The sequence below is a fragment of the Mesorhizobium sp. P3_A8 genome (genome assembly GCF_056402995.1).
In genome coordinates this window covers 326,816-382,542 of record NZ_JBFUGI010000006.1, presented here as the reverse complement: position 1 = coordinate 382,542, position 55,727 = coordinate 326,816, and the positions used below count along the sequence as shown (strand labels likewise).

Here is a 55,727-nt window from a genome sequence, read left to right as displayed (position 1 = left end):
TCAGCATCACAAAAGCCTCAACGATGCATCAGCGTCCCAGCTTTTTGTGGCGCCATCTTTGCCGAGGTTTGCAGGAATTGCGCAGCTTCGACGGTTCGGCAAAAGCCGCCTGATCTCTGCCGGAATTCCGGGGCGCTGGTGACCGGCCGCAGGGTCTGCCTGTTTGCAACGGCTACGATTTCCCGGCCGGTGGCGTGTATGGCCCGCCGGGTACGCCCCAGCCCCAGGCCGGCATCGGTTCGGTCTCGGGATCGCAGGTTTCGCCGAGATTGGAGTTCATCTTGGCCAGCCGCGATCCCCATTCGACATAGCCTGTGAAGGCCGAGCGGAATTCGGGATCGTCGGGCAGACCGACGGCATCGGCGGCGTCGGCGAGCAGGTTGATCCAGCGGCGGCGCTGCTCTTCGGTCAAATGCTTGCCCAGATGATGCATGACCATCTCGCGGTGGCCGCCGAACTTTTCGCTGTAGGTCTTCGGTCCGCCAAAGACTTCGCCGATGAAGGCGGCGACATGGGCGGGATGGTCCGGCGACATGGTCTTGAACACCGGCCCAACGACGGGATCCGTTGCCACCTTGTCGTAGAAGGTCTGTGTCAGCCGGTTCAGGGCGTCACTGCCGCCGGCCCATTCGTAGAGTGTCGGAACATCCCGGCTCATTATCGATCCTCCCCCAGCCCCGGCGCCACCGGCCGCGACGATAGCGGAAAGATCTAAGACAGCTCAACCTGCCTCGATGGCCAGTTTCCGAAAACCGCGCGCTACAGCTTTGCGGGCGCGTCGGCCGCCGCATTGGCGGGCGGCAGGCCGCGGCAATTGTCTGGCCTGGGAACAGCCTTGCAAATCGTCGCGCCGGTCAGTGCGTCGACCGATTGCGGTCCCGTTGTCAGTCCCGCCTTCAGCATGGTGTCCGGTTCAAGCCGGCCCTCGGTCGAGCGTCCCGCGATCGCTTTGAACAAAGCGGGACCGATCGCCATCTCCTCGAGGTACGCCTTGACCACCTGCTTTTGTCCCATCGGGTACAGGCTGAGCCGCGCCTCGGGACCGACAAGCCTTCTCGCGCCGCCGGCAAGCATCAGCGCACAGGCCGAATCGCACTCCACGCCCGCATCGATGCTCAATCCGGCATAGGCGCCCTCTTTGGCCAGGCAATTCCATGCTCCTGGGTCGCAATCGACGAAATCGGTCCGGGCCACGGCGACGTCGAGCTTCCTTTCGTGGATAAGCCGGCCCGCTGCCAGAGCGCCGGACAGGTCACCTCCCCGTGAGCTGATCACGACAGGCAGGCGCCGATTGCCCAGCGTGGCGAGCAACTGGCGCAGCTTCTGCGGCGTCTGACTCGTAATCACGCCTTCCGCCGAGATCCATTCCGGACAGTCGGGATTACACAGCGGATTGCTGCCGCGAACCACGACAAAGCGCATGTCCGCTCCGGCCTTCGCGGTCTCCGGTCCAACCGGCACGATATCCCCGGCCTTGCCAGTCGCAGCCGCCGATGGCGTCGCATCGTTTGCAGAGCTCGGTATCTCCCGGCAATTCGGGGCCGGCTGTTGCATCGCGCACAAGCTTGCGGTGGTCAACAGCCCCACGGCGTCGCGGCTGGTCACCAACTTCATCGTCAGCATATCGTCGAGCCCGATCTGACGGATGTCGCTGGCCGGCGTCGCCTTCATCATGACAAGCACGCCGTCGCCGATTCCCATTTCCTTCAAGTAGGCGGAAAGCGTCTTCTCGACCGCCTTGCTCATCTCGTAGGTCTTGTAGCTGCCGGCATTTTTCCGGCTGATTACCTTGGTGTTGATCACCTTCTTCTTGCCGTTCACGATCCGATAGGTGGTCCGGTAGAGCAGCTTCTCCCGGTGATATGTGGTTGTGATCTGGTGGACGCCGAGATAACCGAAATCTCCGACCACGCGGCGAATACCGCCGGAAAACATAAGCGGACAGGCAGAATTGCACATAGCCTCGTCGTCAAAAGCCATGCCAAAATAGTCGGCACCCTTGCCCTTGTTGTCGCCGCAATTCTTCACCTCCGGCTTGCAGCCGGAAAAAACCGTCGTGCCAACGGCGATATCGAGCTTGTTCTTGCGGATCATCCTGCCAAGTGCGAGTGCGGCATCGACATTGCCGCCGGGCGAATTGACGACGACAGGCAATTGCCGTCCCTTGAGCGTTTTGAGCGTGCGTTTGAAGAGTGACGGCGTGTCCGCCTCGATGGTGCCTTCCGCCGATATCCATTCCGGACAATTGGGCTCGCAGCCCGGCGCAGCACTGCGCACGACGGTGAACCGCATCGGCGGAATCTCACGCGACTGCTCCTGCGCCTGCGCCGCCGGGACAGACAGCACTGTCGCAATCAACAGCGCAAGACCGGCCAGCGCTTGCGACCACCACCCCTTCCCATCGAAACAGCGCCCTGGAACCACTCTTTCGCAAAGCTCCCTCAACGCAACCTATACTAGTTGCCGCGATGGCGCTTGCAACAGGGTGGGTACAGGTCCCGGATCACGAAAAAGGGCGGCCCGAAGACCGCCCTTTTCTTGTCGATCCGGCTGTAGTCGGTCTCGATTGCTCCTTGATGGTGACGACGATGCCGTCACCGACGGTTCGGCCGCCTTGACGGATGGCGAAGCGCAGCTTCTCTTCCGTCGTCGGCACCGGCCTGCCTCATGGCCAACGCGACAATGCTAAAGTTTAGGCGGCGTCTTTGCCTCGGCATTCGCCGATGACAAAGCCCGGCAATTGTCCGGTTTTGGCGCCGATTTGCAAATGGTCGGGCCTGTCAGCAAATCCACCGATTGCGGCCCGGTGATCAATCCAACCCTCAGCATCATGTCGGGTTCGAGCTGGCGCTCGACCGAGCGCTGCTCGAGCGCCGCGAACAGACCGGCATTGATCCCCATCTCTTCCAGGTAGGTTTTGACTACCCGCTTCTGCCCCATTGTGTACATGCTGAGCCGAGCCTCGGGATCGACCAGCCGCTTGGCGCCGCCGGCAAGCACGAGCGCGCAGGCTGAATCGCACTCCACGCCAAAATCGCTGATCAGCCCGACATAGGCGCCGTTGTCGGCCAAGCAAGCTCCGCCTACCGGATCGCAGCCGGTGATATTGGTGCGGGCGACCGCGACGTCGAGCGCCCGTTCCCGGATGAGCCGACCCACCCTCAAAGCGCTGAACAGGTCGCCTCCCCGTGAGCTGATCACAACGGGCAGCCGCCTTTTGCCAAGCATGGCGAGCAACTGGCCAAGCCTCTGCGGGGCCTGAGGCGTGATTGCGCCTTCGGCCGAGATCCATTCCGGGCAGTCGGGATTGCAGAGCGCGTCGCTGCCGCGAACGACCATAAAGCGCATCTCCGGCGCCCCATTTCCTGGCGCTGCCCAGAACGGCTTGGAGGGCGGAGCCTTGGCAGGCTGGGTCAGTACTGCCTTCATGGGCCGGATTGGTGCTGCCTTGGCAGGCTGCGAAAGTGAGACTTGAGCCGGTTGGGAGGGGGCGGGCTTAGCCTCAATCGCCGCCACGGCGGCCGGCTTGTCGTTTGCAGGGATTTCCCTGCAGTTCGTCGGCGCCGGACTTCGCCGGCATATGCCCGCCCATATAAGCAGGTCGACAGTGCCCTTGCTGGTGACCAGCTTCATCGTGGTCATGTCGTCGAGGGCGACCTGGCGGATGTCACCCGCGGGTGTGGCTTTCATGACCTCGAGAACACCCTGCCCCACTCCCATTTCCGTGAGATAGGCCGACAGCTTCCTTTCAACCGCCTTGCTCATCTCGTAGGTCTTGTAGGTGCCGGCATTCGTACGGCTGATGATCTTGCTGCTGATAATCTTCTTCCTGCCACGCACAATTCTGTACGTGGTGCGGTAGTAGACCTGCTGGCGTTGGAATGTCGTGGTGATCTGGTGGACGCCCAGATAAGCCCATCGCCCGACCAGGCGTTGGACACCTCCGGCAAACATCAGCGGACAGGCGGAATTACACATGGCACCGCCGTCGGACGCGACGCCGAAATAGGCAGTGCCCTTGCCGTTGTCGGCCCGGCAAAGGTCCATCCCCGGCTGACAGCCGGAGAATTTGGTGACACCGACGGCTACATCGAGTTTGTTCTTGCGGATTATTCGGCCGAGCTGGAGAGCGGCGTCGACGCTGCCGCCGGGAGAACTGATGATGATGGGCAGGTGGCGGCGACCGAGCGTCTTCAATATACGCTTGAGCTTGGCCGGCGTTCCGGCTTCGATGGCGCCTTCAGCTGAAATCCATTCCGGACAGTTGGGCTCGCAGCCAGCCGCGTTGCTGCGGACGACGACAAATTGCATCTCCGAGAGACCATCGGACAGAAGATGCTGAAGGTACCAGGTATCGGGATTCCATGTTTTCGGGTCGGCTGAGTTATCGGCCTTCGCGGTGAAGGCAACCATCATCATCGCAAGCACCGGCACCAGCCGAGCCAGCGCACGCCACCAACTTGCGGTATTGTTTGAACGACGCCCCAAAACCACTCTTGGCAAAAGCCCCTTCGACGCAACCTATAATAGTTGCGGCAACGGTGCTTGCAATAGCTTCGAAACAACCGCGCAAGACTTGTTCTGCACGGCAAGCAAACAAAAAAGGGCGGCCCGAAGACCGCCCTTTTCTTATCCAACCGGCAGAGCCGGTCTGGATTATTCCTTGATGGTGACGACGATGCCGGCACCGACGGTGCGGCCGCCTTCACGGATGGCGAAGCGCAGCTTCTCTTCCATGGCGATCGGCACGATCAGCTCGACATCGACCGTGATGTTGTCGCCAGGCATGACCATCTCGGTGCCTTCCGGCAGCGACACGATGCCGGTCACATCAGTCGTGCGGAAGTAGAACTGCGGACGGTAGTTGGTGAAGAACGGCGTGTGACGGCCACCTTCGTCCTTGGTCAGGATGTAGGCTTCGGCCACGAACTTCTTGTGCGGCTTCACCGTACCGGGCTTGGCCAGAACCTGGCCGCGCTCGACACCTTCACGATCAACGCCRCGCAGCAGCGCGCCGATGTTGTCGCCGGCCTGGCCCTGATCGAGCAGCTTGCGGAACATTTCMACGCCCGTGCAGGTCGTCTTGGTCGTCGGACGGATGCCGATGATCTCGAGTTCCTCGCCAACCTTGACAATGCCACGCTCGACGCGACCGGTGACAACCGTGCCACGGCCCGAGATCGAGAACACGTCTTCGATCGGCATCAGGAACGGCTTGTCGAGCGGACGAACCGGCGTCGGGATGTAGGCGTCGACAGCAGCCATCAGCTCGCGGATCGCGTCTTCGCCGATCGTCTTGTTCGAATCTTCAAGAGCAGCCAGCGCCGAACCCTTGACGATCGGAATGTCGTCGCCGGGGAATTCGTTCTTCGACAGCAGTTCGCGAACCTCGAGCTCGACCAGTTCGAGCAGCTCGGCGTCGTCGACCTGGTCGACCTTGTTGAGGAACACAACGATCGACGGCACGCCGACCTGACGGGCGAGCAGGATGTGCTCGCGGGTCTGCGGCATCGGGCCGTCGGCAGCCGACACGACCAGGATCGCGCCGTCCATCTGCGCGGCACCGGTGATCATGTTCTTCACATAGTCGGCGTGGCCGGGGCAGTCGACGTGGGCGTAGTGGCGGGCAGCCGTCTCGTATTCGACGTGAGCCGTCGAGATGGTGATGCCGCGTGCCTTCTCTTCCGGCGCCGCATCGATCTGGTCGTAGCGCTTGTACTCGCCAAAATACTTCGTGATCGCCGCCGTCAGCGACGTCTTGCCATGGTCAACGTGACCAATCGTGCCAATGTTCACATGAGGCTTGTTACGCTCGAATTTACCTTTTGCCATAGTCTCTTTCCTTGGACGGCCTTGACCTTCAGTTCAGTCGAATGCGGGGCGATTAGCGACAAAGGCCAAAAAACACAAGCGTCTTTTGGCCGGGTGCCGTCTCACTCAGTCCGAACCTGGGATCCGATTGCAGGGATGTGGCGCTGATATAGGAAGGCGATGCGTGAAATGAAATGGGTGACAGGCCGATCGACCGAGGCCTGTATCAAGTGCTCTTGCCGCCAATCCCTGTCTGGATCACGGCCAGTTGATGGCCCATTGCAGCGGCCACCGAGGTCTGATCTCCTGATCCCATGCATTTCATCCCTGCCTCGATCCGCGGCCCGCTGTTCATGATCGTCTCGACCGGGTCGTACCTGGTCAACGACACGATGATGAAACTCGCGACGGCAGGTCTGCCGTCCTACGAGGTGCTGTTCCTGCGCGGAGTCGCGGCAACGCTCTGGGGCTTCCCGCTGCTGTTCCTGCTGGGCTACGGCAAACAGATCCCGCTGATCTTCGACGGCCATGTGCTGCGCCGGAACCTGCTCGAGATGGCGGCGATCCTTTGTTACGTCGTGGCGCTCGCCAACATGCAGATCGCCGATTCCACGGCGCTCGGACAAATCACGCCGCTTTTGATGCTGGTCGGCTCGTCGATCCTGTTTGGCGAGCGCATCGGCGGCCAGCGGATGGCGCTGATCGGGCTTGGCTTCATCGGCGCGCTGATGGTGGCGCAGCCGACGATGCAAGGCATATCGGTCTACGCGCTGCTGGCGCTCGGCAACGCCACACTGGCAGCCGCGCGCGACCTTGCCGGCCGGCGTGTGCCGGCAGAGGTGCCGGGGATGATCGTGGCGATTTCCGCCGTGGTGGTGGTATTGATCGGCGCCGGTGCCGCGCATCTGGTTTCCGAGCGCTGGGTGATGCCCGAGGCGCGCCACCTGCTGCTGATGGCCGGCGCCGGGTTTTTCCTGATCTTCGGCCATTTCTTCATCTTCATGGCCTATCGTATCGGACCGACCAGCGCGGTGGCACCGTTCTACTACTGCTTCACCGTCTGGGCGGTTATTTCGGGCCTGCTGGTGTTCGGGCAGTTCCCCAATGCGCTGGCGGTCTGCGGCATCCTGCTGGTGGTGGGCAGCGGGCTGACCATTGTGTCGCTGGACCAGCGCAAGCGCCGGCTGACGGTGGTGGCGTAGCATCGCCAGCCGAGCGACTGCCTCTGATGTTGCGGAGGCCAGATTGATCGTCTATTCGGCGATGTATCGTCTATCCGACGACGCCATGATCAATCAGCCAAGGGAGCTTGCCCATGACCGATTTTGACCAGAACAAGAACTCCGACGCCGAGCACAAGGCCGCCATCCGCAAGTCGCTTGTCGGCTGGGCGGTGTTCATCGCCGGAACGCTGATCTTCTTCGCCGCGGCCGATGCGGTGTTGATGCCATAGGCAAGCCCGAAGCCGGTCTTGCCCCAGCAGAAATTCGAAATTTTAGATCATCCGGCTGACGCTTAGAGCGTCCGGCGTCCGCTGAACTGGTGGTAGGCCCACAGCACAACTATCGCGCCAACCACTGAGACGATCAGGCTGGAGATGTTGAGACCAGTGACACCCACGCCAAAAATCTGGCTGCAGATCACGCCGCCGACAATGGCGCCGACAATGCCGAGCACGATATCCATGATCAGGCCCTGGCCGGTCTTGTTGACGATCTTGCTGCCCAGGAAGCCGGCGATGGCGCCGAGAATGATCCAGCTGATGATACCCATTTTTTCCTCTCCATCCCCTGCCGACCCGACATTTTCATATGATTGTCAAAACCTCAAGCCAACTTGAAATTCCGCCCGGATGCGCCATTGTTGAAGATGGGCTGGGCTTGGTTGAAATGGAGGATCCACTATGGGACTTTTTGACAACGCCGTTCCCGGCGGCAACATCACCAAACCGCTGATGATCGCGCTTGGCGCATTGCTGGTCGGAAAAATGCTGAGCGGCAGAAGCGCCGAACAGCCGGATCAAGCACCCGCACCAGCCGCCCCAACGCCTGCCGGGACCACCGCCAGCGACGGCGGCCTGCTCGGCGGTCTGGGCGGCCTGCTCGACAAGCTCAGGGATGCCGGTCACGGCAACGCCGCCGACTCCTGGGTCGGCACCGGGCAGAACCAGTCGATCAACGCCAATGATCTCGGAGCAGCGCTTGGGCCGCAGGTCATCCGCGAGATCGCGCAACGCACCGGCATGGATGAGGGGGAACTGCTCAAGCAGTTGTCCACGGCTTTGCCAGGCATCGTCGACAAGCTGACGCCGAACGGCCAAGTGCCACAACAGCACCAGGTGGCTTCGGCGTTCAACAGCTGACAAGAGTTGTTTGGAGAGTTGCCGAGGTGCGCGTCCGCACGGCCGCCCATAAGGCATATTCCATGAGGCTGACGGCGTTTCTGCGTCCTGTGCGGGGGATCGGCCTCGCACAGGATCAACTTTCCGACGGCAAGGTTGGTTGCCCACGACAACCGTTGGTCGTGCAATCGTAGATTAACCCGTTTTATGTCATCACTTTAAGGCAACTTGGGTGGTGATGAAGCATGAAGTCGGCGTGGGAACTAAAGGGCAGAGACAATCATCGGGCTTCTGTCATTTCCGGCACTTCGGTTCTGATGTTGCACGCCTTCATCTACGCATTTTTCTCCCAAGCGGATCCTGAATTCGCAACACTGTTTTCTCGATCATTCGGCCTTACAGCAGATCTCGGAAAATGCTCGGTGTCGTTTTCTGCTATTGTGATGTCGCAGATCGTTTATTCCATCGTTTTTGCCCTGCTGCTGATGCCCGTCGCGGCGAAGTGCGCAGTCGCCGCGATTACAGACGTTGAAAACCGAATATCGTATCTATGGATCGTTGGCGGTTCGTTGCTCTTGGCCGGATTCCTTGTTGGCGTTGCAACGGCTGATCACGGGTGGTGGCTGTCAAGCTGGGGCAGGAGGTCATTCATTGGCCGCACCACTTTTCCGGAAGCCTGCCAGAATAGCTCTCGCTCTTTCTATCCGCAGCCTTACGTTATCAGCCTCTGGCTTGCCGTGCTGACCTGGATAGCCCTAGCCGTGATCCTTGGTGGCATGAGAAGACTGAAGTTTCGCATTCAATACGATGATCTGCCTTTGGATCCACAATTGCGGGAAGAAATCCTGGAGATACGGGCAAAGTACCCACCCCTCCCGACGCCGAAGACAGCTAACAGGTGGCAAGCTTATCTCGGCTACATTCTGATCGTTGGAGGCTGCATGGCAGGGCTTTGGCACGGCCTCTACAAAGTTGGGACCGCAGTGATGCTGTTGGCATCAGGAAATTAGCTGGAGCGGGTAGCGGGAATCGAACCCGCATATTCAGCTTGGAAGGCTGCTGCTCTACCACTGAGCTATACCCGCGCCTTGCACTGAAGTATCGGATTCACAGGAAAAGCGCCATGCGCTTTTCGTCTCCGATGCTTTTACGTTTCAGGGCTTCCGGGCCGGCAGTGGTGGAGAGGGTTGGATTCGAACCAACGTAAGCTAAGCTAACGGATTTACAGTCCGTCCCCTTTAACCACTCGGGCACCTCTCCAGTCTGCCGCCGGAGCCATGCAACGAGGCATTCGCGCCAATTCGGACCCGAGTTGTGTCTTCTCCGAAACCAGCGAAGCGCCTTATGGCGGCAAGGCCATTGGGTGTCAACCGCGCAGGAAGGGTTTTTCGATGTTGTTCGCCGGCTGCGGCGACAGGGCATATCGCTGGCCGCAGGAGACAGCTATAGAAGCCGGCCATGAGCAACAATTCCAATACCCCGAAAGATACCCACTACGCCAAGCTGCGCCGCGCCTTTCGCGACGAGAAAAGCGGTGGCGCGCCGGCATTCAAGCCACGCCAGCCCGTGCCGCCCGGCGAGAACGCAGCCGACGGCCTGGTGCGACTTTATGGCCTGCACACGGTGCGAGCGGCGCTCGACAATCCGCGCCGCAAGATCCGGAAGATGCTGGTGACGCGCAATGCGGCCGAGCGCCTGGAGATAGCCGATCTCGCCGGGCTGCCTTTCAAAGCCGAACTGGTCGAACCGAGAGACATCGACAAGATCACCGGGTCGGACGCCGTGCATCAGGGCGTGCTGATCGAGGCGGAGCCGCTGAAGCCCAAGCGCCTCGATGCGCTGGGCGACACCAAGCTGGTGCTGGTGCTCGACCAGGTCACCGATCCGCACAATGTCGGCGCCATCCTGCGCTCGGCGGTGGCTTTCGGCGCCGGCGCGCTGATCACCACCGCGCGCCACAGCCCGCAGGAATCAGGCGTACTGGCGAAATCCGCCTCCGGCGCGCTGGAGCATATCGACCAGATCGAAGTGAAGAACCTGGCCGACGCGCTCGGCCAGTTGCACGAGGCCGGCTTTCGCACGATCGGGCTTGATTCGGACGGCCCGGCCGAACTCGAAAAGAGCTTTGCCGGAGAAAAGATCGCGCTGGTGCTGGGGGCCGAAGGCAAAGGCCTGCGCCAGAAGACGCGCGAGACGGTGACCACGCTGGCACGGCTCGACATGCCGGGCGTCATCCGTTCACTCAACGTGTCGAATGCCGCGGCGATCAGTCTTTATGCCGCGCGAAAATTCCTTTCAGCGGATTGAATGAGCTACCGGTATGTTCGAAGCGTTCTCAGATCGTGGCGAATGGCTTGCGTTTCTTGTGAGTACAACCGGCACCCTACGGACGCTCCCTCCATCGGAATTCTATGACGAGGCGAACGACCGCTATCATGCCGTGACGGAAGACATATTCCGACTTATCCACACCCTTGAGAATCCGGCTGATCTTGGAAAATTCCTCGACGACACCGGCGGGGGGACTTGGCTGCCGGAGAGTCCCGAAGATTTGTCCTCCATGGATGCCACAGAGATCCACTATCGGGTCGCCTGCAATATAGCCGATGAAAGATGGGTGGATGGGATTCTGGGCGTGGCATTCAAGAACGGCACGCTTGTTCCAGCGCTTGAGCGGATCGCTGCCAACATCGGTAAATTCAAATTGACGAGCGACGGTCAGCAAGTTCCCTAACCACTCTCGCTATTCGCCACAGCGGTTTGCGTTTACGCCGCGCAGGCATTTCTGATGCGTGGCTTTGCCGATAAGAACGACGAACGGGCTCCGCCCGGCGAGGCAGGAACCCGTTCTCGGACAGGAGAGAGCCGGCGGCGTGGGAACGTTAAGCCGCCCTCTCCTGACCTAAGCTGCTTTGCCCTTCGCGTGGGCCGGTTCTTCGGCGACAGCGTGGCCCGCCATCCGCTCCAGCGCCCTGACCAGCGCCGAGTGATCTTCCTTCGCACCGCCATTGGCCGCACAAGAGTTGAACAGTTGCTGCGTCGTCGATGTGTTGGGCAGTGAAACGCCGAGCGCTTTCGCGCCCTCCAGCGCGAGATTGAGATCCTTCTGGTGCAATTCGATGCGGAAGCCCGGCGCGAAGGTGCGCTTGACCATGCGTTCGCCATGCACTTCGAGGATGCGCGAGGCCGCCAGCCCGCCCATCAGCGCCTGCCTGACCTTGGCCGGGTCGGCGCCGGCTTTCGAAGCGAAAACAAGCGCTTCGGCGACGGCTTCAATGGTCAGCGCGACGACGATCTGGTTGGCGACCTTGGTGGTCTGGCCGACACCGTTCGGCCCGACCAGAGTGATGTTCTTGCCCATCTTCTCGAACACGGGTTTGGCGCGCTCGAACGCTTTATCCTCGCCGCCGACCATGATGGTGAGAGATGCCGCCTTGGCGCCGACCTCGCCGCCCGAGACCGGCGCGTCGAGATAGTCGCAGCCGAGCTCGTTGATCTTCTTGGCGAAGGTCTTGGTCTCGATCGGCGAGATCGAGCTCATGTCGATGACCAGCTTGCCCTTGGAGAGGCCCGAGGCGACGCCGTTGTCGCCGAACAGCACATCGGCGACCTGTGGCGTGTCAGGCACCATGGTGATGATGATGTCGGCAGCCTTGGCGACGGCGGCATGGCCGGCGACTGTTTTCAGGCCTTTGGCGACGAGATCGGCGGGTGGCTTGGAACGGTGATCGCTGGCGATGACCTTGTAGCCGGCATCCAGCAGATGCCCCGCCATCGGCGCGCCCATGATGCCGAGGCCGATGAAGCCGATGGTTTCCATTGTGGTTCTCCAATAACTGTGTGAAGCGCCCCCTCATCCGGCCGCTGCGCGGCCACCTTCTCCCCGGTGGGGAGAAGAGACTGCCACGACCGTTGGCGACCTCTTCTCCCCTCGGGGAGAAGGTGGCCCGAAGGGCCGGATGAGGGGGCCTTAGCCGCTAAGCCGCCGCGCTTCCCTGCCCGGCCAGATCCCGGAACCAGCCCAGTCCGGCCTCAGTGCCGGCCTTCGGCTTGTACTCGGCGCCGATCCAGCCGGAATAGCCGATGCGGTCGATGTGGTCGTAGAGGAAGGGATAGTTGATCTCGCCCGTCCCCGGCTCGTGACGGCCGGGATTGTCCGCAAGCTGGATATGCGCGATGCGGCCGAGGTTGGCCTCGATTTTACGGGCGAGATCCCCCTCCATGATCTGCATGTGATAGATGTCGTATTGCAGGAACAGGTTTTTGGAGCCGACGCGGTCGATGATCGCCAGCGCCTGGTCCGAGTAGTTGAGGAAGAAGCCGGGAATGTCGCGGGTGTTGATCGGCTCGATCAGCAGCCGGATGCCGGCCTGCTCCAGTTTCTCCGCCGCGAAGGCGAGGTTCTCGGCAAAGACATTTTCGAGCACTTTGCGATCGGCGCCGGCGGGCGCGATGCCGGCCAGGCAATTGACCTGCGGGCAGCCGAGCGCATGCGCATAGGTGATCGCCTTGGCAATACCCTGGCGGAATTCCGGCACGCGGTCCGGCAGCACGGCAATGCCGCGCTCGCCCTTGGCCCAGTCGCCGGCCGGCAGGTTGAACAGCACCTGCGTCAGGCCGTTCTTCTTCAACCTGGCGGCCACCACCTCCGGCGCATGATCGTAAGGACCGATATATTCGACGCCCTTGAAGCCCGCGCGGGCGGCGGCGTCGAAACGGTCGAGGAAATCATGCTCGCCAAAGAGCATCGACAGATTGGCTGAAAAACGCGGCATTCTTTTTCTCCTAATCCAGCATCACGATCGCGGTCGGCGCGTCTTCCTGATGTTCGGCAAGGTCTTCGAATTCGGTGATCTTGTCGATCTCGGTGCCCATCGAGATGTTGGTGACACGCTCCAGGATGAATTCGAGCACGACCGGAACCCGGTGTTCCTTCATCAGCCGCTGCGCCTCTCTGAAGGCGCCGGCGAACTCTTCCGGTTTGTGCACCCGGACCGCCTTGCAGCCCATCGCCTCGGCAACGGCGACATGGTCGACGCCATAGCCGGCCTCGGGGTCGCCTGACCGGTTGATGTTCTCGAAGGCGAGGCTGACCTCGTAGTCCATGGCAAAACCGCGCTGCGCCTGGCGGATCAGGCCGAGATAGGCGTTGTTCACGACGACGTGGATGTAGGGCAGCTTGTGCTGCGCGCCGACCGCCAGTTCCTCGATCATGAACTGAAAATCATAGTCGCCCGACAGCGCCACGATGGTGCGGTCCGGATCGGCGGCGCGCACGCCGAGCGCTGCCGGCAGCGTCCAGCCGAGCGGGCCGGCCTGGCCGCAATTGATCCAGTTGCGTGGCTTGTAGACATGCAGGAACTGCGCACCGGCAATCTGCGACAGGCCGATCGTGGTGACATAGGTGACGTCGCGGCCAAACGCCTTGTTCATTTCCTCATAGACGCGCTGCGGCTTCAGCGGCACCTGGTCGAAATGGGTCTTGCGCTTCATCGTCTTCTTGCGGGCCTGGCATTCCTTGGCCCAGCCGGACCAGTCGCGCAGTTTTCCGGCCGTCTTCCACTCGGTGGCGACGTCGAGCAGCATCTTCAGCGCGGCACCCGCATCCGAGACGACGCCAAGATCCGGCGCGAAGACACGGCCAATTTGAGTGGGCTCGACGTCGACGTGGATGAACTTTTTGCCCTTGGTGTAGACGTCGACGGAGCCGGTATGGCGGTTGGCCCAGCGGTTGCCGATGCCGAAGACGAAGTCGGCCTCGAGCATCGTCGCGTTGCCATAGCGGTGCGAGGTCTGCAGCCCGCACATGCCGGCCATCAGCCGGTGATCGTCGGGAATAGCGCCCCAACCCATCAGCGTCGGAATGACCGGCACGCCGGATATTTCGGCGAACTCGATCAGCAGGTCCGATGCGTCAGCGTTGATGATGCCGCCGCCGGCGACGATCAGCGGCTTCTCCGCCGAATTGAGCATGGTCAGCGCCTTTTCAGCCTGGGCGCGGGTCATGGCCGGCTTGAACGGCGTCAGCGGCTCATAGGCGTCGATGTCGAACTCGATCTCGGCCAGTTGGACGTCGACCGGCAGGTCGATCAGCACCGGGCCCGGGCGCGACGAGCGCATCAGATGAAATGCCTTCTGCAGCGCCATCGGCACCAGATACGGCTCCATGACGGTAACCGCCCATTTGGCGACCGGTGCGGCAATGGCGGCAATGTCGACGGCCTGGAAATCCTCCTTGTTCAGTCGTGCCCGCGGCGCCTGGCCGGTGATGCAAAGGATAGGAATGGAATCCGCCGCCGCCGAGTAGAGACCGGTGATCATGTCGGTGCCGGCCGGACCCGAAGTGCCGATGCACAGCCCGATATTGCCGGCCTTGGTGCGAGTATAGCCTTCGGCCATGTGCGAGGCGCCCTCGACGTGGCGGGCCAGGACGTGGCGGATCGTGCCCCTCGCCTTCAACGCCGAATAGAGCGGGTTGATCGCCGCGCCCGGCACGCCGAAGGCGCAGGCAATGCCTTCCTTTTCGAGAACGAGAACCGCGGCATCGACAGCGCGCATCCTGGCCATTTCTTCGCCCTCCACAGGGTTTTGTCATTGTTGGATGGCCGAGAATGTCACCCAAGCGACTATTTTTCAATTTTTTCAGAATATTTTTCCATTTCTAGAAAACGACGACTATATGCTGATTTTATTGTATTTTCTGTTTTCCAGGAATTTCTTTTCTCGCGACAGTGAAAAACTTTTTCATTGCTTGTTCGGTGAAATCGGCGAAACTGGCGTCATGGAAACCGTCGAGAAACGCCAGCGCGGCCGGCCGCGCGCTTTCAATGGACCTGCCGAGGCCAGTTCGGTGCAGTCGCTCGACCGGGCCTTGCGCATCCTGGCCATTGTCGCCGAGGGCAGCGGCCTGTCGCTGAGCGAGATATCGGCGCAGAGCGGCCTTGCCGCCTCAACCGCCTACCGCATGCTGACGACGCTGCAAAACCACGGCATGGTCGAGTTCGACACATCAGACCAGTTGTGGTCGATCGGCGTCGAGACCTACCGCATGGGCGCGGCATTCCTGCGCCGCCGCAAGCTGGTCGACCGCGCCCGCATCGTCATGCAGGAGCTGATGGAGAGAACCGGCGAGACCGCCAATCTCGGCGTCGCCGAGGATGATTGCGTGGTGTTCGTCAGCCAGGTCGAGACGCACCAGGCGATCCGCGCCTTCTTCCGGCCGGGCACGCGCAGTCCTTTCCACGCGTCGGGCATCGGCAAGGCGGTTCTGGCGCATCTCGAGCCGGAGCGCGTCGGCACTATCTTGCGCAAGGCCGGCCTGCAGCGCTTCACCGACAAGACGCTTTCCGACATTTCCGCCCTCGCCCACGACCTTGCAACGATCAAGCGGCGCGGCTGGTCGGTGGATGACGAGGAACGGCACCCCGGCATGCGCTGCGTGGCGGCGGCCATCTTCAACGAGTTCGGCGAACCGATCGGCGGCGTCTCGGTGTCGGGGCCGACCGTGCGGGTGACGCCGGAGCGCCTGGCGGAGATCGGACCGATGGTGCGCAATGCCGCGGCCGAGGTGACCAGGATGATCGGCGGCGTGCAAGCCGGCTGATCACCCTGCCCCGGGCAGAGCGCTCTTGGTCGCGATATCGAAGAAATCGAGCAATATAGCCAAGCCGACGCCGCAAGCGGTGAAGATGAGGCCGGTGATGAAGATGCGGTTGGCGCGTTCATAGATGCGCCGCTGCAGGGACTTGATGTCGAGCAGCAGCGCCAGGGCCCGCATCTGCAAGGCGATGCCAGCCAGGATCGGCAGGACGGCGACAAGATGGTAGGCCCGCCACGGAATCGGGTTGGCGGYCCAATGGGTGATGAAGCCCAGCGAAAAGGCCAGCAAGATGCCGACAGTGGTGACGGTGCCGTTGCGGAAAACCGTCTCGATCAGGTCTTCCCTGGGTTCCTGCTCGTCCAAGCCACCCTCCCTCTGCCGGGCCATCGGGGTAGACTAGACGCTGCGAAAATCGCTGTATAGCGCCCCGCTACATCGGATTTCACCGCCTTGCCGAGGTGTTCGAATGCATGCGAAAGGGCGCGGATGAGGAAAACGGTTCAGCTTCTGCTCGTCGCTTCGCTAAGCGGATGCGTGGCGACGACACCTCGACCAGATGCCGGCGACCAACGCGTCAATCCCATTCCGTTCTCACTCGCGCTGGAAGAGGTCGTCACGACCGGTATCCGCCAGCACCTGCTGGATCCGGCCTCGGCCAGGTTCGGGACGATTCTCGCCGGCGAGCAAACGACGAGCGGTCGCCAGGAAATCGTGGTCTGCGGCACCGTCAGCGCCAAGACCCCATCCGCGGGCGGTGACAAGGTGTTTGTTGCCAAGGTCTACCCGGATGCCGGAAGCAGCTTCGAACTCGTCGCGATGAGCGACGGGACGCCTGAGGCTCGCCGTCGAATTGGTGACCTCTGCCAGGCGGCCGGCTTGCCGATTTCCGACACTGGTTCGAAGGTCTGATAGGCGGTTGCGCACTCAGTGCGCTCGCCGGGTACAAAGAAAAAGGGGCCGCATGCGGCCCCCTTTTACTGTGATTGGTTGAGCTCCTCTCAAAGCCTGCAAGTGCGCGGGCCGTTGTAGCTCATATAGGTGTCCGAGCCTTCATCGTAGGAGGCGTAGCGAGCGTAGCAGCGGCGGATGTGGATCGAGTCGTAGTCTTCCTCGACATAGGCGGTGCGCGGCTGCTGCTGGGCAAGCAGGCTGCCGAGGACGAAGCCACCTATGCCGGCGGCGACGCCGATGCCGATGCCATTGTGGTGGTGATGCAGCGGATGAGCGGCCGAGGGCTGGACAGTGCCGGCCAGCGTGGTGGCGGCGACGGTCGTGGCGATGAGGGTGGAAACGAGTGTGCGCTTGAACATGATGATCTCCTTGCTTCGTTGACCGAGGCGATCCATCCGCCTCTTGATCATCTGTCGTTGCGGCCAGGAAAAAGGTTCGAATCTTTTTTCTGACTTTTCAGCGCGACCTCCCCGCCTCGCATTTCCAGCTTCGCCTCCGGCGATTACGAAGGCCGCACGGAACGCAAAAAGGGCGGCCGAAGCCGCCCTTTTGGGAGAATGGGGTCCCTCCATCAAAGGAAAATGATCACCTTGCCATGGCCGTGATGATGATGGTTGTGGTGCCACCACCAATGCTTCTTGAAGTGGTGATTGTGGTGATGATGATGGTGATGATGGAAGCCGTGAGCCGAGGACGACTGGACTGTGCCGGCGAGCGCGCCGGAGGCGACGAAAACGGCGACGAGGCCTGATGTCAGAGTGCGCTTGAACATGATGATCTCCTCCTTGATCGAGGCGACCCATTCGCCTCTGGAGATCAGTCGGCGTGGCGGGAGAAAAGGTTCGAAGGGGCGAGGAGTTTTTTCGGCGAGGTCGGGGAAAGAGCGAGTAGCGAAGGCCGGATCACAGGAATGTCTGCCCCGCTACCGACTATTCGCTATTCGCTATTCGCTATTCGCTTTCTCAGCCCATTCCCGTGACATGGCGAAGCCAGAAGGCCAGCGCGATGAAGCCGACGATCGTGGTCACGCCGGTCCAGTCGACATTGGCCTTCTTCACATCACTGATGAGCTTTACCAGCAGCATCCAGGCGATGACGACGATGGGGAGAATGATGATAAACCTGATCATGCGACACTCCAGTCCGAAGCGATTGCACCTGACCGATATGTAGGAAGCGTGGCCGCGAATTTCAGCATGCTCATCCGCAGCCTCATCCACCGCCGGGGTAACCGAAAATGGAGTTTTGTCTTTACTGGCGCAACAAATATGCTAACCGGAGCGCCGTGCCCTTGTAGCTCAGCTGGTAGAGCAGCGGTTTTGTAAACCGAAGGTCGGCGGTTCGATTCCGTCCGGGGGCACCAGCTTCCCTGAGACAGTTCGGCTTCTGTTACTCACTCGCCTACCGCGCAGCGAGATAAGGCACAGCACCGATCAGCTACTTCTGCTCCGACGACCAAGGAAAATTTACATAGTGGTCGCGGCTGTCGTAGCAGATGTTCCCGTACATCTTCAGATAGGCGTCCCGTCGCACCGCGTCCGCATAAACCGAGGCTGGGTCCTTAAGGTCGGCCTCATACTGGGCGAGGTTGGCGCTCGTCAGCGCTATCGGAAGGATGTCCATCGCCTGCGGGATGCTTTTGCCTTCGAGCCAGTCGGCTGCAAACTCTCCCATGGCATATCCGAAGACGGGCGAAGACAACGAGATGCTCGCCTTGTAGGGGCTGTTTCCCTTCCTGATTTCAGCGACGGCCTCCGGCTCGCCGTCAATTCCGCCGAGGAATTGGTCGGGCCGATCTTTCCCCGCCGCACGCAACGCTTCCAGCGCACCCAGCACGACGGCGTCGCCGCCGAGCACCACGTCGATGTCCGGATTGGCAAGAAGGATGGTTTGCATGGTGGCGAACCCGCCTTCCTTGCTGACCGGCTTCGGCGCGATATCTGCCACGATCGTCACGCCCGGCATCGCGTTCAGGCCGGCGCGCATGGCCTCGAACCGAGGTGCCAGAAATTCCATCGTGTCCTGGGTCAGCAGCACGACCTTGGCCTTCCCGTTGAGCCTGGTTTTGATGTGATCGATCGCTGCGTCGGTCAGCACCTTGCCAGTTCGATATTGCGGGGCATTGAGCAGCAACGTTGCCGGCGGAGGCACGATGGTGCCAACAAACGCTCCTGACCAGATTGCCTGCTGGAGGGCGGGACTGAAAGCCGCCGGATCCGGCGACGTGGCAACCATGGCGCCAACCTTTGCCGCCACCAAAGACTGAACCTGTGTTATTGCCTTTCCCACATCATTTTCCACCAGAACTCTTCGATACTCCAAGCCCCGATCTCTTGCGGCCATGGACAGGCCATGGTCGACCCCCTCCAGGAAGTCCCGGTCGTTCTCCTGCACATAGGCCAGCACTTTTGTGAGACCGACCGGAGCGTTGCAAGAGGGCGCGTGGGGATCGAAGGCGGGGAATACAGTCCGCTGTGTGATGCCAGGAGCGCCGGCCTGGGCACTGGCGAAAGTCCCACTCATCGTGGCAATGAGAAGCAGGGCTATGGCTGATCCGGTTGGCCATCGGCAGGCAATCTTCTTATGATCAAACACGTCTGCCCCCCGTCGGCGTCAACTGTTGGCGCCACGACTATCACATCACACGCGCAATGCTGCCGCAGTGATTTTTCCACCTCGCGACGGCGCGGTCTACTATGCGGCGGTAGAGCGCCGTGGTTTCGTCGAAAACACCAAATGAGCGGCGGTTCCTGGCTGAAGCGTTCGATACTCGATCTTGGCGCCCAGGCTGATGCACATGGCGTGGATGATTCTGCTGCCAACGCCGGTCCCTTTGGCCGGCGTACCTTCAGCCTTTCCAACCCCATCATCTTCGACCACCAGTTCGGCTTGCTCGCCCGGCAGCTTGCTGAGCCGGACGCGGACTTCTCCGACACCATCCGGATAGGCGTATTTGAAGGCATTGGTGACCAGTTCGGTGATCACCACGCCAAGGTTGATGCTGGTGTCAGTTTCGAGCTTGATGGGGTCGACGTGGTAAGACAGGCTTACACCTTGAACCTGGCTGCGCATCGACGTTCGCAGGTGATCGAGCAATCCGCTCAGATATTCGTCCAACTCAACCGAACGGACGTCGGATGAGCCATAGAGCCGCCTGTGCACGAGCGAAATCGCAAAGATGCGATCCTGGGTTTCGGCCAGTGCGTCCTTGGAAGCGCGATCTCCGACAGCCTTCGATTGCAGGTTCACCAGCGACGAGACCAGAGCCAGGCTGTTGGCGACGCGGTGATTGACCTCTGACAAAAGCACTTCGGCCCGATCGCGCGCCTTGGCCAGGTCCTCGGTGCGGGTGGCGACCCGTTGCTCCAACTCGCTGTTGAGCGCGTTGACCTCGTCGCGCGTATCGCGAAGTTCCCTGGTGTATCGCGCGGCACCATAGGCTGCTCCGCCAACCACGGCGACGATGACAAACCCGCCGATTGCCGAAACAAGTCGCAGCCATCCGCTGTTGGCACGCTGTTCGGCGACGCCTGACGTCAGCCGGTCATCCGCTCGTCCAATGATCCCCGAAAAGAACACGTTGGCTTCGTCGGTCAGAGCCTTGCCTCTGTTGGTGCGGAATATCGCCAGTATCTCGGCATCGCGCTGATCTCGCTTTAGAGCTATCGTTTGATCGAGCTCATCAAACTTGGTGGTTATGATCGCAGACAGCCGTTGCAGCGTGGATTCCGAATTGGCATAGGATGTCAGCAGGGTCTGCAGCGCCTGCAGATGACGCTGCGCCTGGGCCTTGGCGGTCTGGTAAGGCCCCAGGTAAATCTCGTTCCCGGTGATGACGAAGCCGCGCTCACTCGCCTCGGCCGTCTGCATTGCATTTCTCAACTCGACGGCCGCGATACGCGTGTCGCGCGCCTCAATCGCATTGTCGAAATAGGACTGAGCTCTCTGCCCCAGCCAGAAGTTGGTGGCGACGATGGCCATAAGGGCTACGAACCCGATGAGCAGGGACGCGGATGTGAGTCGGACAATTTTGCGGCTGGAAACTGGCATTCGGGCATACCTGCCCGATTTTGAGTGACCGCGCCATCATGTAGTGAGAGCTAATAAGCCGCACACGCAAAACTTGCTACTTTGCGTTGACTTTGCGCCGACACCCGACGTCGATCAGCCGGCACCCGCCAACATCTTTCCGCACCGCGAACTGGTGGAGAACTACAGGGCGGCGCCGCTAACCGCCTAATGTCCTACTTCGGGCATCTCTCAAAAAAAGCGGATCGCTGGATTTCCGGCAGGCCTTCGAACCGAACCCGAACCACCTCGATCCTCGCCCCAACCTTCTGAAAGACAAGATGCATGTTGTCGTAGTCGTGTTGGGACGCTGCTTTGCCATCTGATCGGGTGACCGTTACGGGATGGAGGCCTATCCCGATTTCATCACGGGCAACGAGTGCCGATTCAGTGACTTGATCGACAGTGGTAACCAACACGCCGCCATGCTTGTCCAGGATGGTCGCCGTCGCCTCTCCGCCGGACGGTGCCGCAAACGTAACTCTATCCATCGCCGACTGAGAAATGTCCTTGCCGCAATCCGGCGACCACACTCCCATGAGGCCAAATTGTTTCATAGGCCCGCCGATGTCATCGCCAAAAGCTGGGGCGCAGAACACACCAGATGCCAAGAGAACCCCGAAAAAGCTGCGCATTGCCCCTCCTGCAAGCTATTCCCATGCCGCACGCGTAAGCTAGGCACTGAACTTAGGCGCCTCTATGACCCGGCTCTCGAGTAGCTTGGCACAGGCTGGGTCAAACACACCAGTCAAGCGCTTAGCCGATCCGGCCGGTCGCCCAGCCGCCATCGTCCCTCACACCCCGATCGCTGCCACCAAAATCCGATTCTGCCGGCGTATCGCCGCGCGCAGTTCCGGTATCCTGGCCCCGTCGCGCTTCACGAATTCGATGAACATCATGTTCATGTTGTTGAAGATCAGTTCGCCGAGCGCCGTACCGTCGATATCCCTCCGCACCAGGCCAAGCTCCTGCAGCCGGGCGATCAGCGCGCGGATCTGTTCGGTGAGCGAGCGGTCGAGTGCGGTGTAGGCCTGGCCGAACGGGCTGTCCGGCAGCTGCGTCGAGATCGCCATGGCCTGCCGCCACATCTCCTTGCTGAGATAGTGCAGCGAATGCTCGATATAGATGCCGATCAGAGTGTCCAGCGCGTCGCCGACATTGGCCGGTGGCCTTGCAACGACGCCGCGCCCCGCATTGAGCACTTCATTGACTTCCAGCGAGACGATGGCGCCGAGGATGTCGCCCTTGTTCTCATAGTAATTGTAGATCGTGCCGATCGACACTTCCGCCTGCGCGGCGATGGTTTCGATCTTTGCGCCCTCATAGCCGGCCTCGCGAAAAAGCTCTGCCGCGGCCTCGATGATGCGCCTGTGCCGGTCCGCCTTTTGCCTTGCCCGCAATCCGCTCATATCAGCCTCTTGCCACAAAAACAGAATTGACTCAATTTTAGAATTGGTTCAACTTTTTGCAAGAAGCCACAAAGGCAAGGGAGAACACTTGATGTCCGTCAAATCCGGGAATCCACTTTTCGTCCTGAAGCGCCATCTGCGCGCGGCGTGCGCCGCCACCGCACTGCTGCTTGGCGTGGGCAGCCTCGCCGAGGCCGCTGATCTCAACGCGCTGATCTGGTGCGATCATTCCGATCCGGCACTGCTGCAGCCTTTCGAGGAGGCCAACAACGTCAAGGTCAACGTCAAGGAATTTGAGGGCACGGGGGCTGGCCTCGCTATCGTCGAGCAGTCGCAGCCCGGCGACTGGGACGTGATGGTGATCGACTCGATCGACGTGCCGCGCGGTGTCGAAAAGGGCCTGTTCGAGCCGCTACCGGAGGACAAGCTGCCGCTGGCCGATCTGTTTCCGCAGGTGAAGATGGACGGCTCCACCGTCGTCGGCGGCAAGCGCTACGGCATCACCGAAAAATTCGGCTACAACACGATCGGCTTCAACAAGACCAAGGTCGATCCGGCCGACATGCAGTCCCTGGCGTCGCTGACATCAGACAAGTACAAGGGCAAGGTCGCCATCTACGACTATTATCTGCCGGTCATCGGCATGGCCGCGCTCGCCATCGGCAAGAAGACGGCGGAGCTGACCGAAGCCGACCTGCCCGCCCTCAAGGCTGAGCTTCTCAAGATGAAGGCCAACGCCAAGCTGGTCGGCGAAGTCACCGCCAGCCAGACGGCGCTGGCGACCGGCGAGGTCGATATTCTGGTCGGCGGCGGCGAATGGGTGACGGCAGGGCTGGCCAAGGAAAACCCTGCGCTGGACTTCTCTATCCCCAAGGAAGGTGCGGTGCTGTGGTCGCAGTCGCTGGCCATGTTCAAGGATTCCAAGAACAAGGATCTGGCGCTGAAATTCATCCAGTACATTGTGAGTCCTGAAGGCCAGGCACGGCTTGCCACTTCCTCCTGCTACTGGGGCATGCCCGCCAACACCAAGGCGGCTTTGACCGACGACCAGAAGAAGGTGCTGCGCTTCGACGAGCAGCCGGGCTTCCTCGCTCGCGCCCAGGCCTATCCGGCGCCTAATGCCGATCTCGACAAGAAGATGCAGGACATGTGGACCGAAATGCTGCAGGCGAAATGAGCGGTTGCCGTCCGTGAGCTCAACCGGGAACAGCCGGGCAGGCCGTGCCCTGCCCTGGGCGCTGGTCACGCCAGCGCTTGGCTGGACGCTGCTGTTCTTCGTGCTGCCTTTCATCGCCATGGGGTTTTCGAGCCTGACGGCGCATGAAGGCGGCGGCTTCACGCTCGGCAACTACAGCCAGTTTTTCACCAACCCCTCCTACTGGCAGGCGATGGTGAACTCGCTGCAAGTGACGGCGATCGTCACCGTGATTTCGGTGCTGCTCGCCTATCCCTTCGCCTGGATTCTTGCCGAACAGGTGCCGGAACGCTGGCAGCGGCTGGCCCTGATGCTGGCCGTGCTGCCGTTCTGGACGTCCTATGTCGTGCGCTCCTATTCCTGGCTGCTGGTGCTGGCGCAGAACGGTGTCATCAACCGCGCGCTCACCGGTTCCGGCCTGATCACCGAGCCGCTGCAACTCGCCAATACGCGCTTCGCCACTGTCACCGGCTTCGTGCATTTCTTCGTCATGCTGTTGACGCTGACCATCTTCGCCAATTTGAAGCAGCTCAGCCCGAGCTACCGCAAGGCCGCCGCCGATCTCGGCGCCGGGCCGGTGCGCACCTTCCTGCATGTCGTCCTGCCGCTAACCTTGCCCGGCATCATGGTCGGCGCGTTCCTGACCTTCGTGCTATGCATCGGCGACTACATCACGCCGCAGATCCTGGGCGGCAACAACGAACTTCTGATGCCGCAGCTGGTGATGATGCAGATCGGCCGGCGCGGCGATTTTCCGCTTGCTTCGGCGCTGTCGATCATCCTGATGGCGGTGGTCACCATTGCCTACCTCGCCTGCGCCCGCTGGCTGAAGATCGAGCGGGCCTGAGATGCGCAGGATTGTCCGTGTCGCGTCCTGGGTCTACGCGCTCGCCGTCTACGGCTTCATTTTCCTACCGGTGGTGGTGCTGGTATTGTTTTCGCTGCAGGCAACCTCCTTCCCCATTCCGCCCTTCACCGGTCCATCGCTGCGCTGGTACGAGGCGGTGCTCTCCGACACGCGGCTGACCTCGGCGCTGGTCAATTCACTGATGGTCGCGGCGCTTTCCTCAGCCACCGCCGTGACGCTCGGCTTCCTCTCGGCCTGGGGCTTTGCGCGCTTCGTGCTACCGGGCTCGGGCCTGCTGCGCGGCTTGATCACGCTGCCGCTGACGGTCAGCTACCTCATCATCGGCATGGGGCTCTTGGTGCTGTTCAACTGGGCCGGCGTACCGAAATCGCTGCTCGCCGCCGGCATCGGCCACGTCGTGATCAATCTGCCGCTGTGCTTCGCCATCATCTACAGCCAGATGGGCGATCACCAGATCAACATCGAGCGCGCCGCGCGCGATCTCGGCGCGCCGGAGTGGAAGGTGCTGCTCTTGATCACCGTGCCGGTCATGGCGCCGGCGATCTGTGCCGGCTTCTTCCTGTCGATGACCTTCTCCTGGGACGAATTCGTGATCTCCTTCCTGCTGACCCGCTTCGACACCACGCTGCCGGTGGAAATCTGGAACCTGCTGCGCTCCGGCCTTAACCCGAAAACCAACGCGATCGGCTCGCTGGTTTTCGCCGTCTCCATCGTGCTGGTCGTGCTGTTCGAACTGACATTGCTGCGCCGGAGAAAAGCATGACCGCGCCTCTGGTCGATATCCGCGCTGTCTCACACCGTTTCGGGCAGCTGGCGGTGCTGAAAGACGTCTCGCTCAAGATCGAACCCGGCAGCTACACGATCCTGCTCGGGCCGTCGGGCTCCGGCAAGACGACGCTCTTGTCGATCCTCGGCGGCTTCGTCACGCCCAGCGAAGGCAAGGTTTTCATCCGCGGCGAGGACTGCACCGCAGTGCCGCCGGCGAAACGCCCGACGACGACGGTGTTCCAGGACTATGCGCTGTTTCCGCATATGAGCGTCGGCGGCAATGTCGGGTTCGGGCTGCGCATGCAAGGCGTCGATGGTGCGACGCGCGCCGCAAAAGCCCGCGAGGCGCTGGCGCTGGTCGGGCTGGCTACCGCCTTCGACAAGAAGCCGCACCAGCTTTCCGGCGGCCAGCGGCAGCGCGTGGCGCTGGCGCGGGCGCTGGTGATCGAGCCGGCGGTGCTTCTGCTCGACGAGCCGCTCGGCGCACTCGACCTCAAACTGCGCCGGCAGATGCAGGACGAGTTGAAGGCAATCCAGAAGCGCGTCGGCACCGCCTTCATCCATGTCACCCACGACCAGGAAGAGGCGATGGCGCTGGCCGACCATTGCGTGGTGATGAATGACGGCCGCATCGAGGACGAAGGCCCGCCCGAGCGCGTCTACGCCAGGCCGGCGACACGCTTTTCCGCCACCTTCATGGGCGAAAGCACCATCCTTGCCGGCAAGGTCACGCAAGCCAAGGACAGGACGAGCACAGTCTCGACGCCGGCCGGACCGGTTTTGCTGCGCAGCGCCTTGCCTGTGGGCTCGGCTGTTGCATTGGCCATCCGGCCGGAGTACCTCCTCCTCGGTGGGGCCGCGGGCACCGCAAGTCTCGGCATGGCAAAAGTGAGCGACGTTGTCTTCCAGGGCAGTTTCAAGCGTGTGCTTGCCGTTTCAGTCGCGGATCCCTCGCTGCAGTTCATCGCCAAGCTGCCGGCATCAGCCACCGTCCAGCCCGGCGACACAGTTGCCGTTTCGTGCGATACCGACCAGATCATCGTTTTGACGGACTGAAATGGCACCCCTTCCGGTCATCGACGCACCAGACTGGTACGAGACCATCCGCATGGCCGACGGTGTCACGTTGATCCACGAGCCGTGGATAAAACCCTTCTTCCGCTGCAACATGTGGCATGTGCGCGGCCGCGACCGCGACCTCCTGTTCGACAGCGGTCTCGGTCATTTCAGCTTGCGCACACATGTGCCCTTGGTCAGCGAGCGCAAGCTGACCTGCGTCGCCAGCCATACGCATTTCGATCACATCGGCTGCCATCACGAATTTCCCGACCGCTGCGTGCACCGGGCCGAGGCGGAAATCCTTGCCGATCCGCGCAACGAATGGACGGCCGCCGGCACATATGCGACCGAAGAGATGTTCGATCGCCAGCCGCAAGGTTGGGACACAGCGCGCTACCGCATTTTAGCCGCGCCGGCCGACCGCCTGCTCGAGCATGGCGATATCATCGATCTCGGCGACCGCGCCTTCGAGGTGATCCACACACCCGGCCATTCGCCCGGCGGCATCGCGCTCTACGAGGACAAGACCGGCATCTTGCTGTCCGGCGACATCATCTATGACGGCCCGCTGATCGACGACGTCTACCATTCGGACATCCCAGACTATGTCGAGACGCTGCTCGCCATGCGCGAACTCGATGTCTCGATCGTGCATGGCGGCCATTTCCCGAGCTTCGGCAAGGTGCGCTACCGCCAGCTGATCGACGAGTATCTTTCGCAGAAACGCCAGGCCGGCTGCCACCTGAGCCAGCGCCCCTGAGAAACAGCTACGGCATCAATTCGAAATGCCGCGGAAATGCCTGATGCAGCAGCAGCAGCATGGTCTTGCGCAGCACATTGGTGTCACGGCTCGAAGGGTTCAGATGGTCCCAGTACCATGCGCCGTGAACCAGATAGTTCAGGCTCTCCGACAATGTGTCTATGTCGACGCCGGCATAGCCGCCGCTGCGCGAAATCTCGATCAGAAACTCGCGCGCTTCAGCGGTGTAGGCGAGATCGCTCGGCAGGCCGATTTCATTATATATCTGCATGCTCTTGCGGTCGCTGGAGAACGCAACAAAGACGGACACCCATTTCGGATGCTGCCGGGCAAAACGTTGCGCGCAATCGACGGCGCCCAGCACCCTTTCAGCCGGCGTCAGGCCGGGCGCCCGCACCAAAGTGATCCACAGTTCGTCGTACTGATCGCTGAGATACTGCAGCACGACCCGGAACAGGTTCTCCTTGCTGCGGAAATGAAAGACGACCAGCGCGTTGGACGAGCCTACATGTTCAGCGATGCGCTGCATGGTGACGCTGGCCAGGCCCTCCTCCGCGATGAGCTCGATGGTGGCGTCGATGATGCGCTGCACGCTGGCTTCGCCGCGCTCGCGCCGGCGGTCCTTGGGCGCGGCGGCATCATTTGCCGCGCCCTTCGTCGCCGCAGCCTTGCGTTTCTCCGGCTTTGCGGTTGCCTTGCGTTGCGCCATTGTCGTCAGGCCTTTCGGACCCACGGCGGAAATATCCCGCCGCACAAATTACTTCGGCATATGGCACGCCGCATCCCGGAAATGTCTCAAAGCGACGGGCGTGCCTCGGCGTTTCCATACCATTGCCCGCGGGCCGTTTCATAGGCCAGTCCGGCGCGGAAGACATCGGCGTCGCAATAGGTGCGGCCAACGATCTGGATGCCTGTCGGCACGCCGTTGGCGGCGCGGCCCGACGGTATCGTCAGAACCGGGCAACGGCTCAGCATGTTGAACGGCGTCGTCATCACCCAACCCAGCGAGGGGTTTACCTCCCTGCCGTTGATCTCAACCTTGTCCCTGGTCTGATCGAACTCCGCCGGCACCGCTGGAAGCGCATTTGTCGGGCAGATCAGCACGTCGTAGGTCTCCAGCAGCGGGCCCAGCGTCTGGTACATCCTGGCCGCCACCTCCAGTGTGGCGACAAAATCCGCGGCCTTCGACTTCTGCCCATCCTGCGCGAACTGCCTGGCATAGCTGGTCATGTCCTTGCCGTGCTTCTCCAACAGTTGCGACAGCGAGGCGCCGAACAGGTGCTCCAGATAGGCCATGCCGGCCTTGAGCACCTCGTCGCCCCAGCCCAGGTCAACCTCCTCGACCGTGGCGCCAAGCGAGCGGAAGACATCGCAGGCGGCAAGTGTGTTTTTGCGCACGTCGGGATCGACTTCAAAAGAGCCGAGATCCATGGAGAAGGCTATTCTCCAGCCCTTGATCGGCTTGTAGTCGAACGGCAGACGCAGTTTGGGACGCAGCGTGGCGATGTCGAGCGGGCTCGGTCCGGCCATGACGTTCTGCAGCAGGATCGCATCCCTGACATTTCGCGCCAGCGGTCCGGTGTGGCAATAGAAGTCGAGGTTGAAGGGCGGCTCGTCCGGATTGCGGCCGTAGGGCGGCTTGAAGCCGACAAGACCGCAGGCCGAGGCAGGAATGCGGATCGACCCGGCAATGTCCGAGCCGGTGGCGATCGACGATGTCCCTGAAGCCAGCGTTGCCGCAGACCCGCCCGACGACCCGCCCGGCGTGAATTCCGGATTCCAGGGATTGCGGGTGACGCCCCACCGCTTCGACCAGGTATAGCCGGCGCAGCTGAATTCCGGCGTCGCCGTGCGCGCATGCACGATGCCGCCTGCCTTGATGATGCGCTCGTTGATGGTCGAGGTATGGCCGCCAAGAGCATCCTTCGACAGCAGCGAGCCATGCGAGGTCGGCTTGCCCTTGATGTAGCTCTCGTCCTTGATGCCGATCGGCAGGCCCTCGAGCGCGCCGGTTTTGGCACCCTTGGCGTATTTCGCCTCGGCTTTTCTGGCCAGCGCCATCGCCTCTTCGAAATGGGTGAAGGTGAAGCAGTTGATCGTCGGCTTCGTCGCCTCGGCGCGATCGATGGTCGCCTGCATCAGTTCGACGGGCGAAAGGGTCTTGGCCTTGAACCGCCGCAGCGCTTCGCTCGCCGGCATGTAGCAGAGGTCGAGATCGGTCATGAAAGTCTCCCGCGATCGCCCGGATCGCCTTGGCTTGATGGATCGAGAGGTGGCCGCGCCGCATGTCGCGGCGCGGAAAACAACGGATCAGGCTATTTCTGCAGATCGGTCCAGATCTTGGTGTAGAGCGCCTGCACATCCGGCGGACAGGCCGCCATGAACTGGCCCTTGGCGGCGAATTCGGCCGGCACGTTCACCTCCGGCGCGTCCTTCATGTCGGCCGGCATGAACGCTTCCGAGCCCTTGATGCCGTTCGAATAGCGCGCGAAGGCCGAGATCAAGGCGGCATTCTGCGGGTCCATGATGAAGTTCTGGAACAGCTTGGCGTTGTCGACGTTCTCGGCGTCCTTGAGAACCGCGACATTGTCCATCCAGATCGGATAGCCCTCCTTGGGATAGCCATAGACGATCTTGTCGTTCTGCAGCCGCTGGCGCAGCGAAATGCCGTTCCAGTTGACGCCGGCGGCGATGTCGCCCTTGCCGAGGCCATCGACGGCGCCATAGTCGAAGGACAGCCATTTCGCCTTGGCCTCGACCAGCTTGTCGCGAACCTTCTTCAGCAACACCTTGTCGTCGGTGCAATACTGGCCGCCTTCGTAGGCGATGGCGAGGAACATGATGTCACCCATTTCGGGCACGACATTGATTTTGCCGACCAATTCGGGCGGTGGGTCGAGGAAGATTGCCGACGTGTTCACATCGCCCGAATAGACCGATTTGTTCACCGATATGCCTGTCGTGCCCCACTGCCACGGAACCGTGTATTTGCGGCCCGGATCGAAGGGAACATCGACCCATTTGGGATCGACATTCTTGAAATTCTCCATTGCGTTGGGATCGGTCTCCAGCAGCAGCCCTTCGCTGATCCAGATGGGGACGACACTGGCCGAGGGTACGACGATGTCGAAACCGGCGCCGCCCTGGCGGATCTTGGCGAGCGCCGTGTCGTTGGAATCGAAGTCGGTGACGGTAACCTTGACCTTGTAGGTCTCCTCGAACTTCTTGATCAGGTCGGGGTTGGTGTAGTTGCCCCAATTGTAGATGTTGAGCTCGCCATCGGCACGCGCCACGCCCGTAACAGCCAGCAGCGATAGCCCGACGGCTGTCGCGGTCAGTTTCCAGTTCATGCTATTTGCTCCCATTGTTGGGACCGGCGGCGATGCGGCCTCAGGTCCGTTTCCTGCTGAAGAAAAAGAAAGCCGTGACGATGCCGATCGACAGGACAAGGAAGACGGTCGAGATCGCATTGATTTCCGGCGTCACGCCGCGACGAATCTGGCCAAGCATGAAGGTCGGTAGCGTGTCCTGGCCGCCGGATTTGACGAATTCGGTGATGACCACGTCATCCAGCGAGACGACGAAGGCGAGCATCAGCCCTGCCAGGATGCCCGGCCAAAGCAGCGGCAGCGTCACATGCCGGAAGGCCTGCCATTTGCCCGCATAGAGGTCGGCCGCCGCCGTTTCGAGCGAGAGATCCATGCTTTCGAGCCGAGCACGGATCGGCAGATAGGCGAACGGGATGCAGAAGGCGGTGTGGGCTGCGATCAGGTATCCAAGACCCGAATAGCCGGTCCAGATCTTGATGCGCGAGAACACAATCAGCAGCGCCACCGCCGTGACGATCTCCGGCACCATCAGCGGCTGGTTGATGAAAGCGTATTTGAAGGTCAGCCCGCGATACGGCTTGGTCCGGGTCGTCGCCAGCGCCGCCATCGTTGCCGTGATCGTCGCCAGGATGGCGGCGACCGCTGCGATCTGGAACGAGCGAATCGAGGATTCGATCACCAGCGTGTTGTTCCAGGCGACATGGAACCAGCGCAGCGAAAAGCCCTTCCAGATCGCCAGCGATTCATTGTCGTTGAAGGCGAAGACGACGAGCGTGCCGATCGGCAGATAGAGGAGGAAGAAACACACCATCGCTATGGTGACGAAGCCGGTCTGCTGGCGGACATCGAAGCGCTTAGCCATGGCTGCCATCCGACCTTGTCATGTTGCGGACGTAGAACAGCAGCGCCACCATCACGATCGCCATCAGCGTGATCGACAGCGCCGCACCGAGCGGCCAGTTGCGCCCTTGGCCGAATTGCAGTTCGATCAGATTGCCGATCATCAGATTGGTGCCGCCGCCCAGCACACGCGGCGTCACATAGGCGCCGAGCGAAGGGATGAAGACGAGGATCGAGCCGGCGACGATGCCCGGCGCGACCAGCGGCACGATGATGCGCCGCAGTACCTGAAACCGCGTCGCGTACAGGTCGTAACCCGCCTCGATCAGCCGGAAGTCGATCTTCTCCATGCTGGCGTAGAGCGGCAGCACCATCAGCGGCAGGAACACATAGACCATGCCGAGCAGGACGGCGAAATTCGTATACATCAGCTGGGTGGGGTGATCGGTAATCCGCAGCAGCTGCAGCAGCCAATTGATGAGGCCGTCATTGCGCAGCACCTCCTGCATGGCGAAGGTTCGGATCAAAAGGTTGGTCCAGAACGGGATGGTGATCAGGAACAGCCAGATATCGCGCCGGTGTTCCGGTCGTGTCGCGATGAAATAGGCTGTCGGAAAGCCGAAGATCAGCGTCAGGATCGTGGTCATGGCCGACAGCGACACCGAGCGCCAGAAGATCGACAGATGCGCGCTGGCGAAGGACAGCGCGTCGTCGAAGACGTCTCGCTGAAGCAGCACGCTCACCCAGGCGTCGGTCGAAAACTGCCATTTCACGTCGCCGTAATTGCCTGGGGTCAGGAAGGAATAGACGACCACGATCAGCAGCGGCCCAAGCGCCGCGAGGAAGACGATCAGCAACGCCGGCGTGGAAAGCAGCCAGCGCGAGCGGATATCGTTGCGTTCGGCCTTGTCGGCGATCTCTTTCGCGGTCGCCATGACCTAATCCTTCAGCAGCTGCGCGGCGGCGTCGCCGATTTGAATGCCGACCTTGTCGCCGGCTTCGAAGCCGCAGCCGGCACAACGTGAATTCTGCTGGCGCACGATGAAGGGACCGCCGTCCGCCAGCCGGACATGGATATGTGTGTCGGTGCCGAAATAGACGACGGTCTCGACCGTGCCGGTCAGGTCGCCGGCGGCCTTGACGAGCCTGGCATGCTCGGGCCGCACCATCAGCGTCGCCTGGCTGCCCGGCCGGAAATCGCTGGCGGTGGTCGCGAGGATGCTTGCTCCCGAGCGCAGTGTGACCCGCGCCTTGCCATCCGCGGCGCCTTCGACCGTGCCGTCCAGGAAATTGGTCTCGCCAATGAAGTCGGCGACGAAGCGTTGCGCCGGGTGATCGTAGATGTCCCAAGGCGTACCGACCTGCAGGATCTTGCCTGACGACATCACCGCGATGCGGTCCGACATGGTCAGTGCTTCTTCCTGATCATGGGTGACGAAGATGAAGGTGATGCCGGTCTCGTGCTGCAGCCGCTTCAACTCGATCTGCATCTCCTTGCGCAGCTTGTAGTCGAGCGCCGACAAGGGTTCGTCGAGCAAGAGCACCTTCGGCTGCGGCGCCAGTGCCCGGGCCAGCGCCACGCGCTGCTGCTGGCCGCCAGAAATCTGGCTGGTGCGGCGGCTCTTCAATTTCTGCATGTGGACCAGCGTCAGCATCGCATCGACGCGCGCCTCGATCTCCGCCCTGGGCTTGCCCAGCATCTTCAGGCCGAAGCCGATGTTCTCGGCCACCGTCATGTGCGGGAACAGCGCATAGGACTGGAAGACGGTGTTGACCGGGCGCTTGAACGGCGGCAGCGGCGCGATGTCCTGTCCGTAGAGCAGGATTTCGCCGGCGCTCGGAAAATCGAAGCCGGCTATCAGCCGCAACAACGTCGTCTTTCCGCAGCCGGATGGGCCCAGCAGCGTGAAAAACTCGTTCTCGCGAATGGAAACGGAAACCGCGTCAAGCGCCCTGACGGGCTCCTGGCCGGGTCCCTGAAAAGTCCTGGTGACGTCCTTCGCCTCAACGGCGGGCCGCATGACTGTCAAGATATTCCCCTCTCCTTCGTGGCCATTCACCGGCAAACGCCGGCTGGTCATCGTCGACGCTAGGGATAACTATGACTAAACATACAGTCAATATTTTTTTGCGGGCGACGGCGGACATCTGACAGGCCGCAAAACCGCGCCTCCAGCACTCTTGTCGTCGGCTTTGGTATCATGCGTGGGTGGCGCGTCCGGCTTCATCGGCGGAATGTGGCCGCGGACCGGCCACGTGACAGCGCTCTCGACCAATTTCTACGATCGCATCAGCAGGGGTTGGAACGCGGGCCTAGCTGCGGACGTACTGGCTGCCGAACCATGAGACCGGCGACCCGACTCGGTCTACACGGCAACGCTGATTTGCAGGGATGACGCGGCGAACAATAGGCGCGACAAAGCCGGCCAAGCCGGACATCAGCCGGAATTGGCTGCCGGAAGCGAGATCGTATAGCGCGGTGGCGTAGACGCCGTCCGGCCTCTCCTCCATTGCTTCAGCAGGTCTCTCAAGCGGATCGGAGGTTTCTCGTAGATTGGAGCAACCAGGCCAGCGACCTCGTAGTAGCCGTCGAGAATGTTGGTGCGCAGCAATTGGCGCTCCTGTGTATAGAAACTGAAATGCGCGACGATCAGGTCACCAAAAATCTTGCCCGGCCGATCCTGTTTGGTCGGCAGCGTCGCCGAAAGCCACTCTTCCTCATCGCCTGACGGCGGATGGAAATCCTCTCCCAGACCGACAATATCCGACCCGAAGAAACCGATCGCATTGATGGAGAAGCGCGACAGCCTGATCTCCCGGTCCGGGATCCGGAAGTCATCGAGCCGGTTGGAGCGGACAGCTTCGATGAAGACCGGATGAAGCGCCTGCGGAAAGCTGGCATGTGCCCAGGAGAACTCGCATGACGCCTGGCACGTAAGCGGCCCCTCCACCACAACCCTGGAAAGCTGTTTGATCAGTGAATTGCAGATCGCATTGTTGATGATCAGCGGCGCGTACCAGATGGCTGATCCTCGTTCGGCCATGACCCTGGCCATGAACTTTTGAAAGAAGCCGTCCTCGACAAAAACCACATCGTCGTCGAGGCGCAGATAGAAAGCGTCGACATCATCGCAAAAACGATAGAAGTCACCGATGACATTGAACCCGCCATTGGCGTGTGGAAGTTTTTTGATCCGGCAGCGTGGATCGGAAGCGGCCAGTCTCTGCAGGTAGGCTCGATCGGCTTCGTTGCGGCAGTTGTCCCACAGGTGCCATTCGTGCACATCGGAGCTTTTCAGAACGTAATGGCTGAGCAAGCGAAGATATTTCTCGCGCCCGGCCGGCGTCACGACGATAAGTTTCATGGATGCAAGACCCTACGGTGGCCGCTTTTTACTGGACCGATCGATCAACGATATCGATAAAATAAATGTTCGAATTCTGAAGATTCTTCTAATCTATACAAAGACGATCAAGCCACCAAAATATTTTGATCCATCCAGCCGGAATACCTCGTTTCCAAACACTTCAGCCGGATGTCGTTTTTCGCTTGAATCATGACCAACGGCAGCGAATAAGGCGCTGACGCTGAACACTGAATGGATAAGGCCGGATGGACAAGAACCTGCTTGGCAAGGCCGACATCCTTATTGTCGGCGCGGGCTTTTATGGCGCGACGCTCGCCGAGCGCATCGCCACGCAACTCGGCCGGCGCGTGCTGGTGATCGACCGGCGCCAGCACATCGGCGGCAATGCCTACACCGAACAAGATCCCGCCACCGGCGTCGAGATCCACCGCTACGGGCCGCATCTTTTCCATACATCCAACGAGGAGGTCTGGAACTATCTGCGCGCCTTCACCGGTTTCACGGCCTATCGCCATCGTGCGTTCTCGACCTATCGCGACAAGGTCTATCCGCTGCCGATCAACCTTGCCACGATCTGCCAGTTCTTCGGCAAGCGGCTGAGCCCCAATGAGGCGCGCGGCATGATCGCCGAGCAGGCGGCGGAGCTTGGCGATCGCCCGCCGGCCAATCTCGAGGAGAAGGCGATTTCGCTCGTCGGCCGTCCGCTCTACGAGGCCTTCATCAAGGGCTATACCGCCAAGCAATGGCAGACGGACCCGCGCGAACTGCCGGCACAGATCATCGCGCGCCTGCCGGTCCGCTACACATTCGAGGACGGCTATTTCAACGACCGCTTTCAAGGCCAACCTGTGGATGGCTATACGGCGATCTTCGAAAAGATGCTCGCCCATGAGCTCATCGAAACACGGCTTGGCGTCGACTTCTTCGATATCAAACCCTTGCTTCCGAAAGGCTTGCCGGTCGTCTACACCGGTCCGATCGACCGCTATTTCGACTATTGCGAGGGCGAGCTCGGCTGGCGGACGATCGATATCGATCTCGAGGTCATGGACACGCCGGATCATCAGGGCACGGCGATCATGAACTATGCCGACGAGGACGTGCCCTACACCCGCGTCGTCGAGTTCCGGCATTTCAATCCGGAACGCCAGCACAACAGCGACAAGACACTGATCGGCCGCGAGTATTCCCGTTTTGCCGGCCGCAGCGACGAGCCCTACTATCCGATCGACACGCGCCGGGATCAGGCGGTGTACCGTCGTTACCTCGAACGGGCGGACGCCGAGAAAAACCTGCATCTGGGCGGACGGCTGGGCACCTACCGGTATCTCGACATGCATCAGGCGATCGGCGCGGCCTTGAAGGCCTTTGAAACCGTGCTTGGACCCTACTTCACCGGCAGTCTAGATTCTGTTTCACGGTCGCTATGACGGGTCGGGCCCCAGGCTCAGGCTGAGGCCGCCGATCTGCCGTCAGTCGCCATCTGTCGGCGAAACCATTCGAAAGTGCGCCGTATCCCTTCCTGGTAACTGGTCTTTGCCTCCCATCCGGGAAGAACCTGCCTTGCCAGGGTCAAGTCCGGGCACCGGTTCGTCGGATCTTGCAGGGCAGGCGCATGGTGTTCGATGCGGCTGCCAGCCACAAGCGAACTGACGAATTTCGCGGTCTCGAGAACCGAGACCTCACGATTGTTGCCGATGTTCAAGGGGCCGCGGTGCGAGATGCTGTCACGCCAGAAGAAACGCTCCAACCCATCGACGATATCGTCGACGTAACCCCAGCTGCGCGATTGCGAGCCGTCGCCATAGACGGTCAGGATTCCAGTGGTCAGGGCCTGGCTGACAAAATTCGAAACAGCGCGGCCATCATCGATGCGCGTTCGCGGCCCATAGGTGTTGAACAACCTGACGACGCGGACATCGAGCCCATTGACGCGTTGCTCTTCGAACAGCAGCGCTTCGGTGCAGCGCTTGCTTTCATCATAGGACGCCCTTGGCCCGGTGCAGTCCACGGATCCCCGGTAGCTCTCCGGTTGGGGCGACACCATGGGATCGCCATAGACTTCCGAGGTCGAGGCGAAGCAGAAGCGACCGCCGGGCCTGAGCAGCGATAGAAGATTGAGCGCGCCGCCTATGTTGGCCTTGATCGTGCGAGCCGGCTCGCGCATGTACCATACGGGCGAAGCCGGTGACGCCAGATGGATGATCTCATCGAAATGCCGGCCGGCCGTGAAGCTTTCGGCATCGGCAATTTGCAGGCTGAACCGCGGGTCCGCGACATGGGCAAGGTTGTCGCGCAATCCGGTCCACAGATTGTCGACGACGACAAGCGTTTCCAGATCATCGCGCCGCAGCAGGCGATCGACAAGGTGGGAGCCAATGAAGCCGCAGCCCCCAGAAACCAACACGCTGCGCGCCATCCACACTCCCTTCCAGAAAACTCGACCGGCCAACGCGCCGCAGGGCTTGTTTTCCAGGACGATGGGACCAAGGTCCTATCCAGATCCGAGTGTCTTCTACCAGTGCTTTCATCGCTGCCGCAATTGCAACGATCAAACTTGTCCTGCGCCAGCCGATGACTGGTCGCCCGAGGACGAAACCTTGGGTGCGGATAGGGAAAATGAATTTTCGCGGTTACTCCGCGGTTACAGTGCCCGTTGCGGGCAAGGCATGCCGCTGGCATCGCCACAGCGTGACGCCGTGGGCAGCGGTCTGTTACTCATTGCTTCCGACTGCCGCACAAGCTCGGCGAAGACCAGCGCGAAGCTACCCAGCATGAGAAAGACGATGATCAGGCGTGCTACCGGCAATATGTCGGCCTCGTCTGGTTGGTGCGTGCCCCCGAACATCTAGGTTCGTCCATGGGATCATGCGCACAAATCAAAAGTGCCACAGCGTCCTTTGGCATCCCGAAGGATACTTGCGGTGCTGCGGGCGCCCCCACGCCATCCATCCCGGCTAACATGATCGATCCGCCTTTACGAGAGTTTAAGCCCCGCCTTAACCATCACATTCGCGCGCGCCATGTCATGAAGCGCGACCTGCCGGTGCTGGCGACGCCGTCGCGGCATGGCTTTACCCACCGGCGCAACGGCTCTCTTTGCAGAGCCGCCCGCACCATGCTACCCCGGCGCTGGCGCGACCAGACCCGCCGCCAATCGGTCGCGATCGGGGAGCCATGAGCACAGCCGCCAACAGCATCGCCTTCGTCTCGTCCGACACAGCAGACGCCAAGGCGGCGCTGGAAAGTCTGTCGGCGCGTTATGGCCAATCTTCGATCGCGGAGGCCGCAGTCGTGGTGGCCCTGGGCGGCGACGGCTTCCTTCTGCAGACTTTACGCGACACGATGGGAACCGGAAAGAAGGTCTACGGCATGAACCGTGGCACCATCGGGTTCCTGATGAATGAGTACCGTTCCGGGGGGCTGACCGAGCGAATCGCGGCTGCGGTCGCCGAAACCATCCGCCCGCTGGAAATGCTGGCCGTCACCTCGGAAGGCGAGACCGTTTCGGCGCTGGCGATCAACGAAGTTGCGCTGTGGCGCCAATCCTATCAGACAGCCAAGATCCGCATCAGCGTCGATGAACAGATCCGGCTCGAAGAACTGAGCTGCGACGGCGTCATGATCGCCACGCCAGCCGGATCCACCGCCTACAATCTCTCCGCACACGGCCCGATCTTGCCACTCGACGCACCGCTGCTGGCGCTGACCCCAGTCAGCCCGTTTCGCCCGCGCCGCTGGCGTGGCGCGTTGCTCTCCAACAAGGCAACCGTGCGCTTCGACATTCTCGAGCCGGAAAAGCGGCCGGTGAACGCCGCCGCCGATCACACCGAGGTCAAGGCGGTGACTTCGGTGACGGTACGGGAATCGCCGACCGCGACGGCGACGTTGCTGTTCGATCCCAATCATTCCTGGAACGAGCGCATCCTGGCCGAACAGTTCCGTTACTGAGCCGGCACACAGACAAGCGGCCGGATTAACCATCGCGATTAAGGTTACAACTTCACAATCGTGCCAATCCCGCCCGTTTCTGTTGACAAATCGCGGACTTGCGCCTAATCGCAATACCAATCTTGCAGGCGCGTGGCGCTTGCCGCGACAGACGCCGTTGCGCTTCCCCGAACCAGCCAAAGACAACAACACTTGTCCTCAGACACCACGACCGCTCAAGAAGCGTTGACCTTCGCAGACCTCGGCCTGTCGCCGAAGGTCCTTTCCGCAGTCACCGATGCCGGCTACACCCAGCCGACGCCGATCCAGGCTGGTGCGATCCCGCACGCCTTGCTCGGCAAGGATATTCTGGGCATCGCCCAGACCGGCACCGGCAAGACGGCTTCCTTTGTGTTGCCGATGCTGACCCGCCTCGAAAAAGGCCGGGCACGCGCCCGCATGCCGCGCACGCTGATCCTGGAACCGACGCGCGAACTCGCCGCCCAGGTCGAAGAGAATTTCATCCGATACGGCAAGAACCACAAGCTCAACATCGCGCTTTTGATCGGCGGCGTGTCGTTCGACGAGCAGGACAAGAAGCTGGAGCGTGGCGCCGACGTGCTGATCGCGACGCCTGGCCGTCTGCTCGACCACCGCGAACGCGGCAAGCTGCTGCTCAACGGCGTCGAGATCCTCGTTATCGACGAGGCCGACCGCATGCTCGACATGGGCTTCATTCCCGATATCGAGCGCATCTGCGAAATGATCCCGTTCACCCGGCAGACGCTGTTCTTCTCGGCGACCATGCCGCCGGAAATCACCAAGCTGACGGAAAAATTCCTGCACGCGCCCGTGCGCGTCGAGGTTTCGAAGGCTGCGTCCGCCGCAACCAACATTATCCAGCGGCTGGTGAAGTCCGGCTCGAAGCCCTGGGACAAGCGCGAAACGTTGCGCAACCTCATCAAGGCTGAAGACGCGGAGTTGAAGAACGCCATCATCTTCTGCAACCGCAAGGTCGAAGTGTCGGAGTTGTTCCGCTCGCTGCTGAAGTATGATTTCGATGCCGGCGCCCTGCATGGCGACATGGACCAGCGCGCCCGCATGCAGATGCTGGCCAATTTCCGTGACGGCAAGCTTCGTTATCTCGTGGCTTCGGACGTCGCCGCGCGCGGCCTCGACATCCCCGATGTCAGCCACGTCTTCAACTATGACGTGCCGATCCATGCCGAGGACTATGTCCACCGCATCGGCCGCACCGGTCGCGCCGGGCGCTCCGGCAAATCCTTCACCATCGCGACCAAGTCGGACACCAAATACATCGACGCCATCGAACGGCTGATCGGCAACAAGATCGAGTGGCATGACGGCGACCTGTCGACGGTCGTGGCCAGCGAAGGCGGCGAGGACGATGCTCCGCGCCGTGGCAAAGGCGCGCCGCGCCGTGCCGGCCGCAAGGACGACGATCGCAAGGACAGGGGCGAACGCAAGAAGGGCGGCGAACGTCGCGCCAAACACAGCGAGGAAGATGCCTCGCCGGTGGTCGCACAGCAGGAACAGCCCGATGTGGCTGAGACGCCCGTCGCCGACATTGGCGAAAGGCGTGCGCGCAAGGAGGCGATCCGTTCGGAAAACACCGAACGCAAATCCTCCGATCGCAACGAACAGCGCGCACCGGAGCGGGGCGACACCAGGCCGCAGCGCGATAGCAACCGCCCTGCCCGTCACCGCCACCAGGAAGACAACGACACCACCGTTGGCTTTGGCGATGACATGCCGGCCTTCATGCGCATCGTCGCAAAGGTCTGATCTCCGTCTGCTTTGGAAGGCAAGCCAGCGATCCGGCTTGCCTTCGCGGTAAGCTTCTGGCTCAGCTCGGCCGTTACATCGGCCCGGGCATCATCTTGGTCGGTTTCTCCAGCATCGGAAAGTCGGCCTTGGTGCATTTCACGTTCGGGTTCGTCGGACTGAACATGCCGTTCGGATTGTCCCTGAACAGCCAGGCGTGAAGATCGTAGTGGACGAACTCCCTCGGAATGAGCGGATAGTGTCCCTCCATCGGACCCATGAAGGTCTGGCCAAACAGCTTCGGCGGCGCTTTGACGTCCGGCGTCAGCGGCACCAGCCATTCCACGCCGACCAACTTCAGGCCTTTCTTGGTCGGCTCGTAGATCAGGACGTTGGGCTTCATCGGGTCGAGTTTCTGGCCAACACTTGGAACGTTGACGAAATGGATGCCCATGGCGCCTTTCGGGTATTCCATCGAGCCCGGTATCTTTTCTCCGCTGTAGTAGACGCAGCCGACGGTCGACAGATAGAGGTCGCGAACGGCGGCGGTGTAGTCCTCATATTTGGCGAGCGACTTTTTCAAGGCATCGATGTCGGCCTTGTTGGCGTCCTCGGCCCAAGCCGTAGCGACCCCCAACCATGCGCCTGCAACACCGGTCAAAACGAGGACGCCGCAGCGCCCTAGGCCTGTTCTTGTCATGCATTCCTCCCAGACTTTCTGATCTGGCCGTGCAAGACCGAGGCGGAAAAATGCTTATAGCGCGGCCAGTTGTACCGCCTCATCCCCTCAGGAACGGGACGATGCTATTCCTTTCCATGACCGCGGGAAAGTCGTTAATTAGAACTAGCTAATACTCTGGCGCCGTATCTGAAGAGCGTCGACGTCCTCAAACAAAAACGGCCCCTTGCGGGGCCGTTTTCGTTTCTGATCGATACCGCTCAGGTGAGCGGCGACAGCTGGATTTCGACGCGGCGGTTCTGCTCGCGGCCGGCGGCCGTCGCATTGGATGCGATCGGACGCGTCTTGCCGAAGCCGGTGACCGCGAAGCGGCGTTGATCGACGCCCTGACCGGACAGATAGTTGGCGACCGCCAGTGCGCGGCGCTGCGACAGATCGAAATTGTGCTGTTCGCCGCCGGTCGAATCGGTATGGCCGAACACGTCGACCGTGGTCTGCTTGAACTTCTTCAGCACCAGAGCGACCGAATTCAGCACCGGATAGAAGCCAGGCTTCACCGCATCCTGATCGATGTTGAAGGTGATGTCAGACGGCATGTTGAGGATGATCTGGTCGCCACTGCGGGTGACGCTGACGCCAGTGCCCTCGAGCTGCCGACGCAGTTCAGCTTCGTTCTGATCCATAGTGGCGCCGATTGCACCGCCGGCCAGTGCACCGATGCCGGCGCCGATCAGCGCGTTGCGGCGGTCATTACCGCCGGCAAGCAGACCAAGGCTGGCACCCGCCAGGGCACCAAGACCGGCACCCGCGGCGGTGTTGGAAATCTTCTGGTCACCGGTATATGGGTCGGTCGTGGTGCAAGCGCTCACGAGCAAAGCCGTCGCCACGACGACGAGCACGGTCTTCTTCATAGATGGTCCCTCTCCAAGTCGCGCCTTTTTCGACGGCGCCAAATCAGCCCTTCCCGCGACTTGTACCATGAATTGCGGCGAAAAGCGGAACGGGAAAGATGCCCGCGACGGCTTTTCCCGGGGTCTGTTAGGTGACGATCACCTTGGCCAGCTACCAGAGATTCTTGCCGTCAATGACCACCACTTCCACGGTGTCGAGATCGAAATCATCGAACAGCCGCGAATTGACGCTGATCTTGGGATTGTCGAAATCCGGCTTGCCGGTCGACCAATCCGGCGTTTGCGTGAAGGTGCCGCAGCCGCAGGTGGCGCAAAAGCCGTGCTTTACGGTTTTCGAGCCCCACTCATAGACAGAAACGTTTTCCTGCGGGCTGGTGAGCTTGAATTGTGATGGGATGTAATAGGCCCAGAGCGAGCCGCGTTTCGAGCAGAACGAACAGGTGCATTGCGTCACCGTCTGCGGTGCCTCTGAAACCTCGAATGTCGTCGCCTTGCAGTGGCAGCTTGCCTTGATGGTCATCAACATCACCTCTCCATTGTCGGCCGCCCATGCGGCAGGGCACCATAAAGAAGCGATCCTGACAACTGTCTGTCAGCAGGCTTTACGCCCTGAACAGCCGGCAGCAAACTCAGTAAGACGATGGCGGCACGAACAGGCAGATGGTCTTTCCGGCATCGAGCCCTGCTTGATGCGCGCACCAATGGAATTCTCCGTCGGGCGAATCCTTGATCCGTCTGTCGCTATACGCGACCACCTCCCCGGTGTCCTTGATGACATAGCCTTCCGGGCGCTCGCTGATCGAGGTTTGCGACACCTCGTGGCAATCGTAATTCGCGCAGCAGGCAAACGGATAAGCCCAGCCTTGCGGCTTGGCCGCGGTCGGCTTCGCGTCATGCGCCAGGGCCGGCGCCGACAGCAGCGCGATCGCCGCGCAAAGGGGAATGACAAGCTGGCCAACCGATGGAACGGCGATGGCCGATCTGGAACTGGCAGCAGACATGGGAACGTTCCTTTCAAACGAGGTTCAAGCGTTTCGCTTGCCCGTTCCCGGAACGTGTCTTCCCAGCGGCCAATCGTCAGCAGATATGCCGCGACCGGCCATAAATGCTTTTGTCTCCTCCTGCGTCCGATGGTGAGCCGAAATGTGAGTCGGCGCAAGAAATTGCTGCGTGGCCGGACGACCTGTTGCCGCCGGCCCACCCAAGGCAGCAACCAGGTGAAATCACAACTACGGCAGTCGTTGGTGATGGCCCGCTTCGTCCAGTGCGAGCGGTCACACTCCAGGTTTGGCGGCGGACGGCGCTAGTCCAGATCGGCCACGGCCTCACCCGCGCCGCCCTCGATGCGCTGCGACAGCGAGGCTTCCATGAAGTCGTCGAGGTCGCCGTCGAGCACGCTCGACGGGCTGGTGCTCTCGACGCCTGTGCGCAGATCCTTCACCAGCTGGTAGGGCTGCAGCACGTAGGAGCGGATCTGGTGACCCCAGCCGATGTCGCTCTTCGACGCCTCGGTGGCGTTGGCCACCGCCTCGCGCTTCTTCAGCTCTTCCTCGTAGAGGCGCGAGCGCAGCATTTCCCAGGCCTTCGCCTTGTTCTTGTGCTGTGAGCGTTCGGCCTGGCAGGCAACCGCGATGCCGGTGGCGATATGGGTGATGCGGACCGCCGAGTCGGTGGTGTTGACGTGCTGGCCTCCCGAACCGGACGAGCGATATGTGTCGATGCGGACATCGGATTCTGAAACATCGATCTCGATCCTGTCATCTACGACTGGATAGACCCAGATGCTGGAGAAGGATGTATGGCGGCGCGCATTGCTGTCATACGGCGAAATACGAACCAGGCGATGGACACCCGATTCCGTCTTCAGCCAGCCATAGGCATTGTGGCCCTTGATCAGCAGCGTGGCGGACTTGATGCCTGCTTCTTCGCCGTCATGCATTTCCAGCACCTCGACCTTGAAGCGACGCCGTTCGGCCCAGCGCGTGTACATGCGCAACAGCATCGAGGCCCAGTCCTGGCTCTCGGTGCCGCCGGCGCCGGCATGGACTTCGAGATAGGTGTCGTTGGCGTCAGCCTCGCCCGACAGCAGCGTTTCGACCTGGCGGGCCTTCGCCTCGCCCTGCATGGAGCGGATCGCCGCCTCAGCCTCGGCGATGACGCCCTCGTCGCCCTCTTCCTCGCCGAGCTCGATCAGGCCGATATTGTCTTCCAGCGCTTGCGTCAGACCCTTGACCGACGCGATGCCTTCCTCGAGGCCCTGGCGTTCGCGCATCAGCTTCTGCGCTTCCAGCGGTTCGTTCCAGAGGCTGGCGTCCTCGGCGCGGACATTCAGGTATTCAAGCCGCTTTATGGCCTGATCCCAGTCAAAGATGCCTCCTCAGCAGGGTTATCGCCTGCCTGATCTCGTCGACAATATTCTGCGTTTCCGCGCGCATGGCCTGGTATTTTGTCCTGTTGCTGAAGTGACACTTCGGTCGGCGCGATACATAGGGACGGCGCCGCCATGTGTAAAGCGAAATGGGCCGGCCCCGAGGCCAGCCCAGCAGTCGGCATTTGACCCGTCAGTAGAGGCCGCCGCCACCGTCCTGGATGGCCTGGTTGGCCTGCGGCGACAATGGGCCGCCCGACGCGTTGGAGCCGTCGGCGCCCATGCCGATCACCCAGTAGCTGTCGGCGGGACCAGTGCCCGGCTTGAAGGCCTCGATGATGGTGCCCGGATCGCCCGACGCGGCACGCATGCCGGTCTTGCGATTGATGGCGACCAGGTTCATGCCGTCAGGAACCTTGAAGTCGACATTGGGCGTGCCGTCCAGCGCCACACGCATGAAATCCTTGAAGATCGGGGCGGCGAGACCGCCGCCGGTGGCGCCATGGCCAAGGCCGCGCGGCGTGTCATAGCCCATGTAGAGACCGACCACGAGGTTCGGCGTGTAGCCGATGAACCAGGCGTCCTTCTCGTCGTTGGTGGTGCCGGTCTTGCCGGCGATGTGGCGGCCTAGCTCACCGATGGTGGCGCCGGTACCGCGTTGCACCACGCCTTCCATCATCGAGGTGATCTGGTAGGCGGTCATCGGATCGAGCACCTGCTCGGAAGTGTCGACCAGTTCCGGCTCCGGCTGGTTCTTCCATTCAGGCGCGTTGCAGCCTTCGCAGCCACGCTCATCCTGCTTGAACACGGTCTTGCCGTAGCGGTCCTGGATGCGGTCGATCAGCGATGGTTTGATCGATTTGCCGCCATTGGCCATGATCGAATAGGCCGAAACCATGCGCATGACGGTCGTCTCGCCGGAGCCCAGCGCCATCGGCAGATACGGCGCCAGATGGTCATAGACGCCGAAGCGCTCGGCATATTCGACGACCAGCTTCATGCCCATGTCGTTGGCAAGCCGCACCGTCATCAGGTTGCGCGACTTTTCGATGCCGGAGCGCAGCGTTGCCGGCCCGGCGACGGTGCCGTCATAGTTCTTCGGCGTCCAGGTCGTGTTGCCGCTCTGGATGGTGATCGGTCCGTCCATGATCACCGAGGCCGGCGTATAGCCGTTGTCGAGCGCGGCCGAATAGACGATCGGCTTGAACGAGGAGCCCGGCTGGCGCATGGCCTGGGTGGCGCGGTTGAATTCCGACTGCGAATAGGAGAAGCCGCCGACCATGGCCAGCACGCGGCCGGTGTGCGGATCCATCGCGATCAGGCCACCTTCCACCTCGGGAACCTGACGCAGGCTGTAGGTATTGTCGGAACCATCGTTCTTCTGCACGAAGATGACGTCGCCCGGCTTCAGCACGTCGGCCGGCGACTTGGCCTTGACTGTCTTGCCGTCGACCAGATGGCGCATGGCGAAACCCATGTCATCCTTGCTGACGGTGCCTTCGACACGTTCCTTGACGATCTCACCCGACGCCTGGCGTGCGGGTTGCAGGCCGATCGAGAGGCCGGTCGCCGAGGAGTCGAGCACGACGGCGAGCGACCATTCGGGAACGTCTTCCAGCCCCTTGACGGCGCCCAGCGGGACGCCCCAGTCGCTCGACACGTCAATCGACGTCACCGGCCCGCGATAGCCGCGCAGCGTGTCGTATTTCATCAAACCGTTCTGCATCGCCTTACGGGCGATGAGCTGAACCTTCGGATCAAGGGTCGTGCGAATGGAAAGACCGCCCTCGTAGAGCGCATTCTCGCCATAGCGGGCGATGATCTGGCGACGAACCTCTTCGGTGAAATACTCGCCCGCGAACAGATAGGAGCCAGTGCGGCGTGGGGCGACACCCAGCGGCTCGGCCTTCGCCTTCGCACCCTCTTCGGGGGTCACGTAACCGTTCTCGACCATCTGGCCGATGACCCAGTTTCGCCGCTCGATCGCGCGATCGGCATGCTTGAAGGGATTGTAGTTGGCCGGACCTTTCGGCAGCGAAGCCAGATAAGCGGCCTCGGCCACGGTCAGTTCGTTCACCGATTTGTCGAAATAGGTGAGTGCCGCGCCGGCGACACCATAGGCGTTGAAGCCAAAGAAAATCTCATTGAGATAGAGCTCAAGGATGCGATCCTTGGAATAGGCCTGTTCGATGCGGAACGAGAGGATGGCCTCCTTGACCTTGCGTTCCAGGGAGCGCTCGTTGGTGAGAAGGAAGTTCTTGGCAACCTGCTGGGTGATCGTCGAACCACCCTGCATCGGTCCACCCGAAACATAGGTGAGCACCGCCCGGCCCAGGCCCGTTATGTCAACACCGGGATGGCTGTAGAAGTTCTTGTCCTCGGCTGACAGAAAGGCCGCCTTGACGCGGTCCGGAATGGCCTGGATCGGCAAATACAGGCGCCGTTCGCGCGCATACTCCGCCATCAGAGAGCCGTCGGAGGCATGAATGCGGGTGGTCACCGGCGGCTCGTACTTGGCCAGCACTTCGTAGTCAGGCAGATCCTTTGCTACATGGCCGATGTAAAGCGCAACGCCCGCCGCAGCCAGAAGGGCCAGCGTCGTGCCGATGCCGAAGAAATAGCCAATGAGACGAATCATACCCGCTCCAGTCCTTGGTTCGGGAATTTCCTAAACGAAGCCGCCTTCCACGCAAGCTTTCGAGCCGGTCCCAATCCGTAATCGAAAACCCATGTCGCCACCATGTGGACAAAATACGGCAAGGCCTGATTTCGTGACCGGCTGCGTGGAATAAAGGCACCGGGTGTTGTCATCCGGCAACGCTGCCCCTGGTTGCAGGCGCCGCCAGGCATGTCAGCCTCCAGTTCCTGGTCCGACCCGGGCGGAAGCGAACAGCGCGACGGCGTTGGTGATGCTTTGGGCGGCCTTGCCGCGCCATTCGGCGTCGAGCAGCTGCGCCTCGTCCTTGGCATTCGAGAGATAGCCGAGTTCGACCAGAACGGACGGCACGTCTGGTGCTTTGAGCACCTTGAACCCGGCGGAACGCTGCGGATTGTTGATCAGGCCGACACTGGTCGACAGCTGGCCGACCAGCGTGTGGGCGAAACTCATCGAAAAAGTGTGCGTCTCGCGGCGGATCAGGTCGATCAGGATGTCGGTCACTTCCTTGTTATCGTCCTTGATGACCATGCCGGCGAACTGGTCGGAGAGATTTTCGCGGTCGGCAAGCGCCTGCGCCTGGGGATCCGACGCCTTGTCGGAAACGGTGTAGACAGTGGCGCCGCGGATGCCCTTGACGCTGATTGTGTCGGCATGGATCGAAATCAGCAGGTCGGCTTCATGCTGGCGGGCAATGCGCACGCGGTCGTCCAGACGCAGATATTCATCGGTGTCACGGGTCATGAAGACATCGTATTTGCCAATCGCGGCGAGCTTGTCGCGCAGCTCCGTGGCGAAGGCCAGCGTGACGTTCTTCTCAATGGTGCCGTTCAGGCCCTCGGCGCCGCCGTCGACGCCGCCATGGCCGGGATCGATGACGACGGTGAAGCGGTGGCCCGGATTGGAGACCGGCCCGGTACCAACCCGCCCGCCCTTGTCGGTCGAAACCGTCGAGCCGGTGGTCAGCGCCTGGTTAGCAAGGGCGACGTCGAACTCGCGTTCGGAGGCGGCCGACATGTCGATGGCAATGCGGTAACCGGTTCCATCCTCATTCTTGAGCACATCCAGCTTGTCGACGGCGAACGGTCCCTTGCCGGTGAGGATGAGCCGCGAAACGCCCTCGCCGAGCGCGCCCAGGCGCACGCCCTTGACCAGGCCGCGTGGCTTCAAATCCTTGGCGTCAATGGCCAGCCTGGTATTCGCCAGATCGATGACCAGACGATTGGGTCCGCGCAGCAGGAACCACTTGATGTCCGGTTCGCGATCGAAATCCATGACGATGCGCATCTTGGTGGCATCGCCGGCCATCTTGTAGCCTTTCGCCACCAGTGGCGCGTCTGCGGCGTTGGCAACGGGGGAAAAGGCCTGGGAAATCGCCAAGAGCATCAAGAGACAGAAGGCGTGCAGAATCCGGCCGCCAACACGACATCCCTTGTCTGTGAAGTCTGCCAGTCCCATTTCTCTTCCAGTCGCTCCCGGTTTGGCGCCAGGCGCCCTCTCGTTTCGTCGAAGTGCCGGTTAGGCCGCGAACTCGATTAACGATTGGTATCCAGAGAAGGTTAACCAAGCCTTTTCATGCAAGGTTCGGAACCCAGGCTTACGCTACGGAACTGCTTTTTGCCGGCATCGGAAATCGGGGTTGCCTTCCACCCCGTCAAATCATAAAAGCGATAGTGGATCACTGCAATCCTGGAACCGCCCTCCTCCGCAGCTTCCTGCTACAGGGTCAGATGAAAAGGCGGCTCCTTTCGCTTCACGCGAAAAGGGTTCAGGTGATTGCGACGAATTTCGCAGGCGTGCTCCCGTGGCGGGGGAATCACCTGCGTGAGGAAAACGGCCGGGTTTGTTCCCGTGCCGGCTCTGTATGAGCAAACAAGCTGGTCCGGTTTCCGGGCTTTGGTTCAAAAGGTTCTGCTGGTGACGATGGCTTCAAGCGCAATCATGGAAAGGTCCGCATCAAACCGCGCCATTATGGCTGCGGGCGGCACCGCCATGACGCGCAGGCACCGTCCGGCGGACATTCAGACATCCGGCACCCACACTCCAGACACGCAGCAGCGGGCTTTGCCTTGCAAGCTGCGGCTGACGGCTGCCGGGAGGAAACGAAATAATGCCCAACAAAATGCTGATAGACGCCTCCCACCCGGAGGAAACACGCGTTGTCGTCGTACGCGGTAACCGTATCGAAGAATTCGACTTTGAATCCCAGGACAAGAAGCAGCTCAAAGGAAACATCTACCTCGCCCGCGTAACGCGCGTCGAACCCTCCCTTCAGGCAGCCTTTGTCGAATATGGCGGCAACCGTCACGGTTTTCTCGCCTTCAGTGAAATACACCCCGACTACTACCAGATTCCGGTCGCCGACCGTCAGGCCCTGCTGCGCGCCGAAGCGCAGGAGGCCGAAGACGAAGAGGACGAGGATGGCGACGGCGAGGATCGCCAGAGCCGCGAGCGCGGACGGCGTGGGCGCCGGCGTGGCGGCAAGAGCCGCGACCGCGGTGAGCACAAGCGCGATGCGGGCGAAGAAGGCTCCGGCGAGGCAGTCGAAGGCAGCGACAATGGCGACATCGTTGTCGAGGAGATCTCCCACACTTCCGAGATCATCGAACACGCGGCCGATACATCAGAACATTCAGAGCATGCTGATGCGTCCAGCCATGATGAAGGTTCCGCCGAGCAAGACGAAACCGACACCCGCGAGGGTGGCCCGACATCGATCGCCGCCGCGGTCGAAGGCGATGTGATTTCCGAACCCGTCTCGCAGACGGAACAGGGCACTGAAGCAACGTCCGGCGACAATGATCGCGGCATGCTGGAGGAAGTACAGTCCTCGCATCCCGATGACCACGAGATCGAATCGGTCGGCGCCGAGGACGCGCTGGAAGAAGTTCGCAACCGCCGCAAACCGGTGCGCCGCCAGTACAAGATCCAAGAAGTGATCAAGCGCCGGCAGATCCTTCTGGTGCAGGTCGTCAAGGAAGAGCGCGGCAACAAGGGCGCCGCACTGACCACCTATCTGTCGCTTGCCGGCCGCTATTCGGTGCTGATGCCGAACACGGCGCGCGGCGGCGGCATTTCGCGCAAGATCACCAGCGCGGTCGACCGCAAGCGCCTGAAGGAGGTCGTCGCCGATCTCGAAGTGCCGCAGGGCATGGGCGTTATCCTGCGCACCGCCGGCGAGAGCCGCACCAAGGCGGAGATCAAGCGCGACTATGAATATCTGATGCGGCTTTGGGAGAACGTGCGCAATCTCACGCTCCAGTCCACCGCCCCTGCCCTCGTCTACGAGGAAGGCAGCCTGATCAAGCGTTCGGTGCGCGACCTCTACAACAAGGATATCGACGAGATTCTCGTCTCCGGCGAGGAGGGCTACCGCGAGGCCAAGGACTTCATGCGCATGCTGATGCCGAGCCATGCCAAGGTGGTTCAGCCGTTCCGCGACACGACGCCGATCTTCGTGCGCAACGGCATCGAGGCGCAGCTCGACCGCATGCTGCAGCCGCAAGTGACGCTGAAGAGCGGCGGCTACATCATCATCAACCAGACCGAGGCGCTGGTCGCTATCGACGTCAATTCGGGCCGCTCCACCAAGGAGCACTCGATCGAGGACACGGCGCTCCACACCAATCTGGAAGCGGCCGAGGAAGTCGCGCGTCAGCTCAGGCTGCGCGATCTGGCTGGCCTGATCGTCATCGACTTCATCGACATGGAGGAGAACCGCAACAACCGCTCCGTCGAGAAGCGGCTGAAGGATCACCTCAAGAACGATCGTGCCCGTATCCAGGTCGGCCGAATCTCGCATTTCGGCCTGATGGAGATGTCACGCCAGCGCATCCGCGCCAGCGTGCTGGAATCGACCATGAAGCCCTGCCCGCATTGCGGCGGCACCGGCCATGTGCGCTCCGATTCGTCGGTCGCGCTGATGGTGGTGCGGGCGATCGAGGAATTCCTGCTCAAGGATTCGCGCAGCCACATCACGGTGCGGACGCCGGCGGCGACCGCACTCTACGTGCTCAACCACAAGCGCGGCACACTGGTGGAACTCGAAAGCCGCTTCGGCCTGACCATCACCATCGAAGCCGACGATACGGTTGGCGCGCAGCACTATGCGATCTTCCGCGGCGCTCTGGCCGAAAAGCCGGAAGGCTTTGTCGAGGCGCGCAGCTTCCCGGCCTATGTCGAGCCGGAAGAGCCAGAGGACGAGATTGTCGTCGTCGAGGAAGATGATGAGGTCGTGGTACAGGCTGAGCAGCCACGCCAGCAGCCGCAGCAAAACCAGCAGCCGCGGCCTGCTGCCGGTGCCGAGGACGGCGAAGGCCGCGACCGCAAGCGCCGCAAGCGTCGCAGACGTCGCGGCGGCAGGGACCGTGATCGCGAACATGGCGCGCCGGCCGACGGCTCATCCGTCTCCGCTCCGGCCGGCGATTTCGCCGAATCGGCAAACGCGGCGGATGATGGCGACGGTGAAACCGACGACGCGGCTCCGATCGCTGCCAGCGCCTCTGACGAGGCGGCGCAGGCTGCGGATGACGGCCAGGGCAAGAAGCGCCGCCGCGGCAAGCGTGGCGGCAAGCGCAATCGCCGTGAAGACGGTGAAGGCGAGACCGAGGCAGGTGCCGGCGAAACGACAGAGGCTTCCGAGGCTGATGCTTCCGAAAGCGAGCCTGCGTCGATCGAGCCGGTGGCTGTCGCTGTGGAAGAGCCGGTGGCTGCGGTAAGCGAAGAGGTGCCGAGCACCGAAAAGCCCAAGAAGCCGCGTCGCGCAGCCAAGCCGAAGAAGGCAGCCGCCGAGGCCGTCGCCGAAACGACTGTCGTCGAGGCAGCCGCGGAAACGCCGGTCGAGGCTCCGGTGGCTATTGCCGAGGAAACGGCGGTCGCGGCCGTCGCGGAAGAGCCTGCAAAGGCCCGACCGTCACGACGCAAGCCGGCAGCCATCGATGCACCGGTTGTGCCCGTGGTTTCCTCGACCGTCACCGCTGAGCCGGAAGCCAAGGCCGAAGAAAAGCCGAAGCGCGCCGGCTGGTGGCAGCGGAAGGGCTTTTTCTAAGCCTTTTTCGCTACTTGAACTGATTTTCTGACAAAAATAATCCCGCGCTGTCCTGAAAGACGGCGCGGGATTTTTCATATCCGTCGTTCCGACAGATCATGAAAGTCATGGCGCGAAGATCGACCAGTTCATCATCCTGGCCAGCTTCTCCAGCGCGATCGAGCCCAGCTTGGAATTGCCGTTGGCGTTGAGACCGGGCGACCAGACGGCAAGCGAGGCGACGCCCGGCACGATGCCCAATATGCCGCCGCCGACGCCGCTTTTTCCAGGAATGCCGACACGGAAGGCGAAATCGCCGGAGCCGTCATAGTGGCCGCAGGTCAGCATCATGGCGCCGATGCGCCGCGCCCGCTCGGCCGACACCACCGTATGCCCGGTCGCCGGGTTCTTGCCGCCATTGGCGAGGAAGCGGCCGGCCATCGCCAGTTGCCGGCAACTCATGGCGATGGCGCAATGATGGAAATAGACGCCGAGCGCCAGTTCCGGCGCATGATGAAGATTGCCGAAGGATTTCATGTAGTTGGCGAGCGCGAAATTGCGATAGCCGGTGGCGCGTTCGGATGCGGCGACCTCGCGGTCGATGATGATGGTCTCGTCGTCGGCGAGGAACTGGATGAAGCGCAGGATCTCGCCGATCGCCTCGCGAGGCTGGTGGCCGGCAAGCAGAATGTCGGAAATGACGATGGCGCCGGCATTGATGAACGGATTGCGCGGAATGCCGTTCTCGTGCTCGAGCTGGACGATCGAGTTGAACGGGTTGCCCGAAGGTTCGCGCCCTACCCGTTTCCACAGCGCGTCGCCGACATTGCCGAGCGCCAGCGTCAAGGTGAACACCTTCGAGATGCTCTGGATGGAGAAGGGCTGGTCGGCATCGCCCGCCACCAGCACGCGGCCGTCATTGGTGACAGCGGCTATGCCGAATTTCCTTGGATCGACCTTGCCCAATTGAGGAATGTAGGTGGCGACGTCGCCACGATCGGTCCGCTCGGCCATTTCGGCGGCGACTTCGGCCAATGCTTGATCAAGTTTGGGGGCCTGTTCGAGTTCCGGCATGGGCGCTACCTCAACCAGCGTTCGATGCGCGCCATCGCCTCGACCATGTCGTCGTGGCTGCCGGCATAGGAAAACCGCATCGTGCGATGCCCCGCCTGAGTGTCGAAGTCGCGGCCGGGCGTCGCCGCCACATGCGCCTCGGCCAGCATCTTGCGCGCAAAGGCCATGCTGTCATTGGTGTGCCTTGTAACATCACAGAAGGCATAGAAGGCGCCATCCATGGGCGCGGCCAGCGGAAAGCCGAGTTCCGGCAGACGCTTCATCAGCAGCTCGCGATTCCAGGCATAGCGCCCCTTGACCGCTTCCAGCTCTTCGGTCGCCGTAAAGGCTTCGATCGCGGCGATCTGCGACAGTTCCGGCGGCGAGATGTAGAGGCTCTGGGCGATGCGCTCGACGGGCCGCACCAGCTCTTCCGGCAACACCATCCAGCCGATGCGCCAGCCGGTCATGCAATAGTATTTCGAGAACGAATTGATCACCGTCACGCTGTTGCCGAAGGTGAGTGCCGTGGTGTCCGGGGCGCCATAAGCCAACCGGTGGTAGATCTCGTCGGAGATGACGGCGATGCCCAGCGTCTCCGCTGTATTGACCAGCGCCGACAGGTCGTCGGCCGGTATGACGGCACCGGTTGGGTTGGCCGGACTTGCGAAAAGCACGCCCTTCAGCGGCTTCTCGCGATGCGCTGTCTCCAGATGACCGGCATGAAGATAGGCCGCGTCACCGAGTTCGATCTCGACCACATCGATGCCGAGCGCCGCCATGATGTTGCGATAGGCAGGGTAGCCGGGGGCAGCGATGGCGACGCGATCGCCCGGATCGAACATCGCCAGAAAGGCGAGATTGAAGGCCGCCGACGATCCCGTGGTCACCGCGATCCGGCCGGGTTCGATTTCGAGCCGATAATGCTCCGCGTAATGCTCGGCGATCGCCTTGCGCAGACCAGCCAGACCCAACGTGTCGGTGTAGCCTATGCGGCCGTGCTCCAAGGCCTTGGCCGCGGCGGCGCGAACCCGTGCGGGCGCCGGATCGGATGGCTGGCCGACCGCCATGGAAATCACCGGCACGCCCTGGGCCTTGAGCCTGTTCGCCTCGGCCAGGATGTCCATGGCGTGGAACGGCTCGACATTGCCGCGACGTGAGAGCGAAACGACCATTTTATCCCTATCCCGACGGTTGGGCACGCCATGCCTTGAATACATGCGCCGCACAAATGCCCGATTGATGTGAGGATCACAAGTTGAGGAAGTTTTCCGGTGCCGACTTTTCATCTTTCGCCCGCTCGTCTACCAGTGGACACGTCATGTTGAGCCGACCCAGATCTACGATTGCCCGGATTGCGCGTGTTTTCACGACGCTTTCGCTTGGCGTCGCGGTTGCCGTGGCGAGTTCGGCCACCGCCTTCGCCCAGAACGTGCCGGTGGTACGCGATGCCGAGATCGAGGCTCTGGTGCGCGACTACGCGCGGCCGATCTTCAAGGCGGCGGGGCTCGCGAATGACGGCATCGATATCGTGCTGGTCAATGATTCCAGCTTCAACGCTTTCGTCACCGGGCGCCGGCTGTTCATCAACACCGGCGCGCTGATGACGGCGGAAACGCCCAATGAGATCATCGGCGTCATCGCGCATGAGGCCGGCCATATCGCCGGCGGCCACCAGCAGAAACTGCGTGACCAGCTCGAACGCGCCAAGACGATGGCCATCATCGCGACATTGCTTGGCGCCGGCGCGATGGTTGCCGGTGCGACCACCAACAGCCGCGGCCTGGCTGGCGCCGGCATGGGTGTGGCCGCCGGCGGCGGCGAGATGGCACAGCGCAGCATCCTCGCCTACCAGCGCACCGAGGAGATCACGGCCGACCGTTCGGCGATAACCTATCTCAACGCCACCGGCCAGTCCGGCATGGGCATGCTGAAGACGTTCCGGCGCTTCCAGACCGCGCTGTCGCTGTCGGGTGCGCAAGTCGATCCCTATCGGATCAGCCACCCGATGCCGCAGGAGCGCATCGCCAATCTCGAAGTGCTGGTGACGCAGAGCCCCAATGTCGACAAGGTCGACCCGCAGACGCTGCAGCAGCGCCATGACATGATGCGGGTGAAGATCGCCGTCTATATGGAAGGCCAGGCCACCGCGGCGCGGCTGATGCAAAAGATGAGGGGCAGCCTTGCAGCACAATATGGCGATGCCCAATCGACCTATCTTTACGGTGACATCGCCGGCGCACTCGCCAAGACCAACGCGCTGATCAAGGCGCAACCCAAGAATGCCTATTTCCAGGAGTTGCGCGGCGACATCTTGATGAAGGCGAACAAGCCCAAGGACGCGACGGAAGCCTACGAAAAGGCGGTCAGCCTCGATCCGGTCCGGTCCGGCTTGCTGCCTGTCTCGCTTGGCCAGGCGCTGATGGCGGTCGGCACGCCCGACACGCTGAAGAAGGCCGTCGTACAGATCAACAATGGCTTGGGGCGCGACAAGGAAAATTCCGCCGGCTACCGCTATCTGGCGCAGGCTTACGGCGAACTGGGAGACATACCAGGCGCCGAGCTTGCCACCGCCGAAGGTCACTTCTATTCCGGCAATTACAAGGATGCGAAGATCTTCGCCATGCGGGCGCAGCAGCAGATGAAGCGCGGCGAGCCGCGTTGGATACGAGCCCAGGACATCATAAACTACAAATCGTCTAGCAAGATCTAGTGAACCTTCAGGCGACGCGCTGCGACACAGCCGCACCGGGAAACAGGCAAAAGGAACGAGAACGATGAAAAAGGCACTGCTGCTGGGCACCACGGGGATTGCTGTAGCCCTTGCCATGCTGGCTTTCGGTTTCGTGGCCGGCAGCCCGCAGATTGCCAAGGCCGGTACGGCGCAGCCTGTCCAGACGGCGCAGCCTGTCGAGACGGCGCAGCCTGTCCAGACCGCAGGGGCCGACACCA

54 protein-coding genes and 3 tRNA genes (2 of these 57 running past the window's edge) are annotated in these 55,727 nt (G+C 61.6%); 20 read left to right on the top strand and 37 right to left on the bottom strand.

Annotated elements, in window-relative coordinates:
• From AC1DX4_RS17285 to tuf, 5 genes are all read right to left on the bottom strand, one after another.
• A protein-coding gene (locus AC1DX4_RS17285; RefSeq protein WP_477221442.1) for a metal-dependent hydrolase crosses the window boundary here: on the bottom strand, positions 1-7 show its beginning. 491 nt of this gene lie to the left of the window's left edge; only the first 7 of its 498 coding nucleotides appear in the window; its start codon is at positions 5-7; its stop codon lies off the left edge, out of view.
• 165 nt (positions 8-172) lie between these two features.
• The gene (locus AC1DX4_RS17280) at positions 173-658 is read right to left on the bottom strand and encodes a group II truncated hemoglobin (protein ID WP_477221441.1); all 486 of its coding nucleotides are present in this window, start codon (positions 656-658) and stop codon (positions 173-175) included.
• Between the two features lie 101 nt (positions 659-759).
• Positions 760-2,424 (bottom strand): COG3904 family protein, encoded by a 1,665-nt coding sequence (locus tag AC1DX4_RS17275; protein WP_477221440.1) that lies wholly within the window; start codon positions 2,422-2,424, stop codon positions 760-762.
• A gap of 261 nt (positions 2,425-2,685) precedes the next feature.
• On the bottom strand, positions 2,686-4,419 hold the full coding sequence (locus AC1DX4_RS17270; RefSeq protein ID WP_477221439.1) for a COG3904 family protein: 1,734 nt from the start codon (positions 4,417-4,419) through the stop codon (positions 2,686-2,688).
• Positions 4,420-4,656: 237 nt separating this feature from the next.
• Positions 4,657-5,832 (bottom strand): elongation factor Tu, encoded by a 1,176-nt coding sequence (gene tuf, locus AC1DX4_RS17265; RefSeq protein WP_023723394.1) that lies wholly within the window; start codon positions 5,830-5,832, stop codon positions 4,657-4,659.
• Positions 5,833-6,125: 293 nt separating this feature from the next.
• Here tuf and AC1DX4_RS17260 point away from each other — a divergent pair, with 293 nt between their 5' ends.
• Together AC1DX4_RS17260 and AC1DX4_RS17255 are read left to right on the top strand one after the other, a co-directional pair.
• Positions 6,126-7,013: a DMT family transporter gene (locus AC1DX4_RS17260; protein ID WP_475450922.1), complete on the top strand. Its 888-nt coding sequence runs from the start codon at positions 6,126-6,128 to the stop codon at positions 7,011-7,013.
• 113 nt (positions 7,014-7,126) lie between these two features.
• Complete coding sequence (locus AC1DX4_RS17255; RefSeq protein WP_164548697.1) at positions 7,127-7,264, top strand: hypothetical protein; 138 nt, start codon at positions 7,127-7,129, stop codon at positions 7,262-7,264.
• Positions 7,265-7,326: 62 nt separating this feature from the next.
• On the opposite strand, the gene AC1DX4_RS17250 is transcribed toward AC1DX4_RS17255, so the two are convergent.
• A complete protein-coding gene (locus AC1DX4_RS17250) occupies positions 7,327-7,584 on the bottom strand; it encodes a GlsB/YeaQ/YmgE family stress response membrane protein (protein ID WP_477221438.1) in 258 nt (85 codons plus the stop codon).
• A 130-nt stretch (positions 7,585-7,714) separates the two neighbouring features.
• Between AC1DX4_RS17250 and AC1DX4_RS17245 the strand changes: the two genes are divergently transcribed.
• Positions 7,715-8,173 carry a YidB family protein gene (locus AC1DX4_RS17245; RefSeq protein WP_477221437.1) on the top strand — a complete coding sequence of 153 codons (459 nt, stop codon included), beginning with the start codon at positions 7,715-7,717 and terminating at the stop codon, positions 8,171-8,173.
• Positions 8,174-8,397: 224 nt separating this feature from the next.
• Positions 8,398-9,162 carry a hypothetical protein gene (locus tag AC1DX4_RS17240; RefSeq protein WP_477221436.1) on the top strand — a complete coding sequence of 255 codons (765 nt, stop codon included), beginning with the start codon at positions 8,398-8,400 and terminating at the stop codon, positions 9,160-9,162.
• 1 nt (position 9,163) lies between these two features.
• Here AC1DX4_RS17240 and AC1DX4_RS17235 read toward each other — a convergent pair.
• Positions 9,164-9,237 (bottom strand) — tRNA-Gly (locus tag AC1DX4_RS17235).
• Positions 9,238-9,327: 90 nt separating this feature from the next.
• Positions 9,328-9,412 (bottom strand) — tRNA-Tyr (locus AC1DX4_RS17230).
• A 198-nt stretch (positions 9,413-9,610) separates the two neighbouring features.
• On the opposite strand from AC1DX4_RS17230, the gene AC1DX4_RS17225 reads away from it, so the two are divergent.
• Both AC1DX4_RS17225 and AC1DX4_RS17220 read left to right on the top strand, forming a co-directional pair.
• A complete protein-coding gene (locus tag AC1DX4_RS17225) occupies positions 9,611-10,459 on the top strand; it encodes a TrmH family RNA methyltransferase (RefSeq protein WP_477221435.1) in 849 nt (282 codons plus the stop codon).
• A 13-nt stretch (positions 10,460-10,472) separates the two neighbouring features.
• Positions 10,473-10,886, top strand: coding sequence for a hypothetical protein (locus AC1DX4_RS17220; RefSeq protein WP_477221434.1), 414 nt, complete (start codon positions 10,473-10,475; stop codon positions 10,884-10,886).
• A gap of 168 nt (positions 10,887-11,054) precedes the next feature.
• Here AC1DX4_RS17220 and AC1DX4_RS17215 read toward each other — a convergent pair whose 3' ends face one another.
• From AC1DX4_RS17215 to gcl, 3 genes are all read right to left on the bottom strand, one after another.
• The gene (locus tag AC1DX4_RS17215) at positions 11,055-11,972 is read right to left on the bottom strand and encodes a 2-hydroxy-3-oxopropionate reductase (RefSeq protein ID WP_477221433.1); all 918 of its coding nucleotides are present in this window, start codon (positions 11,970-11,972) and stop codon (positions 11,055-11,057) included.
• Positions 11,973-12,129: 157 nt separating this feature from the next.
• Positions 12,130-12,927 carry a 2-oxo-tetronate isomerase gene (gene otnI, locus AC1DX4_RS17210; RefSeq protein ID WP_477221432.1) on the bottom strand — a complete coding sequence of 266 codons (798 nt, stop codon included), beginning with the start codon at positions 12,925-12,927 and terminating at the stop codon, positions 12,130-12,132.
• Between the two features lie 10 nt (positions 12,928-12,937).
• Positions 12,938-14,719: a glyoxylate carboligase gene (gcl, locus tag AC1DX4_RS17205; RefSeq protein WP_477221431.1), complete on the bottom strand. Its 1,782-nt coding sequence runs from the start codon at positions 14,717-14,719 to the stop codon at positions 12,938-12,940.
• A gap of 214 nt (positions 14,720-14,933) precedes the next feature.
• Between gcl and bhcR the strand changes: the two genes are divergently transcribed.
• On the top strand, positions 14,934-15,755 hold the full coding sequence (bhcR, locus tag AC1DX4_RS17200) for an HTH-type transcriptional regulator BhcR (protein ID WP_477221430.1): 822 nt from the start codon (positions 14,934-14,936) through the stop codon (positions 15,753-15,755).
• Here the strand turns inward: bhcR and AC1DX4_RS17195 are convergent, their stop codons facing one another.
• Entirely contained in the window at positions 15,756-16,115 is a 360-nt protein-coding gene (locus AC1DX4_RS17195) for a hypothetical protein (RefSeq protein WP_477221429.1), read from the bottom strand.
• Positions 16,116-16,238: 123 nt separating this feature from the next.
• Between AC1DX4_RS17195 and AC1DX4_RS17190 the strand changes: the two genes are divergently transcribed.
• Entirely contained in the window at positions 16,239-16,661 is a 423-nt protein-coding gene (locus tag AC1DX4_RS17190) for a hypothetical protein (RefSeq protein WP_477221428.1), read from the top strand.
• An 89-nt stretch (positions 16,662-16,750) separates the two neighbouring features.
• Here the strand turns inward: AC1DX4_RS17190 and AC1DX4_RS17185 are convergent, their stop codons facing one another.
• The 3 genes from AC1DX4_RS17185 to AC1DX4_RS17175 form a co-directional block, all read right to left on the bottom strand.
• Positions 16,751-17,062 (bottom strand): BA14K family protein, encoded by a 312-nt coding sequence (locus AC1DX4_RS17185; protein ID WP_477221427.1) that lies wholly within the window; start codon positions 17,060-17,062, stop codon positions 16,751-16,753.
• Positions 17,063-17,274: 212 nt separating this feature from the next.
• Positions 17,275-17,475 carry a hypothetical protein gene (locus AC1DX4_RS17180; RefSeq protein ID WP_477221426.1) on the bottom strand — a complete coding sequence of 67 codons (201 nt, stop codon included), beginning with the start codon at positions 17,473-17,475 and terminating at the stop codon, positions 17,275-17,277.
• Between the two features lie 190 nt (positions 17,476-17,665).
• A complete protein-coding gene (locus AC1DX4_RS17175) occupies positions 17,666-17,833 on the bottom strand; it encodes a hypothetical protein (protein ID WP_477221425.1) in 168 nt (55 codons plus the stop codon).
• A 157-nt stretch (positions 17,834-17,990) separates the two neighbouring features.
• On the opposite strand from AC1DX4_RS17175, the gene AC1DX4_RS17170 reads away from it, so the two are divergent.
• Positions 17,991-18,066 (top strand) — tRNA-Thr (locus AC1DX4_RS17170).
• 74 nt (positions 18,067-18,140) lie between these two features.
• Here the strand turns inward: AC1DX4_RS17170 and AC1DX4_RS17165 are convergent.
• From AC1DX4_RS17165 to AC1DX4_RS17150, 4 genes are all read right to left on the bottom strand, one after another.
• Complete coding sequence (locus AC1DX4_RS17165) at positions 18,141-19,298, bottom strand: sugar ABC transporter substrate-binding protein (RefSeq protein ID WP_477221424.1); 1,158 nt, start codon at positions 19,296-19,298, stop codon at positions 18,141-18,143.
• 99 nt (positions 19,299-19,397) lie between these two features.
• A complete protein-coding gene (locus AC1DX4_RS17160) occupies positions 19,398-20,684 on the bottom strand; it encodes a sensor histidine kinase (protein ID WP_477221423.1) in 1,287 nt (428 codons plus the stop codon).
• Positions 20,685-20,947: 263 nt separating this feature from the next.
• Positions 20,948-21,406, bottom strand: a complete 459-nt coding sequence (locus AC1DX4_RS17155; RefSeq protein WP_477221422.1) for a hypothetical protein — start codon at positions 21,404-21,406, stop codon at positions 20,948-20,950.
• A 159-nt stretch (positions 21,407-21,565) separates the two neighbouring features.
• A complete protein-coding gene (locus AC1DX4_RS17150) occupies positions 21,566-22,180 on the bottom strand; it encodes a TetR/AcrR family transcriptional regulator (protein WP_477221421.1) in 615 nt (204 codons plus the stop codon).
• Positions 22,181-22,271: 91 nt separating this feature from the next.
• Here AC1DX4_RS17150 and AC1DX4_RS17145 point away from each other — a divergent pair, with 91 nt between their 5' ends.
• From AC1DX4_RS17145 to AC1DX4_RS17125, 5 genes are read left to right on the top strand one after another with little or no spacing between them, the layout of a single operon-like run.
• Positions 22,272-23,357, top strand: a complete 1,086-nt coding sequence (locus AC1DX4_RS17145; RefSeq protein WP_477221420.1) for a polyamine ABC transporter substrate-binding protein — start codon at positions 22,272-22,274, stop codon at positions 23,355-23,357.
• A gap of 13 nt (positions 23,358-23,370) precedes the next feature.
• The gene (locus AC1DX4_RS17140) at positions 23,371-24,222 is read left to right on the top strand and encodes an ABC transporter permease (protein WP_477221419.1); all 852 of its coding nucleotides are present in this window, start codon (positions 23,371-23,373) and stop codon (positions 24,220-24,222) included.
• A gap of 1 nt (position 24,223) precedes the next feature.
• Positions 24,224-25,006 carry an ABC transporter permease gene (locus AC1DX4_RS17135; protein WP_477221418.1) on the top strand — a complete coding sequence of 261 codons (783 nt, stop codon included), beginning with the start codon at positions 24,224-24,226 and terminating at the stop codon, positions 25,004-25,006.
• Positions 25,003-26,067, top strand: coding sequence for an ABC transporter ATP-binding protein (locus AC1DX4_RS17130; protein ID WP_477221417.1), 1,065 nt, complete (start codon positions 25,003-25,005; stop codon positions 26,065-26,067). Before AC1DX4_RS17135 ends, AC1DX4_RS17130 begins: the two co-directional genes overlap by 4 nt.
• Position 26,068: 1 nt before the next feature.
• The gene (locus tag AC1DX4_RS17125; protein ID WP_477221416.1) at positions 26,069-26,830 is read left to right on the top strand and encodes an MBL fold metallo-hydrolase; all 762 of its coding nucleotides are present in this window, start codon (positions 26,069-26,071) and stop codon (positions 26,828-26,830) included.
• Positions 26,831-26,837: 7 nt separating this feature from the next.
• Here the strand turns inward: AC1DX4_RS17125 and AC1DX4_RS17120 are convergent, their stop codons facing one another.
• From AC1DX4_RS17120 to AC1DX4_RS17090, 7 genes are all read right to left on the bottom strand, one after another.
• Positions 26,838-27,563: a TetR/AcrR family transcriptional regulator gene (locus AC1DX4_RS17120; RefSeq protein WP_477221415.1), complete on the bottom strand. Its 726-nt coding sequence runs from the start codon at positions 27,561-27,563 to the stop codon at positions 26,838-26,840.
• Between the two features lie 62 nt (positions 27,564-27,625).
• A complete protein-coding gene (locus AC1DX4_RS17115) occupies positions 27,626-29,053 on the bottom strand; it encodes an amidase (RefSeq protein ID WP_477221414.1) in 1,428 nt (475 codons plus the stop codon).
• Positions 29,054-29,145: 92 nt separating this feature from the next.
• Positions 29,146-30,180, bottom strand: coding sequence for an extracellular solute-binding protein (locus tag AC1DX4_RS17110; protein ID WP_477221413.1), 1,035 nt, complete (start codon positions 30,178-30,180; stop codon positions 29,146-29,148).
• Between the two features lie 40 nt (positions 30,181-30,220).
• A complete protein-coding gene (locus AC1DX4_RS17105; RefSeq protein WP_477221412.1) occupies positions 30,221-31,021 on the bottom strand; it encodes an ABC transporter permease in 801 nt (266 codons plus the stop codon).
• Positions 31,014-31,934: an ABC transporter permease gene (locus AC1DX4_RS17100; protein WP_477221411.1), complete on the bottom strand. Its 921-nt coding sequence runs from the start codon at positions 31,932-31,934 to the stop codon at positions 31,014-31,016. The genes AC1DX4_RS17105 and AC1DX4_RS17100 overlap by 8 nt, the downstream gene beginning before the upstream one ends.
• 3 nt (positions 31,935-31,937) lie before the next feature.
• Positions 31,938-33,020: an ABC transporter ATP-binding protein gene (locus tag AC1DX4_RS17095; RefSeq protein WP_477221472.1), complete on the bottom strand. Its 1,083-nt coding sequence runs from the start codon at positions 33,018-33,020 to the stop codon at positions 31,938-31,940.
• Positions 33,021-33,437: 417 nt separating this feature from the next.
• Entirely contained in the window at positions 33,438-34,364 is a 927-nt protein-coding gene (locus AC1DX4_RS17090) for a hypothetical protein (RefSeq protein WP_477221410.1), read from the bottom strand.
• Positions 34,365-34,612: 248 nt separating this feature from the next.
• Here AC1DX4_RS17090 and glf point away from each other — a divergent pair, with 248 nt between their 5' ends.
• Complete coding sequence (gene glf / locus AC1DX4_RS17085; RefSeq protein WP_477221409.1) at positions 34,613-35,797, top strand: UDP-galactopyranose mutase; 1,185 nt, start codon at positions 34,613-34,615, stop codon at positions 35,795-35,797.
• Positions 35,798-35,814: 17 nt separating this feature from the next.
• Here glf and AC1DX4_RS17080 read toward each other — a convergent pair whose 3' ends face one another.
• Positions 35,815-36,786, bottom strand: coding sequence for an NAD-dependent epimerase/dehydratase family protein (locus AC1DX4_RS17080; RefSeq protein WP_477221408.1), 972 nt, complete (start codon positions 36,784-36,786; stop codon positions 35,815-35,817).
• 225 nt (positions 36,787-37,011) lie between these two features.
• Entirely contained in the window at positions 37,012-37,215 is a 204-nt protein-coding gene (locus tag AC1DX4_RS17075) for a hypothetical protein (protein ID WP_477221407.1), read from the bottom strand.
• Positions 37,216-37,544: 329 nt separating this feature from the next.
• On the opposite strand from AC1DX4_RS17075, the gene AC1DX4_RS17070 reads away from it, so the two are divergent.
• The gene (locus tag AC1DX4_RS17070; protein WP_477221406.1) at positions 37,545-38,318 is read left to right on the top strand and encodes an NAD kinase; all 774 of its coding nucleotides are present in this window, start codon (positions 37,545-37,547) and stop codon (positions 38,316-38,318) included.
• A 192-nt stretch (positions 38,319-38,510) separates the two neighbouring features.
• On the top strand, positions 38,511-40,103 hold the full coding sequence (locus AC1DX4_RS17065) for a DEAD/DEAH box helicase (RefSeq protein ID WP_475450982.1): 1,593 nt from the start codon (positions 38,511-38,513) through the stop codon (positions 40,101-40,103).
• A 73-nt stretch (positions 40,104-40,176) separates the two neighbouring features.
• Here the strand turns inward: AC1DX4_RS17065 and AC1DX4_RS17060 are convergent, their stop codons facing one another.
• The 7 genes from AC1DX4_RS17060 to AC1DX4_RS17030 form a co-directional block, all read right to left on the bottom strand.
• Positions 40,177-40,782, bottom strand: coding sequence for a hypothetical protein (locus AC1DX4_RS17060; RefSeq protein ID WP_477221405.1), 606 nt, complete (start codon positions 40,780-40,782; stop codon positions 40,177-40,179).
• A gap of 239 nt (positions 40,783-41,021) precedes the next feature.
• The gene (locus tag AC1DX4_RS17055; protein ID WP_477221404.1) at positions 41,022-41,672 is read right to left on the bottom strand and encodes a YiaD family glycine zipper/OmpA-like lipoprotein; all 651 of its coding nucleotides are present in this window, start codon (positions 41,670-41,672) and stop codon (positions 41,022-41,024) included.
• A gap of 151 nt (positions 41,673-41,823) precedes the next feature.
• Entirely contained in the window at positions 41,824-42,192 is a 369-nt protein-coding gene (locus tag AC1DX4_RS17050; protein ID WP_477221471.1) for a GFA family protein, read from the bottom strand.
• A 109-nt stretch (positions 42,193-42,301) separates the two neighbouring features.
• Positions 42,302-42,673, bottom strand: a complete 372-nt coding sequence (locus tag AC1DX4_RS17045; protein WP_477221403.1) for a hypothetical protein — start codon at positions 42,671-42,673, stop codon at positions 42,302-42,304.
• Between the two features lie 302 nt (positions 42,674-42,975).
• A protein-coding gene (prfB, locus tag AC1DX4_RS17040; RefSeq protein ID WP_477221402.1) for a peptide chain release factor 2 occupies positions 42,976-44,107 on the bottom strand; the annotation gives its coding sequence in 2 pieces (ribosomal slippage) (positions 42,976-44,040 and positions 44,042-44,107; 1,131 coding nt in all).
• A 126-nt stretch (positions 44,108-44,233) separates the two neighbouring features.
• A complete protein-coding gene (locus AC1DX4_RS17035) occupies positions 44,234-46,678 on the bottom strand; it encodes a penicillin-binding protein 1A (RefSeq protein WP_477221401.1) in 2,445 nt (814 codons plus the stop codon).
• A 213-nt stretch (positions 46,679-46,891) separates the two neighbouring features.
• Positions 46,892-48,154, bottom strand: a complete 1,263-nt coding sequence (locus AC1DX4_RS17030; RefSeq protein ID WP_477221400.1) for an N-acetylmuramoyl-L-alanine amidase — start codon at positions 48,152-48,154, stop codon at positions 46,892-46,894.
• A gap of 652 nt (positions 48,155-48,806) precedes the next feature.
• Here AC1DX4_RS17030 and AC1DX4_RS17025 point away from each other — a divergent pair.
• The gene (locus tag AC1DX4_RS17025; RefSeq protein ID WP_477221399.1) at positions 48,807-51,743 is read left to right on the top strand and encodes an Rne/Rng family ribonuclease; all 2,937 of its coding nucleotides are present in this window, start codon (positions 48,807-48,809) and stop codon (positions 51,741-51,743) included.
• Positions 51,744-51,848: 105 nt separating this feature from the next.
• Here AC1DX4_RS17025 and AC1DX4_RS17020 read toward each other — a convergent pair whose 3' ends face one another.
• Together AC1DX4_RS17020 and AC1DX4_RS17015 are read right to left on the bottom strand one after the other, a co-directional pair.
• The gene (locus AC1DX4_RS17020; protein WP_477221398.1) at positions 51,849-52,796 is read right to left on the bottom strand and encodes a glutaminase; all 948 of its coding nucleotides are present in this window, start codon (positions 52,794-52,796) and stop codon (positions 51,849-51,851) included.
• A 5-nt stretch (positions 52,797-52,801) separates the two neighbouring features.
• Complete coding sequence (locus tag AC1DX4_RS17015; protein WP_477221397.1) at positions 52,802-53,950, bottom strand: pyridoxal phosphate-dependent aminotransferase; 1,149 nt, start codon at positions 53,948-53,950, stop codon at positions 52,802-52,804.
• Between the two features lie 146 nt (positions 53,951-54,096).
• On the opposite strand from AC1DX4_RS17015, the gene AC1DX4_RS17010 reads away from it, so the two are divergent.
• Both AC1DX4_RS17010 and AC1DX4_RS17005 read left to right on the top strand, forming a co-directional pair.
• Positions 54,097-55,488 (top strand): M48 family metalloprotease, encoded by a 1,392-nt coding sequence (locus tag AC1DX4_RS17010; protein WP_477221396.1) that lies wholly within the window; start codon positions 54,097-54,099, stop codon positions 55,486-55,488.
• 64 nt (positions 55,489-55,552) lie between these two features.
• Positions 55,553-55,727: the 5' portion of a DsbA family protein gene (locus AC1DX4_RS17005; RefSeq protein WP_477221395.1), read on the top strand. Its footprint extends 680 nt past the window's final position; the window shows 175 of its 855 coding nt (coding positions 1-175); its start codon is at positions 55,553-55,555; the stop codon falls past the right edge of the window.

What these genes read in the sequence shown, in the direction of transcription:
- AC1DX4_RS17280 (WP_477221441.1), bottom strand. Translation starts at nt 658, where the DNA reads ATGAGCCGGGATGTTCCGACACTCTACGAATGGGCCGGCGGCAGTGAC.
- AC1DX4_RS17270 (WP_477221439.1), bottom strand. Translation starts at nt 4,419, where the DNA reads ATGATGATGGTTGCCTTCACCGCGAAGGCCGATAACTCAGCCGACCCG.
- AC1DX4_RS17260 (WP_475450922.1), top strand. Translation starts at nt 6,126, where the DNA reads ATGCATTTCATCCCTGCCTCGATCCGCGGCCCGCTGTTCATGATCGTC.
- AC1DX4_RS17255 (WP_164548697.1), top strand. Translation starts at nt 7,127, where the DNA reads ATGACCGATTTTGACCAGAACAAGAACTCCGACGCCGAGCACAAGGCC.
- AC1DX4_RS17250 (WP_477221438.1), bottom strand. Translation starts at nt 7,584, where the DNA reads ATGGGTATCATCAGCTGGATCATTCTCGGCGCCATCGCCGGCTTCCTG.
- AC1DX4_RS17245 (WP_477221437.1), top strand. Translation starts at nt 7,715, where the DNA reads ATGGGACTTTTTGACAACGCCGTTCCCGGCGGCAACATCACCAAACCG.
- AC1DX4_RS17240 (WP_477221436.1), top strand. Translation starts at nt 8,398, where the DNA reads ATGAAGTCGGCGTGGGAACTAAAGGGCAGAGACAATCATCGGGCTTCT.
- AC1DX4_RS17225 (WP_477221435.1), top strand. Translation starts at nt 9,611, where the DNA reads ATGAGCAACAATTCCAATACCCCGAAAGATACCCACTACGCCAAGCTG.
- AC1DX4_RS17220 (WP_477221434.1), top strand. Translation starts at nt 10,473, where the DNA reads ATGTTCGAAGCGTTCTCAGATCGTGGCGAATGGCTTGCGTTTCTTGTG.
- AC1DX4_RS17215 (WP_477221433.1), bottom strand. Translation starts at nt 11,972, where the DNA reads ATGGAAACCATCGGCTTCATCGGCCTCGGCATCATGGGCGCGCCGATG.
- otnI (WP_477221432.1), bottom strand. Translation starts at nt 12,927, where the DNA reads ATGCCGCGTTTTTCAGCCAATCTGTCGATGCTCTTTGGCGAGCATGAT.
- gcl (WP_477221431.1), bottom strand. Translation starts at nt 14,719, where the DNA reads ATGGCCAGGATGCGCGCTGTCGATGCCGCGGTTCTCGTTCTCGAAAAG.
- bhcR (WP_477221430.1), top strand. Translation starts at nt 14,934, where the DNA reads ATGGAAACCGTCGAGAAACGCCAGCGCGGCCGGCCGCGCGCTTTCAAT.
- AC1DX4_RS17190 (WP_477221428.1), top strand. Translation starts at nt 16,239, where the DNA reads ATGAGGAAAACGGTTCAGCTTCTGCTCGTCGCTTCGCTAAGCGGATGC.
- AC1DX4_RS17185 (WP_477221427.1), bottom strand. Translation starts at nt 17,062, where the DNA reads ATGTTCAAGCGCACACTCGTTTCCACCCTCATCGCCACGACCGTCGCC.
- AC1DX4_RS17180 (WP_477221426.1), bottom strand. Translation starts at nt 17,475, where the DNA reads ATGTTCAAGCGCACTCTGACATCAGGCCTCGTCGCCGTTTTCGTCGCC.
- AC1DX4_RS17175 (WP_477221425.1), bottom strand. Translation starts at nt 17,833, where the DNA reads ATGATCAGGTTTATCATCATTCTCCCCATCGTCGTCATCGCCTGGATG.
- AC1DX4_RS17160 (WP_477221423.1), bottom strand. Translation starts at nt 20,684, where the DNA reads ATGGCCATCGTCGCCACCAACTTCTGGCTGGGGCAGAGAGCTCAGTCC.
- AC1DX4_RS17155 (WP_477221422.1), bottom strand. Translation starts at nt 21,406, where the DNA reads ATGCGCAGCTTTTTCGGGGTTCTCTTGGCATCTGGTGTGTTCTGCGCC.
- AC1DX4_RS17150 (WP_477221421.1), bottom strand. Translation starts at nt 22,180, where the DNA reads ATGAGCGGATTGCGGGCAAGGCAAAAGGCGGACCGGCACAGGCGCATC.
- AC1DX4_RS17145 (WP_477221420.1), top strand. Translation starts at nt 22,272, where the DNA reads ATGTCCGTCAAATCCGGGAATCCACTTTTCGTCCTGAAGCGCCATCTG.
- AC1DX4_RS17135 (WP_477221418.1), top strand. Translation starts at nt 24,224, where the DNA reads ATGCGCAGGATTGTCCGTGTCGCGTCCTGGGTCTACGCGCTCGCCGTC.
- AC1DX4_RS17130 (WP_477221417.1), top strand. Translation starts at nt 25,003, where the DNA reads ATGACCGCGCCTCTGGTCGATATCCGCGCTGTCTCACACCGTTTCGGG.
- AC1DX4_RS17125 (WP_477221416.1), top strand. Translation starts at nt 26,069, where the DNA reads ATGGCACCCCTTCCGGTCATCGACGCACCAGACTGGTACGAGACCATC.
- AC1DX4_RS17115 (WP_477221414.1), bottom strand. Translation starts at nt 29,053, where the DNA reads ATGACCGATCTCGACCTCTGCTACATGCCGGCGAGCGAAGCGCTGCGG.
- AC1DX4_RS17110 (WP_477221413.1), bottom strand. Translation starts at nt 30,180, where the DNA reads ATGAACTGGAAACTGACCGCGACAGCCGTCGGGCTATCGCTGCTGGCT.
- AC1DX4_RS17105 (WP_477221412.1), bottom strand. Translation starts at nt 31,021, where the DNA reads ATGGCTAAGCGCTTCGATGTCCGCCAGCAGACCGGCTTCGTCACCATA.
- AC1DX4_RS17100 (WP_477221411.1), bottom strand. Translation starts at nt 31,934, where the DNA reads ATGGCGACCGCGAAAGAGATCGCCGACAAGGCCGAACGCAACGATATC.
- AC1DX4_RS17095 (WP_477221472.1), bottom strand. Translation starts at nt 33,020, where the DNA reads ATGCGGCCCGCCGTTGAGGCGAAGGACGTCACCAGGACTTTTCAGGGA.
- AC1DX4_RS17090 (WP_477221410.1), bottom strand. Translation starts at nt 34,364, where the DNA reads ATGAAACTTATCGTCGTGACGCCGGCCGGGCGCGAGAAATATCTTCGC.
- glf (WP_477221409.1), top strand. Translation starts at nt 34,613, where the DNA reads ATGGACAAGAACCTGCTTGGCAAGGCCGACATCCTTATTGTCGGCGCG.
- AC1DX4_RS17080 (WP_477221408.1), bottom strand. Translation starts at nt 36,786, where the DNA reads ATGGCGCGCAGCGTGTTGGTTTCTGGGGGCTGCGGCTTCATTGGCTCC.
- AC1DX4_RS17075 (WP_477221407.1), bottom strand. Translation starts at nt 37,215, where the DNA reads ATGTTCGGGGGCACGCACCAACCAGACGAGGCCGACATATTGCCGGTA.
- AC1DX4_RS17070 (WP_477221406.1), top strand. Translation starts at nt 37,545, where the DNA reads ATGAGCACAGCCGCCAACAGCATCGCCTTCGTCTCGTCCGACACAGCA.
- AC1DX4_RS17060 (WP_477221405.1), bottom strand. Translation starts at nt 40,782, where the DNA reads ATGACAAGAACAGGCCTAGGGCGCTGCGGCGTCCTCGTTTTGACCGGT.
- AC1DX4_RS17055 (WP_477221404.1), bottom strand. Translation starts at nt 41,672, where the DNA reads ATGAAGAAGACCGTGCTCGTCGTCGTGGCGACGGCTTTGCTCGTGAGC.
- AC1DX4_RS17050 (WP_477221471.1), bottom strand. Translation starts at nt 42,192, where the DNA reads ATGACCATCAAGGCAAGCTGCCACTGCAAGGCGACGACATTCGAGGTT.
- AC1DX4_RS17045 (WP_477221403.1), bottom strand. Translation starts at nt 42,673, where the DNA reads ATGTCTGCTGCCAGTTCCAGATCGGCCATCGCCGTTCCATCGGTTGGC.
- AC1DX4_RS17035 (WP_477221401.1), bottom strand. Translation starts at nt 46,678, where the DNA reads ATGATTCGTCTCATTGGCTATTTCTTCGGCATCGGCACGACGCTGGCC.
- AC1DX4_RS17030 (WP_477221400.1), bottom strand. Translation starts at nt 48,154, where the DNA reads ATGGGACTGGCAGACTTCACAGACAAGGGATGTCGTGTTGGCGGCCGG.
- AC1DX4_RS17025 (WP_477221399.1), top strand. Translation starts at nt 48,807, where the DNA reads ATGCCCAACAAAATGCTGATAGACGCCTCCCACCCGGAGGAAACACGC.
- AC1DX4_RS17020 (WP_477221398.1), bottom strand. Translation starts at nt 52,796, where the DNA reads ATGCCGGAACTCGAACAGGCCCCCAAACTTGATCAAGCATTGGCCGAA.
- AC1DX4_RS17015 (WP_477221397.1), bottom strand. Translation starts at nt 53,950, where the DNA reads ATGGTCGTTTCGCTCTCACGTCGCGGCAATGTCGAGCCGTTCCACGCC.
- AC1DX4_RS17010 (WP_477221396.1), top strand. Translation starts at nt 54,097, where the DNA reads ATGTTGAGCCGACCCAGATCTACGATTGCCCGGATTGCGCGTGTTTTC.